Annotated in this window: 63 protein-coding genes (2 of these 63 cut by a window edge); 47 read left to right on the forward strand and 16 right to left on the reverse strand. The window is 43.8% G+C overall.

Annotation, left to right across the window (positions count from 1 at the left end; all coding sequences use genetic code 11):
• Positions 1–2,382, forward strand: partial view of a SusC/RagA family TonB-linked outer membrane protein gene (locus CLV59_RS24040; protein ID WP_111594650.1) — the 3' portion only. 729 nt of this gene lie to the left of the window's left edge; 2,382 of the gene's 3,111 nt are visible here — the last part of the coding sequence; its start codon lies off the left edge, out of view; the stop codon is at positions 2,380–2,382.
• 14 nt (positions 2,383–2,396) lie between these two features.
• The gene (locus tag CLV59_RS24045) at positions 2,397–3,983 is read left to right on the forward strand and encodes a RagB/SusD family nutrient uptake outer membrane protein (protein ID WP_111594651.1); all 1,587 of its coding nucleotides are present in this window, start codon (positions 2,397–2,399) and stop codon (positions 3,981–3,983) included.
• Between the two features lie 181 nt (positions 3,984–4,164).
• Here the strand turns inward: CLV59_RS24045 and CLV59_RS24050 are convergent, their stop codons facing one another.
• Positions 4,165–5,328 carry a TlpA disulfide reductase family protein gene (locus CLV59_RS24050; RefSeq protein WP_245950945.1) on the reverse strand — a complete coding sequence of 388 codons (1,164 nt, stop codon included), beginning with the start codon at positions 5,326–5,328 and terminating at the stop codon, positions 4,165–4,167.
• 64 nt (positions 5,329–5,392) lie between these two features.
• Positions 5,393–6,835 carry an Asp-tRNA(Asn)/Glu-tRNA(Gln) amidotransferase subunit GatB gene (gatB, locus tag CLV59_RS24055; RefSeq protein ID WP_111594652.1) on the reverse strand — a complete coding sequence of 481 codons (1,443 nt, stop codon included), beginning with the start codon at positions 6,833–6,835 and terminating at the stop codon, positions 5,393–5,395.
• A 165-nt stretch (positions 6,836–7,000) separates the two neighbouring features.
• On the opposite strand from gatB, the gene CLV59_RS24060 reads away from it, so the two are divergent.
• A complete protein-coding gene (locus CLV59_RS24060) occupies positions 7,001–8,380 on the forward strand; it encodes an aldehyde dehydrogenase (protein WP_111594653.1) in 1,380 nt (459 codons plus the stop codon).
• A gap of 40 nt (positions 8,381–8,420) precedes the next feature.
• On the opposite strand, the gene CLV59_RS24065 is transcribed toward CLV59_RS24060, so the two are convergent.
• Together CLV59_RS24065 and alaS are read right to left on the reverse strand one after the other, a co-directional pair.
• Positions 8,421–9,434, reverse strand: a complete 1,014-nt coding sequence (locus CLV59_RS24065) for a PDZ domain-containing protein (protein ID WP_111594654.1) — start codon at positions 9,432–9,434, stop codon at positions 8,421–8,423.
• Between the two features lie 152 nt (positions 9,435–9,586).
• The gene (gene alaS / locus CLV59_RS24070) at positions 9,587–12,205 is read right to left on the reverse strand and encodes an alanine--tRNA ligase (RefSeq protein WP_111594655.1); all 2,619 of its coding nucleotides are present in this window, start codon (positions 12,203–12,205) and stop codon (positions 9,587–9,589) included.
• Between the two features lie 353 nt (positions 12,206–12,558).
• Between alaS and CLV59_RS24075 the strand changes: the two genes are divergently transcribed.
• The 3 genes from CLV59_RS24075 to CLV59_RS24085 all read left to right on the forward strand — a co-directional run bounded on the left by CLV59_RS24075 (position 12,559) and on the right by CLV59_RS24085 (position 14,682).
• A complete protein-coding gene (locus tag CLV59_RS24075) occupies positions 12,559–13,530 on the forward strand; it encodes a M23 family metallopeptidase (protein ID WP_111594656.1) in 972 nt (323 codons plus the stop codon).
• 115 nt (positions 13,531–13,645) lie between these two features.
• Positions 13,646–14,158: a MerR family transcriptional regulator gene (locus tag CLV59_RS24080; RefSeq protein WP_245950946.1), complete on the forward strand. Its 513-nt coding sequence runs from the start codon at positions 13,646–13,648 to the stop codon at positions 14,156–14,158.
• A gap of 11 nt (positions 14,159–14,169) precedes the next feature.
• Complete coding sequence (locus tag CLV59_RS24085) at positions 14,170–14,682, forward strand: thioredoxin family protein (RefSeq protein ID WP_111594657.1); 513 nt, start codon at positions 14,170–14,172, stop codon at positions 14,680–14,682.
• Between the two features lie 71 nt (positions 14,683–14,753).
• Here CLV59_RS24085 and CLV59_RS24090 read toward each other — a convergent pair whose 3' ends face one another.
• A complete protein-coding gene (locus tag CLV59_RS24090; protein WP_111594658.1) occupies positions 14,754–15,857 on the reverse strand; it encodes a mechanosensitive ion channel family protein in 1,104 nt (367 codons plus the stop codon).
• A gap of 9 nt (positions 15,858–15,866) precedes the next feature.
• Positions 15,867–17,006, reverse strand: coding sequence for an amidohydrolase family protein (locus tag CLV59_RS24095; RefSeq protein WP_170137908.1), 1,140 nt, complete (start codon positions 17,004–17,006; stop codon positions 15,867–15,869).
• Positions 17,007–17,106: 100 nt separating this feature from the next.
• On the opposite strand from CLV59_RS24095, the gene prfA reads away from it, so the two are divergent.
• The 3 genes from prfA to CLV59_RS24110 all read left to right on the forward strand — a co-directional run bounded on the left by prfA (position 17,107) and on the right by CLV59_RS24110 (position 19,742).
• Positions 17,107–18,171 (forward strand): peptide chain release factor 1, encoded by a 1,065-nt coding sequence (gene prfA / locus CLV59_RS24100; protein ID WP_111594660.1) that lies wholly within the window; start codon positions 17,107–17,109, stop codon positions 18,169–18,171.
• Positions 18,172–18,340: 169 nt separating this feature from the next.
• Positions 18,341–18,904, forward strand: coding sequence for a hypothetical protein (locus tag CLV59_RS24105; protein ID WP_111594661.1), 564 nt, complete (start codon positions 18,341–18,343; stop codon positions 18,902–18,904).
• Positions 18,905–19,064: 160 nt separating this feature from the next.
• On the forward strand, positions 19,065–19,742 hold the full coding sequence (locus tag CLV59_RS24110; protein WP_111594865.1) for an OmpA family protein: 678 nt from the start codon (positions 19,065–19,067) through the stop codon (positions 19,740–19,742).
• Between the two features lie 180 nt (positions 19,743–19,922).
• Here CLV59_RS24110 and CLV59_RS24115 read toward each other — a convergent pair whose 3' ends face one another.
• The 4 genes from CLV59_RS24115 to CLV59_RS24130 form a co-directional block, all read right to left on the reverse strand.
• Complete coding sequence (locus tag CLV59_RS24115; protein WP_170137909.1) at positions 19,923–20,318, reverse strand: VanZ family protein; 396 nt, start codon at positions 20,316–20,318, stop codon at positions 19,923–19,925.
• Between the two features lie 129 nt (positions 20,319–20,447).
• The gene (gene gcvH, locus CLV59_RS24120) at positions 20,448–20,828 is read right to left on the reverse strand and encodes a glycine cleavage system protein GcvH (protein ID WP_111594663.1); all 381 of its coding nucleotides are present in this window, start codon (positions 20,826–20,828) and stop codon (positions 20,448–20,450) included.
• Positions 20,829–20,889: 61 nt separating this feature from the next.
• Positions 20,890–21,549, reverse strand: coding sequence for a peptidylprolyl isomerase (locus CLV59_RS24125; RefSeq protein ID WP_111594664.1), 660 nt, complete (start codon positions 21,547–21,549; stop codon positions 20,890–20,892).
• Between the two features lie 11 nt (positions 21,550–21,560).
• Entirely contained in the window at positions 21,561–21,899 is a 339-nt protein-coding gene (locus tag CLV59_RS24130) for a hypothetical protein (RefSeq protein ID WP_170137910.1), read from the reverse strand.
• A 217-nt stretch (positions 21,900–22,116) separates the two neighbouring features.
• On the opposite strand from CLV59_RS24130, the gene CLV59_RS24135 reads away from it, so the two are divergent.
• The 5 genes from CLV59_RS24135 (at position 22,117) to rsgA (ending at position 27,106) form a co-directional block, all read left to right on the forward strand.
• Positions 22,117–23,118: an AAA family ATPase gene (locus CLV59_RS24135; RefSeq protein ID WP_111594666.1), complete on the forward strand. Its 1,002-nt coding sequence runs from the start codon at positions 22,117–22,119 to the stop codon at positions 23,116–23,118.
• Positions 23,119–23,171: 53 nt separating this feature from the next.
• On the forward strand, positions 23,172–24,038 hold the full coding sequence (locus tag CLV59_RS24140) for a DUF58 domain-containing protein (RefSeq protein WP_111594667.1): 867 nt from the start codon (positions 23,172–23,174) through the stop codon (positions 24,036–24,038).
• 17 nt (positions 24,039–24,055) lie between these two features.
• Positions 24,056–25,039 carry a hypothetical protein gene (locus CLV59_RS24145; RefSeq protein WP_146616295.1) on the forward strand — a complete coding sequence of 328 codons (984 nt, stop codon included), beginning with the start codon at positions 24,056–24,058 and terminating at the stop codon, positions 25,037–25,039.
• 30 nt (positions 25,040–25,069) lie between these two features.
• On the forward strand, positions 25,070–26,080 hold the full coding sequence (locus CLV59_RS24150) for a vWA domain-containing protein (RefSeq protein WP_211324023.1): 1,011 nt from the start codon (positions 25,070–25,072) through the stop codon (positions 26,078–26,080).
• A gap of 96 nt (positions 26,081–26,176) precedes the next feature.
• Positions 26,177–27,106: a ribosome small subunit-dependent GTPase A gene (gene rsgA / locus CLV59_RS24155; protein ID WP_111594669.1), complete on the forward strand. Its 930-nt coding sequence runs from the start codon at positions 26,177–26,179 to the stop codon at positions 27,104–27,106.
• A gap of 21 nt (positions 27,107–27,127) precedes the next feature.
• Here rsgA and CLV59_RS29020 read toward each other — a convergent pair whose 3' ends face one another.
• The 3 genes from CLV59_RS29020 to CLV59_RS24160 are packed head-to-tail and all read right to left on the reverse strand — an operon-like array spanning position 27,128 to position 28,006.
• On the reverse strand, positions 27,128–27,268 hold the full coding sequence (locus CLV59_RS29020; protein ID WP_170137911.1) for a hypothetical protein: 141 nt from the start codon (positions 27,266–27,268) through the stop codon (positions 27,128–27,130).
• Between the two features lie 11 nt (positions 27,269–27,279).
• Positions 27,280–27,432 (reverse strand): hypothetical protein, encoded by a 153-nt coding sequence (locus CLV59_RS29025; RefSeq protein WP_170137912.1) that lies wholly within the window; start codon positions 27,430–27,432, stop codon positions 27,280–27,282.
• A 34-nt stretch (positions 27,433–27,466) separates the two neighbouring features.
• Positions 27,467–28,006, reverse strand: a complete 540-nt coding sequence (locus CLV59_RS24160) for a gamma carbonic anhydrase family protein (protein WP_111594670.1) — start codon at positions 28,004–28,006, stop codon at positions 27,467–27,469.
• Between the two features lie 89 nt (positions 28,007–28,095).
• On the opposite strand from CLV59_RS24160, the gene CLV59_RS24165 reads away from it, so the two are divergent.
• Positions 28,096–29,283 carry an aspartate aminotransferase family protein gene (locus tag CLV59_RS24165; protein ID WP_111594671.1) on the forward strand — a complete coding sequence of 396 codons (1,188 nt, stop codon included), beginning with the start codon at positions 28,096–28,098 and terminating at the stop codon, positions 29,281–29,283.
• 58 nt (positions 29,284–29,341) lie between these two features.
• Here CLV59_RS24165 and CLV59_RS24170 read toward each other — a convergent pair whose 3' ends face one another.
• A complete protein-coding gene (locus CLV59_RS24170) occupies positions 29,342–31,849 on the reverse strand; it encodes a DUF5686 family protein (protein ID WP_170137913.1) in 2,508 nt (835 codons plus the stop codon).
• A gap of 114 nt (positions 31,850–31,963) precedes the next feature.
• Between CLV59_RS24170 and CLV59_RS24175 the strand changes: the two genes are divergently transcribed.
• The 5 genes from CLV59_RS24175 to CLV59_RS24195 all read left to right on the forward strand — a co-directional run bounded on the left by CLV59_RS24175 (position 31,964) and on the right by CLV59_RS24195 (position 35,553).
• Positions 31,964–32,671 carry a hypothetical protein gene (locus CLV59_RS24175; RefSeq protein ID WP_245950947.1) on the forward strand — a complete coding sequence of 236 codons (708 nt, stop codon included), beginning with the start codon at positions 31,964–31,966 and terminating at the stop codon, positions 32,669–32,671.
• Between the two features lie 2 nt (positions 32,672–32,673).
• On the forward strand, positions 32,674–32,970 hold the full coding sequence (locus tag CLV59_RS24180) for a winged helix-turn-helix domain-containing protein (protein WP_111594867.1): 297 nt from the start codon (positions 32,674–32,676) through the stop codon (positions 32,968–32,970).
• Positions 32,971–33,024: 54 nt separating this feature from the next.
• Entirely contained in the window at positions 33,025–34,356 is a 1,332-nt protein-coding gene (creD, locus tag CLV59_RS24185) for a cell envelope integrity protein CreD (RefSeq protein WP_170137914.1), read from the forward strand.
• Between the two features lie 90 nt (positions 34,357–34,446).
• Complete coding sequence (locus CLV59_RS24190; protein ID WP_111594675.1) at positions 34,447–34,812, forward strand: diacylglycerol kinase; 366 nt, start codon at positions 34,447–34,449, stop codon at positions 34,810–34,812.
• Positions 34,813–34,854: 42 nt separating this feature from the next.
• The gene (locus tag CLV59_RS24195; RefSeq protein ID WP_111594676.1) at positions 34,855–35,553 is read left to right on the forward strand and encodes a DUF1361 domain-containing protein; all 699 of its coding nucleotides are present in this window, start codon (positions 34,855–34,857) and stop codon (positions 35,551–35,553) included.
• Positions 35,554–35,665: 112 nt separating this feature from the next.
• Here the strand turns inward: CLV59_RS24195 and CLV59_RS24200 are convergent, their stop codons facing one another.
• Positions 35,666–36,073 (reverse strand): helix-turn-helix domain-containing protein, encoded by a 408-nt coding sequence (locus CLV59_RS24200; protein ID WP_111594677.1) that lies wholly within the window; start codon positions 36,071–36,073, stop codon positions 35,666–35,668.
• Positions 36,074–36,218: 145 nt separating this feature from the next.
• Between CLV59_RS24200 and CLV59_RS24205 the strand changes: the two genes are divergently transcribed.
• The 5 genes from CLV59_RS24205 (at position 36,219) to CLV59_RS24225 (ending at position 40,084) form a co-directional block, all read left to right on the forward strand.
• Positions 36,219–38,180, forward strand: coding sequence for a Mu transposase C-terminal domain-containing protein (locus CLV59_RS24205; protein WP_111594678.1), 1,962 nt, complete (start codon positions 36,219–36,221; stop codon positions 38,178–38,180).
• A 24-nt stretch (positions 38,181–38,204) separates the two neighbouring features.
• Entirely contained in the window at positions 38,205–38,897 is a 693-nt protein-coding gene (locus tag CLV59_RS24210; protein ID WP_111594679.1) for an ATP-binding protein, read from the forward strand.
• 2 nt (positions 38,898–38,899) lie between these two features.
• Complete coding sequence (locus tag CLV59_RS24215) at positions 38,900–39,280, forward strand: hypothetical protein (RefSeq protein WP_111594680.1); 381 nt, start codon at positions 38,900–38,902, stop codon at positions 39,278–39,280.
• 189 nt (positions 39,281–39,469) lie between these two features.
• Positions 39,470–39,700 carry a hypothetical protein gene (locus tag CLV59_RS24220; protein WP_111594681.1) on the forward strand — a complete coding sequence of 77 codons (231 nt, stop codon included), beginning with the start codon at positions 39,470–39,472 and terminating at the stop codon, positions 39,698–39,700.
• A 60-nt stretch (positions 39,701–39,760) separates the two neighbouring features.
• Complete coding sequence (locus CLV59_RS24225) at positions 39,761–40,084, forward strand: hypothetical protein (protein WP_111594682.1); 324 nt, start codon at positions 39,761–39,763, stop codon at positions 40,082–40,084.
• A 3-nt stretch (positions 40,085–40,087) separates the two neighbouring features.
• Here CLV59_RS24225 and CLV59_RS24230 read toward each other — a convergent pair whose 3' ends face one another.
• On the reverse strand, positions 40,088–40,561 hold the full coding sequence (locus CLV59_RS24230) for a hypothetical protein (protein WP_111594683.1): 474 nt from the start codon (positions 40,559–40,561) through the stop codon (positions 40,088–40,090).
• Between the two features lie 313 nt (positions 40,562–40,874).
• Between CLV59_RS24230 and CLV59_RS24235 the strand changes: the two genes are divergently transcribed.
• From CLV59_RS24235 to CLV59_RS24340, 22 genes are all read left to right on the forward strand, one after another.
• The gene (locus CLV59_RS24235) at positions 40,875–41,105 is read left to right on the forward strand and encodes a hypothetical protein (RefSeq protein WP_111594684.1); all 231 of its coding nucleotides are present in this window, start codon (positions 40,875–40,877) and stop codon (positions 41,103–41,105) included.
• Between the two features lie 13 nt (positions 41,106–41,118).
• Positions 41,119–41,757 (forward strand): hypothetical protein, encoded by a 639-nt coding sequence (locus CLV59_RS24240; protein WP_146616296.1) that lies wholly within the window; start codon positions 41,119–41,121, stop codon positions 41,755–41,757.
• A 1-nt stretch (position 41,758) separates the two neighbouring features.
• On the forward strand, positions 41,759–42,223 hold the full coding sequence (locus tag CLV59_RS24245) for a CHAP domain-containing protein (protein ID WP_111594686.1): 465 nt from the start codon (positions 41,759–41,761) through the stop codon (positions 42,221–42,223).
• Positions 42,224–42,272: 49 nt separating this feature from the next.
• Positions 42,273–43,502, forward strand: a complete 1,230-nt coding sequence (locus tag CLV59_RS24250) for a DUF2586 family protein (protein WP_111594687.1) — start codon at positions 42,273–42,275, stop codon at positions 43,500–43,502.
• A gap of 35 nt (positions 43,503–43,537) precedes the next feature.
• Positions 43,538–43,963 (forward strand): hypothetical protein, encoded by a 426-nt coding sequence (locus tag CLV59_RS24255; RefSeq protein WP_111594688.1) that lies wholly within the window; start codon positions 43,538–43,540, stop codon positions 43,961–43,963.
• Positions 43,964–43,993: 30 nt separating this feature from the next.
• Complete coding sequence (locus CLV59_RS24260; RefSeq protein ID WP_111594689.1) at positions 43,994–44,302, forward strand: hypothetical protein; 309 nt, start codon at positions 43,994–43,996, stop codon at positions 44,300–44,302.
• Positions 44,303–44,506: 204 nt separating this feature from the next.
• Positions 44,507–46,273: a tape measure protein gene (locus CLV59_RS24265; RefSeq protein ID WP_111594690.1), complete on the forward strand. Its 1,767-nt coding sequence runs from the start codon at positions 44,507–44,509 to the stop codon at positions 46,271–46,273.
• Between the two features lie 10 nt (positions 46,274–46,283).
• Positions 46,284–46,826 (forward strand): DUF6046 domain-containing protein, encoded by a 543-nt coding sequence (locus CLV59_RS24270; protein WP_111594691.1) that lies wholly within the window; start codon positions 46,284–46,286, stop codon positions 46,824–46,826.
• Positions 46,827–46,917: 91 nt separating this feature from the next.
• Positions 46,918–47,832 (forward strand): hypothetical protein, encoded by a 915-nt coding sequence (locus CLV59_RS24275; protein ID WP_146616297.1) that lies wholly within the window; start codon positions 46,918–46,920, stop codon positions 47,830–47,832.
• On the forward strand, positions 47,813–48,319 hold the full coding sequence (locus CLV59_RS24280) for a hypothetical protein (protein ID WP_111594693.1): 507 nt from the start codon (positions 47,813–47,815) through the stop codon (positions 48,317–48,319). Before CLV59_RS24275 ends, CLV59_RS24280 begins: the two co-directional genes overlap by 20 nt.
• On the forward strand, positions 48,309–48,521 hold the full coding sequence (locus CLV59_RS24285; protein ID WP_111594694.1) for a hypothetical protein: 213 nt from the start codon (positions 48,309–48,311) through the stop codon (positions 48,519–48,521). The genes CLV59_RS24280 and CLV59_RS24285 overlap by 11 nt, the downstream gene beginning before the upstream one ends.
• Complete coding sequence (locus CLV59_RS24290; protein WP_111594695.1) at positions 48,518–48,814, forward strand: oxidase; 297 nt, start codon at positions 48,518–48,520, stop codon at positions 48,812–48,814. Before CLV59_RS24285 ends, CLV59_RS24290 begins: the two co-directional genes overlap by 4 nt.
• Positions 48,798–49,091 carry a hypothetical protein gene (locus CLV59_RS24295; RefSeq protein WP_111594696.1) on the forward strand — a complete coding sequence of 98 codons (294 nt, stop codon included), beginning with the start codon at positions 48,798–48,800 and terminating at the stop codon, positions 49,089–49,091. The genes CLV59_RS24290 and CLV59_RS24295 overlap by 17 nt, the downstream gene beginning before the upstream one ends.
• Positions 49,092–49,093: 2 nt before the next feature.
• Entirely contained in the window at positions 49,094–49,948 is an 855-nt protein-coding gene (locus CLV59_RS24300) for a nucleotidyltransferase (protein ID WP_111594697.1), read from the forward strand.
• On the forward strand, positions 49,948–50,430 hold the full coding sequence (locus CLV59_RS24305; protein WP_111594698.1) for a hypothetical protein: 483 nt from the start codon (positions 49,948–49,950) through the stop codon (positions 50,428–50,430). The genes CLV59_RS24300 and CLV59_RS24305 overlap by 1 nt, the downstream gene beginning before the upstream one ends.
• The gene (locus CLV59_RS24310; RefSeq protein WP_111594699.1) at positions 50,427–51,272 is read left to right on the forward strand and encodes a hypothetical protein; all 846 of its coding nucleotides are present in this window, start codon (positions 50,427–50,429) and stop codon (positions 51,270–51,272) included. Before CLV59_RS24305 ends, CLV59_RS24310 begins: the two co-directional genes overlap by 4 nt.
• 1 nt (position 51,273) lies before the next feature.
• Entirely contained in the window at positions 51,274–51,885 is a 612-nt protein-coding gene (locus CLV59_RS24315) for a hypothetical protein (protein WP_111594700.1), read from the forward strand.
• 69 nt (positions 51,886–51,954) lie between these two features.
• Entirely contained in the window at positions 51,955–52,929 is a 975-nt protein-coding gene (locus tag CLV59_RS24320) for a hypothetical protein (RefSeq protein WP_146616298.1), read from the forward strand.
• A 43-nt stretch (positions 52,930–52,972) separates the two neighbouring features.
• Complete coding sequence (locus CLV59_RS24325; RefSeq protein ID WP_111594702.1) at positions 52,973–53,953, forward strand: hypothetical protein; 981 nt, start codon at positions 52,973–52,975, stop codon at positions 53,951–53,953.
• Between the two features lie 60 nt (positions 53,954–54,013).
• Complete coding sequence (locus tag CLV59_RS24330) at positions 54,014–55,006, forward strand: hypothetical protein (protein WP_111594703.1); 993 nt, start codon at positions 54,014–54,016, stop codon at positions 55,004–55,006.
• A gap of 23 nt (positions 55,007–55,029) precedes the next feature.
• On the forward strand, positions 55,030–56,025 hold the full coding sequence (locus CLV59_RS24335; protein ID WP_146616299.1) for a hypothetical protein: 996 nt from the start codon (positions 55,030–55,032) through the stop codon (positions 56,023–56,025).
• Positions 56,026–56,043: 18 nt separating this feature from the next.
• Positions 56,044–56,859 carry the 5' portion of a hypothetical protein gene (locus tag CLV59_RS24340; RefSeq protein ID WP_146616300.1) on the forward strand. It continues 183 nt past the right edge of the window, so only the first 816 of its 999 coding nucleotides appear in the window; the start codon lies at positions 56,044–56,046; its stop codon lies off the right edge, out of view.

Consider the following 56,859-nt stretch of genomic DNA (forward strand, 5'->3'; position numbering starts at 1 on the left):
AAAGGTAAAGTAAACTATGATGCATGGTTTGCTTCTGCAACTCCTGCTAAGCGATTCCAACTGTTGAACGCAGATGAGTTCATCATGATCGCAAACGAAAAATATACTAACAAAGGCGGTGCTAAACAGGCCTTTGCTACTCCTAACCCAGCTGGTGGCAACTATGACACTGATTGGCAGGATGTAGTGTTCAGAAACGGTTTCCAACAGAACCACTCTCTGTCTGTTAGCGGTGCAACTGAACAAAATAACTACTACTTCTCTTTGCTGTATGCAGACTTGAACGGTATGCTGGTAGGTAACAACCAGAAAAAATACCAGGCTCGTATGAGAGTAGAACAAAAAGCACTGGACATCGTTACCTTCGGTATCAACGCAGGTATCTCCAATGTGACTAACTATGGTCTGCAAACTGGTACCAATGCGTTGTCAAACAACGTAAGTGCTGCTCTCCGCGCGCTGCCAAACGTACCTGTAATGCTGCCTGATGGTTCATACAATGTAAACTGGGCTGGTAACACGCTGGGTCTGGGTTCTAACCTGATTCCTATTGCGGACAACTACCCTAACATTAAATATCCGCTGGATAAAAACGTATTCAGAAACAATAACCTGAACATCACTGGTAACACATTCGTGAATGTGGAAATCCTGAAAGGATTAAACCTGAGAACTCAGCTGGGTATTAACCTCCTGAATGGTGAAGACTATCAATACTATGATCCTAAACATGGTGATGGTAAAGGTCTGAATGGTTATGAATTGCAACAGGCAATTCCTAGCTTCCGCTACAACTGGGCTAATACCCTGAGCTATAACAAAACATTGGGTAAATCCAATGTAAACGCTGTAGCTGGTTTTGAATTACAGAAAAGCAGAGAAAGATTCTACTATGCACAAGGTACTGGTCTGAGCAATACTTCTCTGGCTGGCGATAACATCGTTAGTGGTAGCTTGACTACCCCAACTATTGGTGGTGGTATCACTGAAAGAGCATTCAAATCTATGTTTGCACGTGCTTCTTACACCTATGCTGATCGCTACATTGTAAGTGCTTCTATTCGTAGAGATGCGATTTCTTCCCTGCCTATTGGCAACCAGAATGCTAACCTGCCAGGTGTTTCTGCTGGTTGGAGACTGTCTGAAGAAAGCTTCTTCAAACATGGTAACATCGCTAATGTAGTTAGTAACCTGAAAATCCGTGGCGGTTTCGCTAAAGTAGGTAACACTGAAATCGGTGCTTTCCCTTACTTCGGTTCTTTCTCTGGTGTTAACTATGGTACCCTGTCTGGTTTTACCTATGGTCAGCTGTACAATGCTAACCTGTCATTTGAAACCAGTAAGAAATCTAACATCGGTTTCGACCTGGGATTACTCAAAGATCGTATCACTATTACTGCTGATTACTTCAAGAATGACATTGATGGTATGATCCTGTTGGTGCCTACTGCTCCTTCACTGGGTATTCCTAACTACACCAGACCAAACGTTATCGCACAGAACGTTGGTAAAATGTACAACAAAGGAACTGAAATCTCAGTTACCAGCGTTAACATTCATAAAGGAAGTTTTGAGTGGACCACTTCTGCTAACATCACTTTCATTAAAAACGAAGTGACTTCACTGGTAAGCGATATCACTGGTACTTATAACCTGACCAGACAAGGCCGTAGCATCGGTGAACTGTATGGTTATGTATCCAAAGGCGTAAACTCTGCGAACGGTTTCCCTATCTATCAAAAAGCAGATGGTTCTCTGATCCAGGGTAACCCTGCATCTCAGAGCTACTCTGTATACGATCCAACCAAACCAGCTGACGTATCTACCGCTGCTTCTCTGTCTCCAGATGACAGACAATTCCTGGGTAAAGGTACTCCTACTTACTTTGGTGGTTTGACCAATACCGTTAAATACAAAGGTTTTGACTTCAACATCTTCCTGTCTTTTGCAGGTGGTAACAAAATCATGAACGTAACTCGTCAGGAAACACTGAACAACCAGAAATTCCAGAACAACGGTAAAGAAATCCTGAACCGCTGGACTACTCCTGGTCAGGTAACTGATGTTCCTAAACTCTGGCAGGGTTCCGATGCATTCCTGCTGCTGTCTGGCAACACCAACAGCCGTTTCGTAGAGAAAGGTGACTTCATTCGTGCACAGAACATTGGTCTGGGTTACTCTCTGCCTACGAACCTGATTAACCGTGCACACCTGTCTAGCGCTCGTTTCTACTTCCAGGTGCAAAATGCATTCGTGATTACCAAGTATACTGGTGCAGATCCTGAATTGAATACCTCTACAGGTAACCTTTCTCCTGGTGTAGATTACAATACCTCTCCTGTTCCTCGTACCTATACTTTTGGTGTTAACATTGGTCTGTAAAAAAAAATTGAAACATGAGAAATATACTCGGATATAAATACAGCAAAAACGCAGGACGAGTTCTGGCAGCATCTCTGATCATCTCTGCTGGCCTGATGTCTTGTAAGAAATATACAGAGCTGACTCCAAAAGATCAGCTGGGTGAGGGTGTCGTTTTTACTGATTCCACCAACGTAGAATATGCACTGAATGGTGTCTATAACTCGGCGGCTATCGGTACCTATAACGATGGTTCCGGTCGTGGTTATCCTTTTGGTGCTGCTTCTATTGAGCAGGCCGAAATGCGTGGGGAAGATATGGTCAACCTGGCTACTTTCTACGAGATCACTTATAAATCCACCATCACTACCACTACTGCGAATAACGTGAATATGTGGTTGAACCTTTATGCCATGATCAACCAGGCAAACGTGTTCATTGATGGAGCCAAAGCAGCGCAGAAAAGCGGCGTTATTTCCGCTGCAAAAGAACTGCAACTGGAATCTGAAGCTCGTTTTCTCCGTGCACTTGGTCACCATGAATTACTGATCCAGTTCTGTCGCCCTTATGCTGACGGTAATGGTGGTAAGCCTGGTGTTCCTTACCGCGATGTAGCCATCAATTCTTCTTCCAAAATGGCTGATGCCTTGAAAGTAGGTAGAGGAACTGTTGCTGAAGCATATACTAAAATGCTGGCTGACCTGGATTTCGCTGAACAGAATATTGGTAACGGCCAGGTAATTAGCAAAGCTAGTAAAGGTGCAGTGATTGCACTGAAAACCAGAATAAAACTGCATATGGGCGATTATGCAGGCGTTATTACTGAAGCAGCTAAATTAGGTGCAGATAAACCAGTTCCATTAAGCCCGATCGGAGGCTATAAGCTGGTGGATAGCGTTGCTACTGTATTTACTGCGGCTGACAAAAACTCAGAATCTATCTTCTCTATTGCAAACAGTACTTTGGCAAATGGTGGTACTAACGGTGCGTTAGGCCCCATGTTCGGACCTGCTGCACTGAGTGGTCGTGGTCTGGTTTCCCTGAGCGCTAATCTGTACAATGCAACCTGGTGGGTTGGAGATGACCTCCGCAGATTTAACCTGACCTATAAATCTACCGATAAGAAGGTTTATAGCTACAAATTCAGAGATTATGCTACCAGAACTGACTGGGCTCCTATCGTACGTTATGCAGAAGTACTGCTGAATGCTGCTGAAGCATATGCTCGTACTGGTAATAACGGACAGGCATTTATTCTCCTGAATGTTGTACGTAACAGGTCTTTGCCTGCTGCGAGTCTCAATCGCTTTACTGTAGCACCTGCCGATGTAATCCTGGCTATCCTGCGTGAGCGCAGAATTGAGTTCCAGGGTGAAGGTCGTCGCTGGCCAGATATTCACCGTCTGGCACTGGATGCTACCTATGGCACTGGCGGTATCCCTGCTAAAGTGGATCCTCTGGATATCACAGCTACCGATTATCAAGCAGCTTCCGGTGTTGTTCTGCCTACCAAAGTAGCGGCTATTCCTTACTCTGATTACCGCTTCCTGTGGCCATTCCCTTCAACTGAAGTGAATGCAAATCCAACACTGAAAGCACAGCAAAACCCTGGTTATAATTAATAGCTATGGCCTTTGCAATACATTGTAGAGCATACTTGTAGATAAACTAGTAAATGAAAGTAAGGGTGTACCGAAACGACCGGTACACCCTTCTTTTTTGACCTTTATCTCCCTATATCTCCCCATAAAAAAATCCCCGGCAGTGATATACTGCCGGGGATTTTTTATCTGTTTAAATCGCTTATTTTAATACTTCTTTCAGTTTCGCTTCCAGTGCTGGTCCTCTCAGGTTGGAGGCAATCACTTTCCCTTGTGGGTCCATCAGGAAATTCGCAGGAATAGCATTAATACCATACATATTTACTACTGCTGATTCCCAGAATTTCAGATCGCTGACATGTGTCCAGTCCAGTTTATCTTTCTTGATCGCTTCTAACCAGTTACTTTTCTCTTTGTCCAGTGAAACGCCCAATACGGTGAAGTTCTTATTTTTGAACTGTTGATAAGCAGCTACTACATTCGGGTTTTCAGCGCGACAAGGGCCGCACCAGCTCGCCCAGAAATCTACCAGTACATATTTACCCCGGAAAGAACTGAGACTTACCATTTTGCCAGAAGGATCAGGCAGCGTGAATTCAGGCGCAGGTTCTCCAATTTTTACTGCAATAGAAGGCTCTTCTCCGCCAGCAGCATCAGCGCCGCCAGCAGTCTGTGATTTTTCCAGTTCCGCTACTCTGTCTACCATGCTTTTCACCAGGGTATTTTTAGGGAAGCGTTTAGCCATATTCGTTAGCACCTGTTTGTGTGCCATGATCTCTTCTCCGCTTCTTACCTGGCTGATAGCAAAAACTGCGTTGGCAGGGTATTTTGTCTTATCGGCAGCAATAAAGAAACTTTCTTCGAAATCCTTTTCCTTGCGCTGGAAATCCTGCAGTTTAGGTTGCAGCACACTGTCTGGCGTTTTAATAGAATGCAGACTGTCCAGGTTACGCATTTCTTCTGTGAGGGCAATAGATTGTTTGCTGATATCGCCCAGGAATTTCTGAAGTTCGGCAGTAGATTCAGAACCTTCTACCTTCAGGTTTTCCAGGTTATCCACATCTCCTTCAAGCTTCATATCGCCTGCATCCAGCGACAGTAAAATGAATTTACCATTCTGGAATCTGATACGGTAGAGGCCTTGTTCAGGAACCATACCTTTCAGGGTGAATTTACCGCTTGCATCCTTTACTGTTGTGGAATCTACTCCTTTCACATTTTGCAATGTCAGTTCTTCCAATACTACAGATCCCAGAGGCAGGTTGGTGAAGTGTCCTTCAATTTTGAATTCACCTTTTTCCTGTTGCTGGCTCGTACATCCCGCAACTAATGCGGCGGCTGACAACCATAAAAAGTATTTTTTCATGTATTCGTAATTTTAAAAATCTGTTCCGCAAACCTCCAAATTAGGTTAAAATTGCGGATTGGCCTTAACCTTTCAGTTTTTCCGCCAATAATTCATTAGTGAGACGCGGGTCTGCTTTGCCTTTGGAGGCTTTCATCACTTCGCCCACGAAGAGGGCCAGCAATCCTTTTTTGCCCCCTCGGTAAGCAGCTACTTTATCCGGATATTTTGCCAGTACTTCATCAATGATCGGCCCGATATTATCGGCATTGGCGTCTTGTAATAAATTCAATCTGGTAGCGATGTTCATTGGATCGTCAGGATGACTGATCATCTTTGGCAGTATGCGAGAGGAGGCAATGGAAAAACTCACTTTGCCACTGTCGGTCAGTGCGATGAGCTGCGCCAGGTTTTCCGGTGTTACCGGGAAATTGCTGATCTCTGCAGCATGTTCATTCAGCCATGACTTCACCGGTCCCAATATCCAGTTGGCTGCTGCTTTGTACTGGGTGGTAATCCCTGTCAACGCTTCAAAGTAATCGGCGGTGGCTTTATCATCGCAAATGACCCTGGCGTCATATTCCGGCAGGTTGAACTGGGTGGTATATTTCTGCATTAATTCTTCCGGTAAAGCGGGAATCGTGGCCCGGATAGATTCTATGAAAGCATCGCTGAGTTTGAATGGGGCAAGGTCTGGTTCCGGGAAATACCTGTAATCATTGGCTTCTTCTTTCGAACGAAGGCTGAAAGAGCTGCCTGTGGCGGCATCAAAGCTTCTTGTTTCCTGAATAAGGGAGCCTCCTGTTTCCAGAATATCTATCTGCCTTATTACTTCCGCTTCAATGGCTCTTTTCACATTCCGGATAGAGTTCATGTTTTTCACTTCTACCTTCGTGCCCAATTTGGTAGTGCCTTTGATACGAACAGAGATATTGGCATCGCAGCGCATACTACCTTCTTCCATATTTCCATCGCACACGCCCAGGTATCGTACCAATCGACGCAGTTCCGTCAGGTAGGCATAAGCCTCATCACTGGAATGCATATCCGGCTCGCTCACTATTTCAACGAGCGGCACACCGGCACGGTTATAATCCACGTAGCTAAATGCAGGGTCCTGATCATGCAGTAGTTTCCCGGCATCTTCCTCCAGGTGAATACGATTGAGCTGAATGTTGCGGGTACCGGCATCTGTAGTGATGCGCACATATCCGCCATTACAAATAGGAGCCGTATGTTGGGATACCTGATATCCTTTAGGGAGGTCTGGGTAAAAGTAGTTTTTACGGGCGAAATAATTCTCTTTTTCGATGGCGCAATGGCAAGCCAGTCCCAGTTTAATGGCATATTCGGCCGCTTTTTTATTCATCCGGGGTAAGGTGCCGGGATGGGCCAGGGTAATTGGGCTGATATGCGTATTGGGAGAACCACCAAAAGCGGCGCTATCGCTGCAGAAAAGCTTACTTTCTGTCAGCAGCTGGGCATGAACTTCAAGCCCGATCACGGTTTCGTATTTACTGTAATCCAAGAGGTGATAATTTAAAAAATTCAATAAGGTTGAACTGACTACAACTCACCACTAAAATTATAGTCAATTACTACAAATATATTCAAATAATGCTGGGTTTTCGGGCAAATTCATGAAGGGAAAGTGGTAAATTCGGTAAGAACAATACAATAAAATATCTTCCCTATGATCAGTCAAACCCAGGCAGGGCAGCTTTATGAGGCACAGAAGGCATATTTTGATTCCGGAGCTACATTACCCTTTAGTTTCAGGAAAACCCAACTGAAACGCCTGAAGAAAGCCATTGAAAAGCACGAAACCCGCATCCTGGACGCATTACATAAGGATTTGCATAAACATCCGATGGAGGCTTACTCCAGCGAGGTGGGATTCCTGTATGAGGAAATCGCCTACATACTGGATAACCTGAAAGCATGGATGGAACCGCAGGTAGTTACTTCTCCGCTGGTCACTTATCCCAGTAGCAGCCGCATTTACCGGCAGCCATTGGGACTGACACTGATCATTGCCCCCTGGAATTACCCTTTTATGCTGCTACTGAGTCCATTACTGGGAGCCATTGCCGGTGGTAACTGCGCTATTCTGAAACCTTCAGAGCTGGCGCCGGCAACTGCGGATGTTATTTATGACCTGATCAAGGAAACTTTTGATCCAAAATATATCGCCGTGGTGGAGGGAGACGGTGGCGTTGTAATCCCAACATTGATGACCTATCGTTTCGACCATGTATTTTTCACCGGTAGTATTCCGGTAGGTAAGAAAATTATGGAGATGGCAGTCCCTCACCTAACGCCCGTTACATTGGAGCTTGGTGGTAAATCCCCATGCGTGGTAGATGAGAAAGTGAATATAAAGGTGGCGGCTAAACGTATTGCCTGGGGGAAATTCTGGAATGCAGGACAAACCTGTGTGGCGCCAGATTATATCCTCGTGCACCAAAAGGTAAAAGCGGAACTGGAAGATGCTTTAAAAGAAGCCATTATTTCTTTTTTTGGTGAGAACCCGGCCGCCAGCACCGACTATGCAAGAATGATCAATGATCGTCGCTTTGATACAGTAGCCTCTTATCTCAGCCAGGGGCACATTATTCATGGTGGTCAAACGGATAAGGCTACACGTTATATCGCACCCACTTTATTGACGGATGTGGAATGGGATGACCCGGTGATGCAGGATGAAATATTTGGTCCTGTATTGCCCATATTGCCGTATACCGATTTGCCACAGGCTATACAAGCGATTCGTAAACTACCGTATCCACTGGCTTTGTACGTGTTTACCAACAGTAAAAAAACAGAACGTGCCCTCATTGATCAGGTGCGTTTCGGCGGTGGCTGTGTCAATAATGCGTTGGTGCATCTTACTAATCCCGAACTGCCATTCGGCGGCGCTGGCTATAGTGGAATGGGACAATATCACGGGAAATATAGCTTCGATACGTTTACCCATCCTAAGGGGATGCTGAAAACCGGTACCTGGCTGGATGTTCCAACGAAATACCCTCCGTTCGGAAATAAACTGAAACTCCTGAAAAAAATAATGTAGAAAAGAAAAGAGCAGCCATCAGGCTGCTCTCTCTTGCACGCTATAAATTAACCTTGTTAATTTTCTTTGGAATTTTGACATCCAGTGTCTGTGCAGCTCCATTTCGTATAACCTTCACCGGTACCGATGATTTGAGTAGGTTTATACGATAGGCGTTGGCCACATCTCTGGCTGATTTAACAGCAGCCCCACCGAATTCGGTGACAATATCATCTGTTTTAAAGCCGGCTTTTTCTGCGGCAGAACCTTGTTCAATTTCCGTTACTTTTGCGCCTTCCCCATTTTCTGTGTCTTCTACTTGTAAGCCCAGTCTGGGATTGTTGCCGCGTGGAGCCCAGCTGTTGTTGAAGTCGGGCTGCTGGAAATTAAAGAACCCTCTGTTTCCTCTGGTTGGAGGCCCAAACATCATCCCTGGGCGTTCGTTTGTGCGTTCGTCCAACGTTACGGTTGCCTTGGCTTCTTTCTTATTACGTGTATACGTTAACGTTATTTTGTCTCCGGGGTTGTAAGTACCGATGGTTTCATAGAGATCTTTCGGTTCTTCGATCTTTGTTTTATCTACCTGGAGAATGATATCGCCTGTTTTGATGCCGGCTTTTTCGGCTGGACTACCAGGAGACACGGTTTTGACGGTCACGCCGCGCGCCTCATTTTTCTCGGTGAGGACCCCTAGCAAAGCCTTGTTAGGCTTGACATCGAAGATGTTGTCGCCGTCATCCTGTGCGTCGTCGCCTCCACCCCCACCAAAGATACCCAGTAATGGAGAGGTGTTATCACTGGTAATACTGATAGAGTTGCCATCCATTGGAGTAATATTCCGACGAAAGACAGATAAATCCGGATTATTGTACTGGTCCACTTTCTTACCGTCTACCCAAATTTCACCATTCTTGATTTCCACGGTGACCTTTGCATCAGCATTACTTTTGCGTTTGATGATGATTTCGTCAAACTCTCCCATCTTATCTTTTGACTGCTGGGCGAATACCGGTGCACTCAGAAAGCTGAAGCAGGTAAAACCTGCAATGGTTAATGTTTGCAGTAACTTGCTCATATGTTGATAGTTTTTTTATACGGCAACAAATTTAATAACATGGATAACTAAGGAAAAGTTAAATCCGATTATCTGCCATTAAGTAACGATAAAAAACAGAAAGGTGGACATCTCCCGATATCCACCTTTCTTATAACACTTAATTTCAATTATCAGTTGATAATCTGCTGAATTGCTTTAATTACCTGGTCCAGCTTGTCAGTTTCCTGACCGCCGGCGGTAGCAAAGGATTTCTGACCGCCGCCGCCACCTTTGATCAGTGGTGCGATATGTTCCTTGATCAATTTAGGCGCTTCCCAGCCTTTTTCTGCCACGAGTTTCTCATCGATGGTCAGGGCAACACTGGCTTTTCCGCCTATATTGGCAGCGAAGATCAGCACGTGATCAGGGATTTCATTCTTTAACTGGAGTGACAGTTGTTTCAGGCCTTCTGCATTGCTGACGTTAACTACCTGTCCGAGGAAGTTTACGCCATTAATGGATTGTGCTTTTGAACGCAGTTCATTACCCAGCTGGCGTACTTTTTCCAGTTCCAGTGCTTCTACCTGTTTTTCCAGGGTCGCTTTATCCTGTACGAGAGTTTCCGCAGCCTTCACAATTTCTTTAGGATTTTTGAGAGCGGCTTTGATCTCTTTCAGTTGCTGGAGCTGTTTATTCACAAAGGAAAGCGCCTCGTTGCCGGTTACCGCTTCCACACGACGAACGCCTGCAGCTACTGCACCTTCAGAAACGAATTTAAACAGACCGAGTTCGCCGGTTGCACCAACATGGGTACCGCCGCAAAGCTCTACGCTATAATTCGGGTCCATGATTACCACGCGAACAACGTCTCCGTATTTCTCACCGAAGAGCGCCATAGCGCCCAGTTGCAGGGCTTCTTCCTTAGGAAGTTCCTTTATAACAACGGGGATATTCGCACGGATTTTATCATTTACGATATCTTCAATTTTAGCCATTTCTTCATCTGTCACTTTTGCGAAGTGAGAGAAGTCGAAACGCAGACCTTCTGCATTCACCAGGGAACCTTTCTGGGCAACGTGCGTACCCAGTACTTCGCGAAGTGCGGCATGCAACAGGTGGGTAGCAGAGTGATGACGTGCAGTATCCTGACGTTTTTCTTTTGCTACTACTGCTTTCACGCCTGCCTGCGGGTTGGCCGGCAGTTTATCTGCAAAGTGAATGATCAGGTTATTTTCTTTCTTGGTATCCGTCACGTGGATGATTTCCTCATCAAAGTACAGGATACCGGTATCGCCAACTTGTCCGCCGGATTCTGCATAGAAAGGCGTTTTGCTCAATACCAGTTGGAATTGATCTTTACCTTTTGCATTAACGGTACGGTATTTCAGCAGTTTGGTATGTGATTCCAGGTTTTCGTAGCCTACGAACATTACATCTGGCGTTTCGTCCAGTACTACCCAGTCGCCGGTATCTAATGCGGTAGCGGCGCGGGAACGTTCTTTTTGTTGTTCCAGGGCAGCATCGAAGCCGATTTTATCTACGTCAAACTTGTTTTCAAGAGCGATCAGCGTGGTAAGATCATATGGGAAACCGTATGTATCATAAAGTTCGAAGGCTGTTTGGCCATCGATGATTTTGCTGTTGGCGTGTTTGATGAAGTCGTCGATACGGCGGATACCACTTTCGAGGGTACGGAGGAAGTTATTTTCTTCTTCAAAAATGATTCTCTTCACAAAGTCTACCTGTTGTTCCAGTTCCGGGAAAACGTGGGAGAATTGTGCTGCCAGTACTGGTACGAGATCGTGGAGCAGTGGTTTTCTTACGTCCAGGAAGGAGAAGTAGTAACGCACGGCTCTGCGGAGGATACGGCGAATTACGTAACCTGCGCCGGTATTGGATGGCAGCTGGCCATCGGCGATGGTGAAGGAGATAGCGCGGATGTGGTCAGCGATTACGCGGAAAGCGACGTCACTTTTCTCATCAGTGCCTTTATAGGCTTTACCGGTCAGTTTTTCAACGGTATGGATGGTACCCATGAAAAGGTCGGTATCGTAGTTGGAAGTTTTTCCTTGCAGTACGCGAACGAGGCGCTCGAGGCCCATACCGGTATCTACGTGTTTGGCAGGCAATGGCACCAGGGATTTATCTTTCTGGCGGTTGAACTGCATGAATACGTTGTTCCAGATTTCGATTACTTGCGGATGGTCGTTGTTAACGAGGGCTTTCCCGTCTGCTGCCTGTCTTTCATTATCCGGACGGCAGTCTACGTGAATTTCAGAGCAAGGGCCACAAGGACCGGTATCGCCCATTTCCCAGAAGTTATCTTTTTTGTTTCCGAGGAGGATGCGGTCTTCTGCAATATGTTCTTTCCAGAAATCGTATGCTTCCTGGTCTTTAGGCAGGTTTTCTTTCGCATCGCCTTCGAATACTGTTACGTATAAACGATCTACGGGGATTTTGTACACTTCCGTTAACAGTTCCCAGCTCCAGGCAATGGCTTCTTTTTTGAAATAATCGCCGAAGCTCCAGTTGCCTAGCATCTCGAACATGGTATGGTGGTAGGTGTCGATACCTACTTCTTCCAGGTCATTATGCTTACCGCTTACACGGAGGCATTTTTGCGTATCTGCCACTCTGCTGTGCGCGGGTACTTTATTGCCGAGGAAATAGTCTTTAAACTGGTTCATACCGGCGTTAGTGAACATCAGAGTCGGGTCATTTTTCACCACTATCGGGGCAGAAGGCACGATTTGGTGCCCTTTTGACGCAAAGAAGTCCAGGAATTGCTGTCGTATTTCAGAAGCTGTCATAAAATATTGATGCGAATTAATATATATTTTATATCTTATTGCTCGAGTATTTGGCGGCAGACTTTCGCCTGTGTTTCAACCCATTATGAAGTAGTTAGAAAATTGACATTCAAAAGGTTGATGTTTTAATCTAATTACATTAGGTTTGTGCGCCTTATTTTCCCGCCGAGTTACAGGGAGTGCAAAAATATTGAAACCTGTATGATTATTCAAAATAGGATAGGCTGACCGGCAAAAAAGTTAAGGACGGCAAGCTCATTTATGCCAATTTTTATTCATCCGTTTGAACTCAAGGTAATAAAATCTGCGGTCTCAGCGTATTAGCTGAGTAAGAAAAGTACACCATTGGTGCAATGAAGAAGGTTAAATATTTCTATAATACGCAAACATTAAAATACGAGAAGCTGGTAGTTTCCCTACGGGTGAAAGTGCTGCGTATTCTCGGTTTCGTGTCTGCCGCCATTGTTACAGGCGCTTTGTTCCTGGCATTTGCCTATCGTTTTTTTGCTTCCCCTAAGGAAAAGCTGTTGTTGCGGGATCTGGACGGGATGAAAGAAAAGTACGAGGCCCTGCAGGGACGTATGAAAGAGGCGAAGACCAAACTAACTGCCCTGGAAGAGCGGGATAATGAGATCTATAGGGTCATCTTTGAGGCTGATCCGATTCCAGACAGTACCCGTATGGGTAAGGTGGCCGCCGATGAGGAAGCGTCTCAGCTGCAATCCTTTGCCAGCAGTGAGATCATCGCTTCCACTTCTGTATTGCTCAATGAGATCACCAACCGTATCAAATCCCAGGAGAAATCCTTCGACGAGATTGATAAGCTGGTAAAGAATAAGCAGGAAATGCTGGCTTCTATCCCGGCTATTCAGCCTGTATCGAATAAAGATCTTAAACATATTGCCTCCGGTTTCGGCTATAGGATCGATCCGATTTATAAAATGATGAAATATCACTCTGGGCTCGACTTCGCGGCGCCCAGTGGGACGCCTATCTATGCTACAGGTAACGGTGTGGTGGAAGAGGCTAGTCTGAGCGACGTAGGATATGGTAACCACGTGGTGGTACGCCATGGTTACGGTTATAAAACCCTCTATGGGCATATGCTCCGTATGAAGGTAAGGGCCGGACAGTCGGTAAAACGCGGAGATGTGTTAGGATGGGTAGGTAGTACTGGTAAATCAACCGGGCCACACTGCCATTATGAGGTAATGAAAAATGGCACCAAGGTAGACCCGGTATACTTCTTCTTCAGCGATCTCACCGCAGAACAGTTTGAAACACTGGTTAAAATGGCCAGATCTGGTAACCAGTCGTTCGACTAAGTTATCCTGATTGGTTATAATATGTTCGTTATTAATCTGGAAATAGACGAAAGCTGAAGTAAAATGGCTAAATTCATGGCTGTAAAAGATATTTTTCAACGTGTTTTTTACTGCCATGCACCAGTTAGACCTTTTTTCTACAGCCGGAACGTCTCCACTGCCAATGGCAGTAAAGGCGGGACCCAAGTCTAAAGTAAAAGTCAGGGCCGTGGCCCCTCCCGCTGAACCCAATCTGGGTAAAAAGCGTGGGCGTAAATCATTGAAAGAATTTTCGGAAGACCCGGATCTGATTATGGAATTGGATAAACTGGTATTGGACAAACAATATTATTCCATCAGTGAAGTAGCTGCCATGTTCAAGGTAAATACTTCTCTGATACGCTATTGGGAGAACGAATTTGATATCCTCCAGCCTAAAAAGAACCGCAAAGGAGACCGCCTGTTCCGCCAGGAAGACATTCACCATCTGAAATTAATCTATCACCTCCTCAGAGAAAGGAAGTATACGATCGAAGGCGCGAAACAAAAATTAAAGGAAGACCGTAAGCTGGCCGCCCGAAATTTCGAAATGGTACAAGCTTTGCTAAAGGTAAGAGGTTTCTTAACGGAACTGAAAGATCAATTATAAAATACAAGGTTATGCGATTAAAAATGTTACTATTAGGTGGCGGGCTGCTGTTCTCCACACTGACATGGGCACAATCTTCCAGCGACAATCCTGTCCTGAAAGGTAAAATTGATATGAAAACGCTCATGAACGGTAAGGAATATAGCTGGTTCTACAAAGGTGTGAACGACTACCAGCCTAATGATAATATGGTGAATTACATCAAAGCCAACCGCAGCAGCTTTAATATCGTAGCGGTATTAGGGACCTGGGATCAAGCCAGTAAAGAGATCATTCCTCAGCTTTATAAAGTGATGATCCTTGGTGGAAGCCCTGAAGAACAAGTGATCATGTTCGGCGCTGACCAGAAAATGAACACGGACGCTCCTACTGACTATAGAATCAAAAAACTTCCTACGATCATTGTTTTCAAAGATGGTAAAGAAGAAGGTCGCATAGTAGGTACGCCTAAAGAAAGCGTAGAAGGAGAACTGTCTCGCATCCTGCTGAAGAGCAGCAAGAATGAGAAATCTAAAGACGAATAGTCTATTCTGATATTGAAACGAAAAAGGAGCGCATTTGCGCTCCTTTTTCGTTTATTACCTTTTTCCGCTTATTACTTGGCGGCAGATGTCACCACCACGTTGGTACTGCTTCCTGGCATCTTGATATCTCTCTTTTCAAGGATATGCAGAATAGACAGGTTCACGCTTTCCCTTAATGCGGCATACATTGTTCCATCCAAAATATAAGTATTGAAAATAACCTGTATGATCACGGTGTCTTTATTGAAGTCGTGCAGATTTACAGTAAAGCCTTTCAGGATATTTTCGTTGTTTTCCAGCAATTTCCGGATATCCTGCAAAGCGCCCAGGATACTGTCGGCCGGCGTATCCGCGGTCATTTCCAGTTTCATGTTTACCCTTTGCTGGGTGCGGAGCGACAGATTATCGAGGATACTGTCCACCATCTTTTTATTTGGCACCGTCACGAAAGTCTTTTCCAGTGTACGTATGCGCGTACTCCTTAATCCGATTTTTTCCACTGTTCCCTGCCAGCTGTCAACTTTCACGCTATCCCCTACGCGGAATGGTTTATCAAAGAAGATGATAAAAGAACCGATTAGGTTTTCGATACTTTCTTTGGCAGCGAGGGCTAGGGCCGCAGCACCGATACCAAGACCAGCAACGATCTTTTCTACCAGGCCTACACCAAATAATATCCGGATAAAGGCAATCGCTCCCATAATGAAGATGATGGCCTTAAAGAAGTCACGAAAGAAGATGACGAACTGTTTGTCTGTTCTGTCCGACGTAGCATCGGCCTTCTTTTCCAGTACCAGTGAAATGAAATCGATCAAACGGAGAATAATCCAGATGATACTTGCTGTGAAAGCCAGTTCCAGTAAGGTATCTGTTACGTTTTGTAAGGTAACCTTTCCATATACGTTTACATTCAGGATTCGGGGGAAAGTGAATCTGTCGATCGTAAACATGAACGTGATCAGCAGAAAGAAGAACTCCAGTGGTTTAAGCAGCAGTTCTACAAAGCTTTTTTGTTCGATCTGGGGAGACCAGTGTTTCACCAGCCGGAACAATAACGCAGCAACAATTTTAGAAATGTACCTTTTAACGAAGGATACAAACATTAATACCAGTAAAAGGATCAGGTAATCTCTGATCGGGTTGTCAAGGATGATGGTATTCAGAAAACTATTCATACAGGATTATTAGATGATTCTTTTTGCTTCTTGATTAATTACTACAACGCCAGGACGGCTCCCTGGCTGAAAACTACCGTATCCTTCCAAACCTAATGCCCTGGCGCCATTGCTGGTGGCCCATTGCAGGAGTTCTTCCAGCGGTATTGCTGGATACTGTTGGCGAATAGTCTGTATTTCTGCCCAGATAGACAGTTGGTGGTTGGAGGCCAGGCTGTCTGTCCCAACAACAATATTACAATTCATCCGGCGTAACAGTGGAATATCGGGTAATCTGTTTTCTATGTACAGGTTGGCTTGCGGACAAAGGCACCACCATATTTCCGATGCCTGTTGCTGTGCAAATCGTATATCCGTTTCCGTAGAAAAGGTATTATGTACCAGGATCATTTTCTGGCCGGAGAAATCTGGCAGCCAGGCTTCCAGGCTATTGGTGCCGGTGGGCTGAAACCCGCTTATGTCCATTCCGAAGGTCTTGTAGAACTCCAGGAAATCCCCGGTTTTATCGTTGTATAGCTGGTTTTCTGCCGCTGTTTCCTGGTTGTGGATACTCACCGGCGTATTGGCGGGGGTGGCGGCAATTTTCCCAAACAGGGTGCGACTAACAGAATAGGGCGCATGGGGTACTATGGAGGAGCTATGCCTAGCGCCATCCAGTTCGCGGAACTGCCCAAGCACGTCCATACTGAACTGATAGCGGCTATCAGCGCCGTTATCGGCCACGCCCATACATTCCACGAAGGTATGATAGCGGATAGGGTCATTTTTTTTACGGGAGATAGAAGCCGTATTATTACTGATATCCCCTACCACGCTTATACCGGCTTCCCACATTGCCTGGGCGGCATCGTTCATGGCTGTTTCCTGCTGATCTGCATTTTGCTGGCGTAACTGCATGACGCGGGTGAGGAAACCTGGCAGTCCGGTACCTTCCGGAATCACATTTTTCATGTGGGAAAGTTCCAGGTGGCAATGTGCGTTTACAAATCCCGGGCATAGAATACCGTCTATTTCCTGAATATCTTCATCGGAAGAATAATCTGTAATGCCAGTCACAGTGCCGGTTTCGTCCAATATCAGCACCTTGTTGGGGCCGAGGAAATGGTATCCGTCAAATATATCTTTTCCTTTTAATTTAATCTGTTTCAACAACCCTGGTGTTTAATTCCTTGAATGATGTTAATTTTGCAACCCGATTGAGTACGGTCACTACCCCATTGGGTGGTATATTCGATCGTCAAAGATAATTATGATAGACAAACTGGAAGCTATAAAAGGCCGATTTGAACAGGTATCATTGGCCCTTACCAACCCAGAGGTGGTAAGTGATAACAAAAAGTTTGGCCAGCTAAGCAAAGAATACCGCCAGCTGGAGAAGATTGTGAAGGCATATGATGCCTATCGTAATCTGCTGGATAATATTGCTTTTAATAAAGAAGTGCTGGACAGCGGAGATGAAGAGATGCGCGAACTGGCAAAGGCAGAAACAGAAGAATTGCAGGAACAGAAGACTGCTCAGGAAGAGCTGATTCGTAACTTGTTGATTCCCAAGGACCCTCAGGATGAGAAAAATGCCATCCTGGAGATTCGTGCTGGTACTGGAGGAGATGAAGCGAGTTTATTCGCGGGCGATCTGCTGCGTATGTACCTGCGTTTCTGCGAGCTGAAAGGCTACAGTACCAGTGTAATGTCTGAAAACCCTGGTTCTGCCGGCGGTTATAAAGAGGTGGTACTGGAAGTAAGTGGAGATGATGTATATGGCACATTAAAATTCGAATCCGGCGTGCACCGTGTACAGCGTGTACCTGCCACAGAAGCATCCGGACGCGTACATACGTCTGCTGCTACCGTAGCGGTTTTGCCAGAAGCGGAAGAAGTGGATGTGGAAATCCGGGAAGCGGATATCAAGATGGATACGTTCCGTTCCAGTGGTGCGGGTGGCCAGCACGTAAACAAGACGGAGTCTGCCGTTCGTTTGACGCATGGTCCTACCGGTGTGGTGGTAGAGTGTCAGGAAGGACGTAGTCAGCACTCCAACCGTGAGATTGCGATGAAGATGTTGCGTACTCGTATTTATGAGGCGGCAGTGCGTAAGCATGAGGACGCCATTGCGAGTCAGCGTAAGAGTCTTGTATCTACCGGGGACCGTTCTGCGAAGATCCGTACCTATAACTATCCTCAGGGTCGTGTAACGGATCACCGTATTGGTATGACTGTTTACAATCTGGATGCGTTCATGAACGGTGAGATCAAGGATATGATTGAAGCGCTGGCTTTTGCGGAGAATGCAGAGAAGCTGAAACAGGGAAGCTAGTCTCCCTAAACTATATTTAGTCGCAAAGAGGCTGTATTTATTGGCTTCTTTGCGGCTTTTTAATATTCTATGAAATCTTGTAGGGTCTGCTATTTCTACGGCGGAAAAATCCTACATTTAATAAGTTCGAGAAAATCATATTTACTCCCCTACATTAAATCTTACACACATGTTCGAGCAATTGCTGCAATTAGTACAAGAACACGCGCAAACCGCCGTGGTGAACAATCCTGCTGTCCCTAATGAGCAGAATCAGGCAGTGATGCAGGCTGCTACAGAATCTATTACCAATGGTTTACAGCAGGAGCTGGCCAATGGTAATACGGCGGGTGTTCTGGGTCTTTTAGGAGGTCAGCACAGTACGGAGGGTAACCCTTTAGTGAATAACATCTCCAACAATTTCCTGGATACGCTGCTACAGAAGTTCAATCTGGATAAGGAGAAGGCTACGCAATTGGCTAGCAGCCTGATTCCTACGGTAATGGGTTCTTTGGTGAATAAGACCAATGATCCTTCCAATAATGGTTTTAGTCTGGATGGTATCCTGGGTCATCTGACGGGAGGCGCTTCTTCCGGCATTAACCTGGGTGGTATCATGGATAAGATTAAAGGAGGCAATTTTGATCTGGGTGAATTGAAGGATATTTTCTCTGGTGGCGCAAAGCAACAGCAAGAGGGGAATTCCGGCAACACTGGTGGAATTGGTGACGTGCTGAAAAACCTCTTTGGGTAATTAGCGTAACAGTTGTGATTTTTTTTATATTTTTTAACAATTGCAATGCAAGTAATTGCTGAAGGTATTTGACTTTGGCAGTATATTTGTTTGCTGGATGGTGGCAAAATACTTGCCATCTATTGTATTATATAATAACTTCATATTTAAAATTACTATGATGAAAAAATTGAATGTTCTGGTAGCTGTGGTTTTATCTGCAACAATGTTGTTTAGTTGTTCCCAATGGCAGAGCATGGACAATACTAAGAAAGGCGCTGCGATTGGCGTTGGTGGCGGTGCTGCTGCTGGTGCTGTAATCGGTAAAGTAGCTGGTAATACTGCACTGGGAGCGATTCTGGGTGCTGCTATTGGCGGTGGTGCTGGTGCTATCATTGGTAAAAAGATGGATAAGCAAGCGCAGGAAATTAAAAATGAAGTTCCAAATGCAACAGTAGAGCGTTATGAAGAGGGTATCAATGTAAAATTTGATGCTGGTGTATTGTTTGGATTTGATAAATCTGACTTATCTCCGGTAGCGCAGGAAAATATTAAAAATCTGGCGACTGTACTGAACAAGTATCCTGATACATATGTTCGTGTAGAAGGTCATACAGATGCAAAAGGTACAGATGAGTACAACATGGGTCTGTCACAGCGCAGGGTTAACAGTGTTACTGCATTCCTGATTAAACAAGGAATTTCAGCTGACCGTATCCAGGGCTTTGCATATGGCAAGACTCAGCCAATTGCAACTAACGATACAGAAGAAGGCCGTGCTAAAAACCGTCGTGTAGAGTTCTCCATCTTTGCGAATGACAAGATGAAGGCTGATGCGAAGAAAGAAGCTGGTCAGTAATCATATTATAAAGGAACACTTATTTCTCATAAGCAGAAAAACACATTCCCCCCTGGTTTCAGGGGGGATTATTTTTTTATGGAAGGTTTGTTTGGATGGTTTGGCGCGCGGAGCAGCATAAGCCGTAGGCCAGCAAAGGTGTGACAGATGGGGGATGGTATGATTACAGGGAGACGCGGGCTATTTTTTCAGCCAATGTTTTTCGTAGAGGCGGATGACGATCTTGAAGACCCACACGCCTGCAATGGCCCCAATGGTATCGGCGAGGGCGTCGTAGAGGTCGAAGCTGCGGCCTTCCGCATAATACTTCTGGACGAACTCAATGGCGAGGCCATAGCTGGCAGAAATGAGTACAAAAAGGAGGAGTAATGCAGGAGAAACCCTTTTCCGTTGCCAATAGACGGCCAGTGCAAGGAAGAACACAATTCCGCCAAACAGGCTGAAGTGAACGAATTTATCGAAATGGATTTGTTCCAGAAAGGAGTTGGTAGGAATGTCTCTTCCTGGTAGGGTACACAGCACCAGAATGATGATGATCCAGATAGCAGCGGGCAAGAAATATTTCAGATTTTTCATTGACTCTAGTTTCCGGGCAGTTTCCGTTAAAGATCTATTATTGGCGGTAATATACACAAAGGACAACAGTCGCATATGATAACGCGGCCTGTTGTCCTTTGTAAATATAGTCAGTGTATAACTGTGTGATTATTCAGCAACCAGTGCTTTGTATTGATCTGCGGTGAGCAGCGCATTTACATCAGCAGGGTTTTTAACGGTTACTTTCACCATCCAGCCTTCGCCATATGGATCAGAGTTTACCAGTTCTGGCTCGTCGTTCAGTACATCGTTTACTTCACTGATAGTAGCCGTAACGGGCAGAAACAGATCAGAAACAGTTTTTACTGCTTCAACAGTTCCAAATACTTCTTCAGCTTCCAAAGATTTACCAACAGTTGGGATATCTACGAAAACGATGTCTCCCAATTCACGTTGTGCAAATTCAGTGATACCGATAGTAGCTGTGTTACCTTCTAACAGAATCCATTCGTGATCCTTGGTGTAACGCAGATTGGACGGAAAATTCATAAGTTTTTGATTTTAGAGCCGTAAAAATACAGAAAGTTATATTACAACGTGTTAGAACGTCTTAAAAGAATAACCATTTTTTCATTACCCTGATTTTCATGGGAATATCTTGCAGTGGGCGATTGTTCTTATCTGTTTTCGCTGCTGCAATTTTATCAATCACATCCATGCCTTTTATTACCTGGCCGAAGACAGTATAGCTCTGATCCAGGTGAGGCGTCCCTCCTATTGTTTTGTAGATTTCCCTTTGGTCGACAGGTATCTTCCGACCTCCTAATCTTGTCTTCTCCAGTTTATCCAGTTGTGCATCGTTGAATACTTTTCCTTGTACCAGGTAAAACTGGCATCCGGAGGAGGCTTTATCCGGCCTGTCTTCACGGGCCGCTGCCAATGCGCCTTTCCGGTGAAAGAGGTCCAGCTGAAATTCTGGCGGAATCGTATATCCTACATCTCCATTTCCCAGCATGGCGCCGGATTTGGCATGTTTGGAATCGGGATCGCCACCCTGGATCATAAAACTATCGATAACGCGATGAAACAGCGTACTGTCGTAGAAGTGAGACTTAGCGAGTTTCAGGAAATTATCCCGATGCTGCGGGGTCTGATCATATAAACGTACGATCATAGTGCCGTACTGAGTGATGATTTTGACCTTTCGGTTTTTTGCAAATCCAATGCTAGCAAGCATCAACAGGGAACAAAGGAGTAACAGTTTCTTCATGGAGTAATGAATTATTCTTCTTCCTGGTGGTTAAAATAAGCGATAACATGTTCTTTCAGGAACAGTTCTTGCTCTGCCATTCCCATCTTAGGAACGGGTTGCAGTTCTTTGAAATGAGGCCATCCATCTTGGTCATAGCCTTCAACTTCATAGTAACCGCTTTGGCTGAGGAGTGTACACACAGCCACGTGCATGAGGTCTTGTTTTTGTTCTTTTGTGTATTTCTTTTTGAATTTATTCATTTCGTTCATGCCTATCAGAAAGAGAATGGCCTCCATATTCGGGGTTTTTCCGAAGCGTTGAGTCAGCATTTCTTCTATAGGCTTCCAGCGTTGCGCAAAATCTTCCATAATTTAAATATTTAGCCTGTTTGGCAAATGTACGTTAAGACTAAAAATATTATAGAAAATGCAGGGGCTTTATTAATTTGGGCCCAAAACGGGGGATGATCTGATGGAAATCCGCCACGGTGGCAAGTTTAACAGCATTTTAACGGCCCCTTCACATAGTGATAAGTTTTATTTGTTCTAAGAATGTTTATTTTAGCACACCTGAAAAATAATTAGCATGGAAAATACATCATCCGATATCCGACAACTGAATGAAAAGATTCACCAGGCGAGCGCTTTTGTGGATCTGTTGAACATGGAGCTGGGTAAAGTAATCGTAGGGCAGAAATACATGGTGGAAAGACTGTTGATAGGTCTGCTCGCACAAGGTCACGTTTTGTTAGAGGGCGTACCTGGTCTTGCAAAAACCTTATCCATCAAATCCCTGTCTTCTGCTATCAACGGTAAATTCAGCCGTATTCAGTTTACGCCGGACTTGCTTCCTGCAGACGTTATCGGTACTATGATCTATAACCAGCAGCGTAACGAATTCATGGTACGTCGTGGTCCTATCTTCGCCAACTTTATCCTGGCGGATGAGATCAACCGTGCCCCGGCAAAAGTACAGAGTGCCCTGTTGGAAGCCATGCAGGAAAGACAGATCACCATTGGCGATACTACTTTCAAACTGGATGAGCCATTCCTGGTACTGGCTACCCAGAACCCTATCGAACAGGAAGGTACCTATATGCTGCCAGAAGCACAGGTAGACCGTTTCATGCTGAAAGTAGTGATAGGCTACCCTACTAAAGAAGAAGAAAGACATATCATCCGTCAGAACCTCAACCCACAGGCTACGCCTGAAATCCGCCCTGTAATTCAGCCTTCCGATATCATGGAAGCCCGTCAACTGGTGCGTGAGGTGTATATGGATGAGAAAATCGAAAAATATATCATTGATATCGTTTTTGCTACCCGTAATCCGGAAGAGTATAAACTGCAGAAACTGAAGCCACTGATTGCTTATGGCGGATCTCCAAGGGCGAGTATCAACCTCGCGCTGGCAGCCAAAGCATATGCCTTCATGAAACGCAGAGGATATGTGATTCCGGAAGATGTACGCAGCATTTGCTTCGACGTAATGCGTCATCGTGTAGGTCTGACCTATGAAGCAGAAGCAGAAAACGTTACCAGCGAAAATATTCTCAGCGAAATCCTGAATGCAGTAGAAGTGCCTTAGTAGCCGCATCTCCCCATTCTTGTCACATTTCGTTAATCATTAATTGCTTAAAGGTGGATACTGCTGAAATATTAAAAAAGGTAAGACAGATTGAGATCAAAACAAAAGGTCTTACCAACCACATATTTGCAGGCGAATATCATAGCGCCTTCAAAGGCCGTGGTATGTCATTCAGCGAAGTAAGAGACTATCACTTCGGAGATGATGTACGTTCTATCGACTGGAACGTGACCGCCCGTTTCAACCATCCTTTTGTGAAGGTTTTTGAAGAAGAGAGAGAATTGACTGTAATGCTGATGGTAGACGTGAGCGAAAGCTCTTCCTTCGGTACTAAAAAACAGGATAAGCGTCATCTGATTACAGAACTATGCGCTGTCCTGGCTTTCTCTGCTATCAAGAACAATGATAAAGTAGGCGTTATCTTTTTCAGCGATGGCATGGAAAGATATATTCCGCCTAAAAAAGGTAAGTCACATATCCTTTTCATCATTCGTGAGTTACTATCGTTCACGCCTAAACGAAAAGGTACCAATCTGAAAGAAACCCTGCGTTTCTTTAACAATGCTACCAAGAAGAGAAGTATCGTATTTGTACTGAGCGATTTCCTTTCCGGCAATTACCAGGAGGCACTCAATATTGCGGCCAAAAGGCATGATATGGTGGGCGTACATGTATATGATCAGCGCGATAAGGAATTACCCGCTGTTGGACTTATACAAGTAGCAGATGCTGAAACCGGCGCTGTACAATGGATTGATACGAACGATAAAAAAGTACGTCAATATTATGAATACCAGTTTACCCAACATGGTCAATACTGCAAGAACGCTTTTCTGAAAAGCGGTGCAGAGCTGGTATCCATTCGCACTGATGAGGACTATGTAAAAGCATTGCAAACATTCTTCCTCAACAGAGCATAAAGCGGAGCAAACAAGTCATGTATACAAAACCAGTGATACGAAGCATTTTTTTATGTTTGTTACTAGGACTGATCTTTCCTTTAGTCCTGCGGGCACAAACTGCGCCGGAAGTACATGCCGGCGTTGACACTGCCAGCATTAGAATTGGCGAACAGATTAAACTTCGTCTTACCGCCTCTCTCCCGGCCAATCAGTTCGGGACCACAAAAATCGGATTTCCCGTATTACCTGATTCCCTCGAACATTTCGAAGTGGTTTCCCGTGGTAAAATTGATACCAGCGGCGATCAGCAGCTGAAAGTAATGGTGCAAACCATTGTACTTACCAGCTTTGACTCCGGGCATTGGGATATTCCTCCGATGCGTTTTGATGTGCAGCAAACGAGTAATAATGCAGTGGTAGACACGCTGTTCACTATGCCTGTTGGTGTTAATGTGGGTACCGTGACAGTGGATACTACTAAGGCATTTCGCCCCATTAAAACAGTACAGTCGGCCCCATGGCGTATCTGGGACTATGGATTGGAAGCAACAGGCGGTTTGTTGCTGGTACTGATTATCATTGGAATTATCTGGTTTATCCGTACTCGCAGGAAAGTGACGCCAGAGAAGCCTACACCAACCGTTACGCCTTATGAACTGGCCATACAGCAGTTACATTCGCTGAAAGCAGAAGAAGTTTGGCAACGCGGAGACGTTAAGATGTATTACACGCGTCTCACAGATATTCTTCGTACCTACTTCGAACATCAGTTTGGTATTGCTGCGCTGGAACAGACGACAGAAGAGTTATTACATAATATCAAGCCGGTTACTAAACTTAACCAGCAACGTGATAAATTACGCGAACTGTTGACTATTGCGGATTTGGCCAAGTTTGCAAAGATGCAGCCAACGGCAGAAGAGCATGAGGCTTGTATGCGTCAGACGGAAGAAATTCTGGAATGGACCCGTCCTAAGAAAGAGAGTGAAAACGAAGGCGTGGTAACGCAGGAAGCATAACTATAAGCGAAAGGATTTAATAAGAGATTAATGAATTTATCTACCTGGAAAAATATTGAATTTGCCTACCCGGTTTTTTTCTGGCTGTTATTGCTGGTGCCGGTAATGGTTTATTGGTATATGTCCCGGCGTAAACGTCAGCAGGGAGTGATGATGGTATCTTCTCTGGAAGGGCTCAAAGGTTTGCCTGTTTCCTGGAAAATACGTTTCAGACCATTGCTGCTGGTATTGCGCCTCCTCGCCTTTTCCGCTTTGGTAGTGGCATTGGCACGTCCGCAGACGTCCAACACCTCTGAGAATATCGATAGTGAAGGGATTGATATTGTGATGGCAATTGATATTTCCGGAAGTATGCTGGCACAGGATCTTCAGCCTAACCGTATGGAGGCCGCCAAGAACGTAGCCATGGACTTTGTGGATAAACGTATCAGCGATCGTATAGGGCTGGTGGTGTTTTCCGGGGAAAGCTTTACCATGTGTCCTATCACTACAGATCACGGCGTACTGAAAAATCAGATTATGCAGGTGAAAAGCGGTATGCTGACAGATGGAACCGCCATTGGGATGGGATTGGCCACTGCGGTAGACAGACTTCGCAGCAGTCAGGCTAAAAGTAAAGTGATTATCCTGATGACAGACGGTGTGAATAACACCGGGTTGATAGATCCGCTTACCGCATTGGAAATTGCAAAAGCATTCAAGATTCGCGTATACACGATTGGCGTAGGTACCATAGGCAAAGCGCCTTTCCCGATGCCAATGCCTGATGGCAGCGTGCAAACTGTGATGCAGGATGTGCAGATTGATGAGCCGCTGATGAAGAAAATCTCCAAAGAAACGGGAGGTCTGTACTTCAGGGCTACTAATACAACTGATCTCCAACATATCTATGATGAAATCGATAAAATGGAGAAAACCAAGGTAGAAATCACTTCTTACAAGAAGTTTGCGGAGCATTTCTTCCTGTTTGCCATGATTGCGCTGGCTTGCCTGTTATTGGAAGTAGTGCTGCGTTATACGCTCTTCCGTAGTTTACCATAAAACAGTGTAAAAATATTGCAAAGGATGCCTTGCCCGTAATACGGCAAGGCATCCTTTTTTATTCTTACCTTTGGAGTTCTAATAAAAATCAAGGCATTGCAAGCAACAATCTACAAGTCCACAGGCAGCTGGTACGTGGTGAAGACTGCCACCGGAGAAACATTTCAGGCGAGAATGAAGGGTATCTTTAAGAAAAACGAAGATATTACCTCCACCAATCCTGTTGCTGTAGGGGATCTCGTAGAAATAGAGCCGGAAGAAGGCGATGCGGCTAATGCCATGATTACAGCCATTGGCGACCGAAGGAATTATATTGTTCGCAGTTCTCCGCATGGTCGCAATAAAAAGCATATTGTGGCTGCAAATATGGATCAGGCAGTACTGATCTGTACTTTGAAAGAGCCGCGTACTTCGCAGGGTTTTATAGACCGTTTCCTGGTAACTGCGGCGGCCTATCATATTCCGGTAATTCTGATTTTCAATAAAAAGGATATTTACCGGGAGAAGGAAATGGAGAAATACGAGGAACTGGAAGAGTTGTATACCGGTATTGGCTACCAGGTAATGTTGATTTCTGCGAAGGAAGAAGATGGAATTGAAGAAGTGAAGGCCGTATTGAAAGACAAAACCACCCTGATGTCTGGTCACTCGGGCGTTGGAAAATCCTCTCTGATAAATGACCTGATGCCTGGCCTCGACCTGCGTACCACGGCGGTGAGTGGCTGGAGCGGAAAGGGATTACATACTACTACTTCTGCTGAAATGTATGATTTGCCCGGAGGTGGGCGGCTGATAGATACTCCCGGTGTGCGGGAATTTGGTATTGTAGATATTGCCAAAACAGAACTCTCCCATTATTTTCTGGAAATGCAGCCTTATCTGGATGAATGTCAGTTCAATAACTGTATGCATATCAACGAACCTGGCTGCGCTGTGAAAGCAGCGGTGGAAGCTGGCGATATCAGTATCGATCGTTATGTGAGTTATGCTACCATTCTGGAAACAATCGAAGAAAAAGAATATTAACGGAGAAGCACGTACGAAAACCTATTTTCTTCCAGGCGTGCTTAGCTCTTCCAGTACTTTTTCAGCACCCCAGTTGCGGCGTGGCTGAGGGCATCCTTTTTTTACAGTACGGCAACTCATTGCCATGGCGGCCAACAGGATTATCAAGAGGAATCGTTTCATGGTAGCAGGGATTAGAATAAACGACCCATTTGCTTACCCGCCTTACGGTTGGAAGCTTTTACCTCTTTTGTATAATAGTTGGAAGCGGGACATCCTTTTTCCTGGGAAGCGCAGCTTGCCAGCAGGAATAGCCCAAAAGTGAGCAGGCAAATATGAGATTTCATAGGGGAATATTTGCCTGCAATATAAGGAATTTATTTAAAGCGTCTTTTCCTTTGGAATGACATCATCGTACCAGGAAGCGTACATCGCATAGTTCTTCGAAATGCGGTTGATTTCCCCGTTGATCAGGGCCATATCGATGTCTTTTACTTTTTTGGCTGGAACGCCGGCCCAGATGGTACCTGCTTCCACGTGTGTGCCTGCGAGAATTACTGCGCCCGCAGCAATGATGCTGTTGCTGTCGATTCGGGCATTATCCATCACAATAGCGCCCATACCGATCAGTACATCGTTGTCGATTGTACAACCATGGAGAATGGCATTGTGGCCAATAGAAACGTTATTACCAACAATAGTCTTGGATTTCTGATAGGTGCAGTGAATCACTGCGCCGTCCTGGATATTGACATTATCGCCAATTCGGATGCTGTTCACATCTCCGCGTACCACGGCATTGAACCATACCGTGCAACCTTTTCCCATTACCACATCGCCAACAATAGTGGCATTAGGCGCAATGAAAGTGTCTTCGGGAAGTTGCGGAGTGTGACCATTTAAGGGTAGTATATAAGCCATAATAAATTGTTTTAACGCGTGGTACACAAATATAACAATTAGTAATTAGCAGTTGTTTTCTACCTTCGCACTAATAGTGTAGATGAGATATGAATAACAGGCAACTTTTTTTGCAGCACGTAGCGCAAACATCTGACGCTCCCCTGGCCCTGGAAATTGTGAAAGCGGAAGGCATGTACATGTGGGATGCGGACGGGAAACAATACATGGACCTGATTGCAGGGATCAGCGTATGTAATGTAGGACATTGTCATCCGAAGGTGGTGAAAGCCATCCAGGATCAGGCACAGCAGTATATGCATCTTTTAGTTTATGGGGAATTCGTACAGTCGCCCCAGGTATCCTTTGCGAAACTGCTGACTGATCATCTCCCTAATCAACTCAACTGTGTATACTTTACCAACTCTGGTGCAGAAGCGGTAGAAGGAGCAATGAAACTGGCGAAACGTTTTACGGGTCGTACGAACATTGCTGCATTTAACCGTAGCTACCATGGTTCTACCCAGGGCGCGCTCAGTATTCTTGGCGACGAATATTGGAGAAATGCATTCAGGCCTCTCCTACCGGGCATTCAACACCTGGAGTATAATAATTTCGAATCCCTGGAGCAGATTACTTCCCAAACGGCCGCTGTTATTGCGGAGAGTGTACAGGCAGAAGGCGGCGTAAATCCTCCGAACCTGGAATGGATGAAGGCTCTTCGGGAGAAATGTACAGCTACCGGCACCTTACTGATTTTGGATGAGGTACAATGTGGTTTAGGAAGAAACGGTACCCTTTGGGCTTTTGAGCAACTCGGGATTGTACCGGATATACTCATTCTTGGAAAAGCCCTGGGCGGCGGTATGCCACTGGGTGCATTTATAGCTTCCAAGGAAATAATGTGGACATTGACCAATACGCCGGTACTGGGACATATCACCACTTTTGGCGGTCATCCGGTGAATTGCGCAGCCGGAAGGGCAGGATTCCAGGCATTACTGGAAGAAGAGCTGATTCCGCAGGTAAAAGCGAAGGAGCAGATATTTCTGCAACACCTGAAGCATCCTGCTATTAAAGCGGTACGGTCTGTGGGACTGATGATGGCCGTGGAACTGGAGAGCTTTGAGGTTAATAAGAAAACAATTGACTATTGTATTGCACATGGCGTGTTGACAGACTGGTTTCTGTTTGCTGCGGAATGTATGCGCATTGCGCCACCACTGGTAATTACGGAGGAGGAAATCATAGCCGCCTGCAAGATTATTTGTGAAGGGCTGGATGTAGTAACGAAATAAAAAAGGAGGACATGAAGTCCTCCTTTTTAATATCTGCCGATAGGATACCTATCTATTTTTAGAATTGTAATTTGAAGCTACCAAATACCCCAAATTGTTTACTGGTGGGTTCGTCCGGAAGGGCGGCTGGGGCTACTCTCCACACAAAATCCACGCGCAGGAATTTGAAGATATTTTCGATACCTGTACCCACTTCCACGTAAGGATTCTTCTCCAGTGTTTTAAACGGATATCCATTATAGAGGTTTAACTGTTTATTGGCCTCAGAAAGGGAACCGATTACCCCTTTGGCTGTCCAGAACTGACGCCATTTCAGCTTTTTAATCAGTGGAATATAATTGAAAATACCGTTACCGATCGTGTGTTCAATATTGAAGCCCGCATATTGATCGCTGAGGAATTCGAAGCGGTTCATCATGTTGAATGCGTATTTGTTGTAGTAGTAAATTTCGTTGCCAGGATGTACTTCCAGCGAAGTATAAGGCAGCGTACCAAAGATTTTTCCGCCATACACATTGTAGTACAGGGTGCCGAATGGAGGGATCTTCACGTAATCGGATACGCTGAGTGACATTTTATTGTACGATTGGCTGCTGTTGGCGATACCTGGGATACCCAGCGCGTACTTAAATTCTACGATAGGGAATTTACTACCGAGGCTATAGCGATAATAGTTTCCTTCGAGGAATTCTTCCTGGAAAGCGTAGCGAAGTTTTACTTCTACTTCTGCGGAGGTAAGCGGATCGCCGGTGCTGGTGGTATTTTTATAGCTTTCCAGTGTAGGCAGCGGTTCGAAAGGTCTTACCTGCTTATGAACCAGGGATATCTGATGGGAGAAACCACTATAGTATTCCTTGAAAAACTCTACGCGTTTTTCATCTACCAATAAAAATTTCTGTGGCACATTGTTTTTACGGATAGCAAGCGTAAAGATGTTATCGGAGCCTACTTCATCGTAGTAATGCGAGCCGTTGTCGAGGTCGCGGGAATAGGCGCCATAGAGGTACATGCGTGGATGTCTTTTCAGCAGCCAGAGGGCAGACATTTTCCCTTTCCATGCATGATCTGAGAAGCCATATGCGAGGTAACCATAGAGGTAAAGATCTTTATTGAATTTGGGAGTAGTACCCAGGTCGACACGCATACGGAAGCCTTCGAGTCTGTTCTGAGAGAAGGCGTACCAGTAAGGTCCCCATTCCAGCAGTCCCAGTGGTTTGTAGCCGGTGGCGAGGAATCGGATGGTATTAGAGTACTTTTGAAACAGTGGCATTTTCTGGAGGCTATCTACCATTTTGTAGATGCCGGCTTCGTTCTTACTCAGTTCTTCCGGTCGGTTATTATCCCAGTAGGTATCCTTTTTAAAACGGGCGCTGTCCAACAGTGTAATATTTTCCGGATAGCGTTTATCGGAGAATATGTTGGTGGCGGCGGTATCGTTGGTAATGACATCCGAATAGGTAGTGGTTTTGCGGCCAATAAAATCGAATGTCTTACCGGGTTTCGGGCTTGGCGTCCAGAAGTCGGCTATAAATTTATCTTTATACAGGAACCAGGTGCTGTCTGGTAACTGTTTGAATTCCTGTACCAGGCTTACTTTACGTACGAAGTTAAGATTGGCGGCAGAAGGAACAGACAGGGTTGTTTTCTGTACCGCGTAGGTGGTGTCGTGCACCCATATATCGCCGATAAATACGTTTTCGCCTTTGCGTTTAGGCGTAAAGTTTAGTTTTATGAAGCGCTGGTTATCAACGTATTGAGTGTCTGCGATTTTGTAATCGTAGTAGAAGGCGCCGTTGTTATTGATTGGACTAACAAACTGTTTATCAAAAACGGGGATGAAGTTATCGTAGATATTGATGTTTTGATACATTCCACCCAGGAACTTGTGTACGCTTTCGTTATCGATGCCGGATGTTCTGGCGGCTTTGATAATTTCCTTTGTTTTATGTGGTTTGGATTGGTAGTAGTAATCTGATAATGATTCGGTAAGGAAGATAGGTAGAAATGGTTTGTCTTCCGAAGTACTATCAATATTTTCCAGTACGAATGCGAATGGTTTAGTGAATCTGTTACGGGATAATTTGTCCTTGTTCAGGTTTTTCATATCCAGTTCCAGCTTATTATAGACTTCGTACTTATAGTTGTCTAGTTTACTATAATTGTTTTCCGGTTTATGTTTAATGATCTGTCGGAGGAGGATCAGTGCGAAGTTCACATTGGCTTTGATTTCGTATGTTCTCAGTGAAACGTCGGAGCGGGTGATTTCGAAGTTTATGGTTTGTTCCTTCAGTGATTTGTCGACGTACATTTTGGTGAGGTTATAGCCCATCACGCGTACTTGCAGGGAGTCTGAGGGAATGACGTTGAGTTCAAACAAGTATTTTCCCTCTGCATTGCTAACCATTCCTGTTTGGGTATTGGTGAATTGCAGGGTAGCAAAGGGTATTATTTCCTGGGAGTGCGCATCTCTGACAACTCCACTTATTTTATACTGTTGAGCCTTTAAGCCTGAACACCAGGCGAATACGATTAAAATGATTCCTAATATTCTTTTCCAGTCTATCATATCTGAGAACAATATTATAGCATTTAGCGCTAAACTTTGCATCTGTTGGATACCTTAACGCTCCAATGACAAAAAAATATATTTTGAAATATGTAAACTTTCATTAGCTTTGTAGTGCAAAGTGCTTTTTATATGACTGATCATGAACATCTCAAGACATTAACTGATATAAGGAAGATGATGGAGCGCAGTAGTCGTTTCATTTCATTGAGTGGGTTGAGTGGGATATCTGCGGGTATTAGTGCGTTAATTGGGGCGTTTATAGCGAACAAATGGTTTACGGAGTATTATCAGCGTTGGGAGATGCGCCAGGGAGGTGCATTGACGGATTATGGCGATGTGGGTACCCGGAACTACGGGTATAGTACGCTGGAGTATATAGATCTGCGTAACAATCTGATTTTGTTGGGATTGGGAGTGATGGCAGCTGCATTATTTTTTGGTTTTTTGTTTACCTGGCGTAAAGCGAAAAGGGATAATATACCTGTATGGGATAGAAGTGCGAGGAGATTGGCGATGAATGCATTTATTCCGTTGGCAACAGGAGGAATTTTTATTCTGGGGCTGATGTATAATCATGCGGAGAAGCTTACGGCGGCATCTTGTCTGATATTTTACGGGCTTGCGTTGATCAATGCCAGTAAGTATACGGTATCGGATGTACGTTATTTAGGGTTTACAGAAACGGCATTAGGATTATTGAATCTTTTCTTTTTGAACAAAGGGCTTTATTTTTGGGCCATCGGCTTTGGTTTTTGTCACATTCTTTATGGATCATTGATGTGGTGGAAATATGAACGAAAAGCGAGCCTTCAAACATGAGCATGAATCCGATCGGAAACTTAAATAAGATTTTTGAAAGTCGTATACGCCTGGGAGTGATGAGTATTCTGATGGTCAATGATGAAGTGAATTTCAATGACCTGAAACAGATGTTGGAAGTAACGGATGGGAATCTGGCTTCTCACCTCAATACCCTGGAAGAGAACGGCTATATCAAAGTGCATAAGGGATTTATTGGTCGTAAAACCAATACCACCTATGCTATTACTGCTGCGGGGGAGAAGGCCTTTAAAGGGCATCTTGCCGCCCTCGAAAATATGATCAAGTTTACCCGTTAATTTTTTTTGTCTTTATACTTTGAAATGCAAAGTGCTTTTAAAAATAAAAAACTCATGGAAAATACCTATTCTGCACCCAGTTTTTACGCCAGAAATGCTACTGCCATTAAGGGCGCATTTGTTGTCTTTCTGATACTCATGTTGATGATTCCTACGGTCATGTTGAGGAATCTGGTGAGGGAAAGAAGGTATACGCGGAATAATGCCGCAGAAAAGATAGCCGCCAGTTGGGGGGGAGAGCAGCATATCTCCGGTCCTTTCATTGGTATTCCGATAGATACCAAAAACGGGGAGACCTGGATATGGCTGATGCCACGTCATTTGAAGGTAAATGGAGACCTCGTACCGAGTAATCTGCAGCGAGGAATTTATAATGTAAATGTATATCAAACAAAACTGCACCTGAGCGGGGATTTCTCATTGGAAGATCTGCACTCCCTTGATCTCTCTTCTTCCGCCATTCATCTGGAGCGAGCTTTATTGGTAGTAAATATCAATGATCTCAATGGGATCACCAGCCAGGCGCAGGTATTGTGGAACGGAAAATCGTTGTTGTTTAACCCAGGTGTGCCAGGAGCCGGTAATTCGTCGGATAGAAATTCGTCGGGCATTCAGGTTCCGGTTTCTCTCAGCCAGGATGCTGCCGGCTCCGCCACCAATTCATTTGTCATGGATCTTGATATCAGAGGCGCTTCGCATATCAGCTTCTCTCCTGTTGGGAAATCGACAGAAGTATCCCTTAGTTCCAGCTGGAATAGTCCCAGCTTTGATGACGGTATTTCGCCATACGAGAGAAAAGTGACGAATGCAGGGTTTACTGCCACCTGGAAAGTACAGGATTTCAACAGGAGCTTTCCGCAATCCTGGATAGGCGATAAATACAACCCTGACAGCAATTCCTTTGGGGTGGCGTTGATTACGCCGGTAGACACTTATCAACAGAGTGATCGTGCGGTGAATTATTCTTTCCTGATTATCGGACTTACTTTCTGTATATACTTTTTTGTAGAGATAGCGCAGCGACGCAGCATTCACCCCATCCAGTACGGATTGATCGGTATTGCACTTTGCATCTTCTATGTGTTGCTGCTGTCTATCTCTGAACAAGCGAGTTTCCTGGTAGCCTATATTATAGCGAGTGTGATGACGATAGGATTAATTGGCTGCTATACTTCTGCGGTGCTTAACAGGAAAACGGCATTGGGTATTACGGCTGTGCTTACCCTCTTTTACGGTTTCATATATGTGGTGATCAGTGCGGAAGATTATGCACTGCTGATGGGTAGCTTTGGACTGTTTTTCACGGTGGCTGGTATTATGTACTACAGCAGGAAAATCAACTGGAACAGAACGCCTGCTGTTACCGCCCCCGCTGTGGAAAGCTAGCCGGGATTTTTCTGACAGCTCTGCTATAAGTGGAGCTGTCAGAAATGCTTAAATTTGACCGACTATCCATCATCTTTTACCTGAAGTCTAATGGCCAGAAATTATTTACAAAAAAGAGTTGCCAGTTTCGGTTATGCATTGGCCGGAATTTTTGCTTTTGTAAAATCGGAACCACATGCACGCATACACGCGGTAGCTACCGTGCTGGTGGTGGGCGCTGGCTGTTGGTGGCAGGTGACTAAAAGCGACTGGCTGTGGTTACTATGGGCTATGGCTTTGGTATGGATTACGGAGATGCTGAATACGGTGATCGAAAAAACAATGGATCATATCTCACCGGAAATTCATCCTCGTGTTGGATTTATTAAGGATTTAGCTGCCGGCGCAGTATTAGTGGCTGCTTTGGCCGCAGCGATTACCGGGGGCTGTATTTTTTGGCCCTATATTTTCCATTAATCTATTATCTCTGTTCCATTTACTTTAAAAAACAGCAGCATTATGAAGCGGGTAAATGCCATTTTCAGGAAATTAGTATGGATGATTGAAAACCCAGGATTATTACCGGTATTATGTGTATCGGTGTTGTTTAGCCTGGCGATGATTCTGTTTCGTGTATACCATACCGGTAGTATGCTGCGATTGTCGCTTGTGTGGAATCTGTTCCTGGCGCTTGTACCGTTTGCTATTACCATTTGGATGGAGCGACATCCGGTGGAGATGCGGCATCGGTTAAAATGGTACAGTTGTTTTGTGGTCTGGTTGCTGTTTATCCCTAATGCCCCTTATATCCTGACGGATCTTTTCCATCTGTATGATGGCGGTATTTCTGTTTGGTTTGAATTGATATTGATACTCTCTTTTGGCTGGAATGGTTTAATCATGGGATATCTGTCCATTCGTAGTATGGAACGGATGTGGAAACAACGGTATTCCCGCTGGCCAGCCTGGTTATTTACTTTCCCGGTCATGTTTTTATGCGGCATGGGCGTATATATTGGCAGGTATCTCCGTTGGAATAGTTGGGATGTACTGCAAGATCCGATTCCATTGGCGAAGGATCTGCTGGTACTGGTATTACATCCCTGGGAGAACCGCAGCGCCTGGGCTTTTACGCTGCTAATGGGAATATTTCTGAGTCTCGGTTATATGACAACAAGAAATCCAAACGTCCTGTCTGGAAGAAGATACCGGTTATAGGAAAACCTATACCGGCTTATGTTGCTGCGATTTTCTTGAAGTACTGGAATTAAATCGACATGGCACGGCCATGGTACTGGGTTTATCTCTATTTTATTTTCTAATTCTTCGCTTATTTTTCGTGCTTTTTGGCTTTGCGCTTGATTTTATTCACTTCCCCCTGTAAATCGGATAAAGCCTTCATTACTTCTTCCATTGTAAGCTTGGAATCGTTGCTGGTAGCGGTTTTATGAGCTGGGCTTGCGTTTGCGCTTTCAGTTGGGCTTGCAGGATTATAGGGGATGTTATATTTTTCTGCGAACTCTTTTTCTCTGAATATAGGTTCCTGCCCCCACATAAACCAATAAGGGTGCACCCCAATTTCTTCTACTAACTTTTTGAAAACAGGATAAGAAATCCCGTTCTTTCCGTTCTCAATGTCAGACAGCGCGGCCTGTGACACAGATATTAGCTGCGCAAATTCCTGTTGATTTTTCTTTATCAGTTTACGGAGGTGGAGTATTCGTTGTCCTTCGGTCATGGATGAAATATTATATAAGTAAAGTTATAAAAAAGTTTTTGACTTTATAGGAAAAGTTATATTTTTGATATAATCAGATCAGGGATTAAGGAATAAAAATAGGTATTATTACTATATCCCTGCGTCATCCATTAGATTGTTTACCATGAAGTTTGATACCCAGAACAGGCTCTGTATAGAAGGGCATGAGTTTATACGCACCAGTCATTCGCCAGAAGGGCTGGTTCCCAAAGGAACCTATGATTCGCTGAAGCAGAGAAACAGAATAGAAGTACTGGACCGTGGCGGTAATGGACGCTCTGTATTAATCGTCTATGAAACGCTGCCGGATAATTACAAACAGCTTATCCTGGAAAAATATGGGAATCCCTATATCTATGTTGCCAAACAACCCCTTTTACAATTTATAAGAAAAGATATAAAAGCCGAGCGATTCTTCCTGGATTATCGCTATGATGAACATAAGTGTCTGCCAACGACCCACGTCTCCCAATATACACAAGCCGCTTCCTGGTTGAATATGCTGCTGGAAATGCGGAATAATAAGCGCCAGGTGAAAAAGCAACTGGGACTCACTATGGAAGAGTTTTGGAAAGTAGTACTGGAGATGGTGGTGGTTCAGAACATCGAATTGCCACATAGCTACAGGCGATTGACAGAGAAACTCCAAGCCTACCAGCAGGAAGGTTATGCAGCGCTTATCGACTGGCGTTTTGGGAACCAGAATAGTACTAAAGTGAAAGATAAACTGGCAGAAGCAGTATTATTTGAATTGATTTCACATCCGAATCAGCATGATGACAGCGTTATTGCTACTGCCTATAATCAATGGGCGCAGCAGCGCTCCTATCCTACTATCGGTGCGGGAACGGTGGGTAATTACAGGCGTAATAACGCGTATCAACTACAGTTGTTCAGAGAAGGGAATGCGGCCTGGTATAATCAGTACGGCCGTCAGACGAAACGTAATCGTCCGTCGGCGCCGTTGTTGCTGGTCGGCTCAGATGATAATGATATTGATCTCTATTTCCGGGATGAACAGTCGAATGCACAAGGTAGGCTGCAAGTGCAATACTATCACCGGTTTAAGGCTGTTATCATCAGCGATGCGTTCAACGATTATCCATTGGGGTATTGTTATGCTGATGGCATCAGTACTGAATTGGTGAAAATGGCTTATCTGGATGCCATGCATCACATATACACGCTTACTGGCGCCTGGTATCTGCCGCATCAGTTGCAGACAGACAGATGGAATCTGAAAGCCTTATTACCGTTTTATCAAAGTGTTGATGCGGAATATTTTCCGGCCAGCGCGAAATCGCCCAGAGGAAAGTACATAGAACGATCTTTTGGAAAGCAGTGGCACCAGCATTTGCGTCGGTTTCAAAATTATGCCGGCAATAATATTACTTCTGATTTCAGGTTGAATCCGGATCATATGGCCAATGCCAAAACGCAATTTCCTCATAAGGAGGAAGGAATTACTATCCTGGAGGCGTTTATAGACGGTTTAAGGCAGGAAAAGGACCCTGAAACGGGTATGAGCAGGCAGGAAGTATGGATGGCTGCATTTCAGGCCAGCGATATGTCTAAAGCGCGCTGTATATCTGAGGAACAAATGCTCCGCTTATTTGGCGTCAGACATGAATATACCAATACCATCACCAATGGCGGGATACGGTTGACGATTCAGGGAAAGCCTTATGAATACCAGATTCCGGACGAATTGTATCTGCAACATGTAGGAAAGAAGATACAGGTCATCTATGATCCGCTTGATTTCTCCCGCATATTGGTAACGGATGAGCATCAGTTGCGTTTTATCGCTTCCTCCTATGAAAAACTACCCGCAGCAAGAGCAGATTATCAAACCGGCGATCAGGAAAGGCTGTTTCGTTTGTTGCAGCAAAAGAAAGCCATGGTACAGCAGATTATGGATAAGAAGAAAGACAGAGCTGCGATACTGGCGGAACACCAGACAGATGCCATGGGTTTATTACAGGCCCGTGTGATGATTAAAGAAACGAAGCAGGCAGCAGAAAGTATTGCCTTACATACCCCTGTTTTACCCCCGGAGAATTTTGATCCGCTTGATTTAATGTAGTCTCACTAAATAATCAATATAAATATGAAACCTAAAAAGATTGCACCACAGCCGTGGGCGATGGCAGAAACTATTGTCTTTAATACGCTGGTGGCTTATTTCCGGGATGCTCAATATTACGGAAATGTGTTTGCTGTAACTGGTAATGCTGGTTGCGGGAAAACGTTTGCCGCCAAATGGTTTGCCGGCGAGAATAAATCTGTTTATCACCTGGAGTGTGCAGAATACTGGAATCGGAAAACTTTCCTGGAAAAGTTGTTGCTGGCTATCGGAGAGCAGCAGCCTGGCGGCAATGTGGCGGAAATGATGGATGCCACTGTAGATGCATTGTTTCAACGGGAGACGCCGTTACTCATTATAGATGAAGCTGATAAGTTGAGCGATCAGGTATTGTACTTCTTTATATCCTTTTATAATCTGTTGAAGGGGCATTGTGGGATCATTTTAATGGCTACTCCGCATCTGGCGCAGCGTATAGAAAGAGGGCGGCGGCTGAAACGGAAGGGATATGCTGAAATATTCTCCAGGATAGGCCGGCGTTTCATTCCGCTCAGCGCTGTGAGTAAAAAAGAACTGGCGGCTATTTGTAATGCCAACAGTATATCCGACGAGGAAACTATCACTACAGTTTATCATGAATGCGAAGGCGATCTGCGAAGAGTGGAGCGGGAAATTCACAAGAGAAGAAGGAAAAATTTACAACAGCAAAATAATTAATCATGCGTAAAAAAATCATTTTTCCCTGTAGCCGATATCCTCGTCTTTCTGAAGAATTAATGACGCGAATTTGTAGCGCACTTCAGTTGCGTATTGAAGTGTTAATTTCGGGCAGGAATTCTAAAGAGGTTGCCTGTGCCAGACAGGTCATTTGTCATCTGTTTTGTTCTTTTTCCGATCTTTCTTTTGGCCAGATTGGAACCCTTATTGGACGCAGCAGACCGGCTGTTTATTATAATAATTCGGAAGCCATCAAACACCTGCAAACAAAGGATCAGCTATTTGTAAATTATTGGCTGAAATCTATTCGCATTATCTTGAAAAGTATGGACGAATTACCACTGGAAATGTTCGAAAAGAAGCAGTATATTCGTTGTAAATAAAGTGAAACATGAAATGCTTATAAATTGTAGCTGTTAATCCGTCAAAACTATATTTCTGACTACTAACTGTTAAACCCTTTTCCTTAACCAATAACCGGAAACCCTATTAACTCCTGAAGGACATTCAGTAGCTATACCTGGCGAGTTACAACAGCGGGAATGGTAGGTGCTGGTCAATAACATGTAAAAATGAAGAACGTGAATTATCAAAATGAAGGTCTGTTATTGTACATTCCAACACTTAGTCCGGAAAGCATGCATACCGGTCTGATGCAAGGCATCATTCAAACGGTGAAATACAGTCTTACCCATCCTGAAGACGTTCCAGATCAGGTGAAGCAGGCGAATATTTTTCTGTTGGACTTATTATCCAGTATGCTTCCGGAAGAGCAGCAAATTGAACAGCTTTACAAGTGCTGAGATTACCTCCGTCAACATCTTGATGCTCCCCTTACGGGGAGCATTTTTTATTTTTGCTATGTGAAAGGAGTACAAACATTATTCTCGCAATTATTAACCGGGGAGGCTGAAGATACAGCCCGTCGTACCCCTGGGAGAAACCGTGAACTGATTGCCCGCAGGGATGAACGATTGGTATATCGTCATTATTATTATCTGCGTATCAGTAAAAAAAGATATGATGAAATTATTCAACTGCTCTCAGAAGAATTTGATTTATCTGGTTACACGATCATAGAAAGATTACAGCTGGAAAATAATTTCCAGCTGCTCAAACAAATTACTGCACAACAACCAGGTCTGAACGAACTCCGCAAACGTTATCCCTGGATGGTTTGGAAATAATCTCTACATTTTGTTCACTACCGGTACGGGAGAAGGTACATTAATACTGGTTTTTTTAGTTACGGTATCCCGGATAGTGAATTCGTATCTCACGACAGTTACACTATACTTGTTATTCCGTCCTTCTGTATTATTGCTTCTCCTGTGTAATCCGGAGGATGCTCCCACGCTGCTTCCCTGCAAACTTTGATGAACCTGTTGCTGAAGTTCATAATACTGCGCCACTGTGCCTACTTCCGGGTCAATACCAATGCGTACCTGGAGGAATCCATGTCCGATTTGAATATTGTTTGATAAATCTTCCCAGGTGAACTCTTTTAAATCCACGAGTACACAGGGCAACGTTATTTTTGGCCCCGTTGCCGGATCAAATTGCTCCAGTTGTCCGAAATCCTGTAAAACCGTGATCTGTGAAGGAATACCTTGTTTTATCTGATTGATCACATTACCGATAAAATCTCCAAATACACTGCTCATATTTTTTACTGTTAGGTTTTAAAAATGATGTCTCTGCAAAATTGATGTATCGGGAGGTTTAATAAAATTCCTTCTGTTATGATACCTCACTAAATAAAGTATGATACTTTTTTAATTACAGTATGACGAAAACCCCATTTGGCAAGGCATTCAGAAGCATGCATCTTTGTGATGTATTAACGGTAAAACATTGTACACATACGAAAGTGAAACAGATCAGTTGTACATACAAACCGTGAGCCCGTCCGGATTCTTCCCCGTCCTGTAAGACGGGGAGCCGGAACCGGGAATCGTTAACCCAGAATCAGTGCAGATGAAAAAATTTATCGATGAAGCCAAAGAAAGGATGGCCTCCCCTACCCCGGGATTTTTCAAGAAAATAAAAATTGCCGGCAAGGTACTGATGGCCGGATCTGGCGCTATACTCGCTCCAGCGGTAGCGGATGTGCATATGCCGGGCGTATTGATGGAAATTGCTAAAGGTCTTTTCATAGCCGGATCTGTGATGGTAGCAGTAGCTGCGGTTGCCGTGGAAGGCGAATAATAAATCCTATCCTGTGAAAAACGCAGCATTGTTTGTTAGCTCCATTTTAATTGTACTGTTATTATTCAGATCCTGTAAGCAACAAGCGCGGATTGCGCTGCTGGAAATGAATCTTACAGATACCCCCATAGTGAAACATTACCAGGATAAATCAGGATTACAACATACGGTGGCTCCTGTGATGCCAGTTGTAAAGGGTTATGCAGCAGTTAAACAAGTGATTAGTAAAACAGCGGTATCAGAAAAACAGGTACAGTATATCACTGCTGCAAGTGTAATTACAAGAGATACTGTCTATATCAGTAAGGCTGTAAAAACCAATGATACGCTCCAGTTTGACTATGATGATAAATGGATCAGTATTCATGGAAAATGGAACGACTCACTGATTCTTTCCTACGCTATGCGCGACAGTATTTGGTTTGTTAACTACTGGAAGAAGAAAGGACTCTTTCGCAGAGAGGAATTTATGGATGGTTTCAGTGCTAATCCCCATACCAGTATCAGCGGTCTTACTGCTATCAGTACCGGATCGCATCAACGAAAGCCTATGCGTATTTCTATCGGGCCATCTCTTGGCTATCACTATGCTGGTGGCAAGTTTTCATGGAGCGTAGGCGTAGGTATACAATACAATATTATAAGATTTTAATATGACACTCTCAGAAAAAGTATTAGCTGTTGCGCTTAGTCAGGAAGGTGTTGCAGAGCATCCTAAAGGCAGTAACAGTGGGCCGGAAGTGAATCAATACCTGAAAAGCGTTGGGCTTGGGCCCGGAGCTCCCTGGTGTATGGCTTTTGTGTACTGGTGTATGGAACAAGCCTGTAGTGCTATCGGCGTGAAGAATGGGCTTTTGAAAACCGGTGGCGTATTGCTGCAATGGCGTACTACTGGGCTGAAGAAAGTTACCAGTTATGGCGCAGTGAAGCCAGGGGCCATTTTCATCATGGATTATGGTAACGGTTTCGGACATACGGGATTTGTGATCAAGGTAGAGAAAGACCTCATTCACACCGTAGAAGGAAATACCAACAGCGACGGTAGCAGAGAAGGATATGAAGTGGCTGTTAGGCGCAGAAAGTTGGCCACCATAAAAGGTTTTATCCTTCCTGATTAAGATAGTTTTCAGATCAATTATTATATATCCATTTTACAAATAATGAGAAATGGCAAGACCTAAAGTAAATATCTCAACAACCAATGGAAATCTGGGTGGCTTAGCTCCCAGTGTAGACGGCGTGGCCGGTCTTATTGTGGCTGTGGCGCAAGCGCCTGCAGCTGGTTACAATACTCCTGTACTTATCAGAAGTAAAAAGCAAGCCGCAGACGCGTTGTCGCAGCCCGCGAACGTACAGGCATTACAGGCCATCCAGGCTGGTTTCTTTGCGGAAGCTCCGGAAGGTTCTAAACTCTACTGTTTGTTTGTTCCACAGACAATGAAGCTGGAAGAAATGGCTGCTCCTGCAACTGCTGAGAAGCTGCTGAATTTCGCAGGTGGTACTATCAGTCTGCTGGCTGTGGCAAAATTCACGCCTACTGGCTATACGCCAGTTGTAACAGATGGAGTGGATCAGGATGTGGTAAAGGCGGCCGCTGCTTTGCAAACGCTTGCACAGAGCTGGTTTGACCTCCGTAAACCTTTCCGCGCTTTCGTGCAGGGATATGGCTTTACCAAAGCGGCAGACCTGAAAGATTATTCTGCTGAGAAAAAAGACAATGTAGGTATCGTTCTGGGTACTGTAGATGACAACAGTGTAACGGCGGTATTGCTGGCATTGGGTCGCGCTGCGAAAGTACCTGTGATGCGCAACATTGGCAGGGTGAAATCTGGTAGTCTCGCGATTGCAGATGCTGCGGTGGTAAAAATAGGTAGCAGCAATGCAGATGCTATGGAGAATGCAGAGCTGGAAACCATTTGGGAAAAACGTTACATCACTTTCGAAAGAAATGAAGCGGCGCCAGGTTATCTGTTCAATGACGATAACATGCTGGGTACTCCAACAAGTGATTTCTCCAGCTTGCGCAACGGTAGAACGATCGATAAAGCAGTACGTATTGCTTATGAAGTTTACTACAACGAATTAAAAGACGATGTAGACGTAGACAAGGATGGTCGTTTGAGCGTGGCTGCTGAAGCTGCCCTGGAACTGGCGATTGAAGAGGCTATTAGCCGCAGAATGAATGGTGAAATCAGTCGCAATACAGATGGCTCTGCCGCTGTGGAAGCAATGGTGAACCCTGATCCGGAACAGTTTGCGGGACTTTACAGCGCTGCGGGCGTTGACAGTCCAAACCTGAACATCCTGTCATCCAATCACGTATACATCTTCGTTCGTATCAGACCTAAAGGTTGTGTGAAATACATTGATGTATATCTCGGATATACCACTGTTTAATTCTCCTTCTATCACAAAAAAAAATTAATAAGCATATGCCAATATTTAATTCAAGAGAGTTTGAATGGGCAGACGTAAAAGTGGTGTTGTTCGGTCGTGAGATCACCGGATTACGCGGACTCACGTACAAAAAATCTATTGAGAAAGAGCTGATCTATGGTGCTGGAAGCAATCCCAGAGCTGTTCAACGCGGCAACAAGAAATGTGAAGGAACGCTCACGATTCTCAAAAGTGAATTTGACGAACTCAATACAGCTGCTTTAGCGGCGGGCTATGATGACATCGTAGACATTCCCGGCCACCTGATCAGCATCGTTTGCACCTTTTCCAACAATGATAAAATTCAGGTGAATAAGCTCACTCACGTTGAGTTTACTGACTATGAAGACGGTATGAAACAAGGCGATAAGTTCAAAGAAATTGCATTGCCATTCATCTGTCTGAATATCAACAAAGCCTAGTAAGGTATTGAACTCTTTAAAAAATAAACTATGTCAAAACAACTGATCGGACAGGCTACAGCTGAACAAATTGAAGCCTGGAAAAATGAACACGGGAAAGTTTATTCCTACAAAGTGGAAGGTAAGGTGTGCTATATGCGTACTGTGACCCGCGATATCTACAGCCTTGCCGCTACCAAAGTATCCTCTAGTCCTGCAAAGTTCAATGAAACCATTATCAATGGTATCTGGCTGGGTGGCGATGAAAGTATCCGTAAGGAAGATCGCTATTACTTTGGTCTGAGCGACTTTGTTGAAGAGTTGATGAATAAAAAGAAGGGTGAACTGGGGGAGTGCTAGCAAAGGCTAACGGAGACTTTAACAGCAACTTTGTTCTCTACATAGACCTCCAGCTGCGGTATTTTCTGGGCATAGACCCTTCGTCATTAGATGATGAGATGTGGGCGCAACACTGGGCTATGCTCGAGAATATACGTCAAAATGAAGCAAAACAAAGAGTCTTCTGATGATTGAAAGTCAGAAGACTCTTTCAAAAAAAATGATATGAGTGACATTTCGGTTGAATTTCAACAACTCACCAGACTTGCAGTTGTCATTTCGCCAACCATTTCTACCCTGTCTCAACTGGGTAATCAGGGTGGTGGCGGAAGAGCCGTCGAAGGACTCATGAGCGTAGCCAGGAGTGCAACGATGGTTTCAACGGCTTTAAAGTCGTTACACGATAATGCCGGGAAAAACCCTTGTCCTTGTCCTCCTCCCTGTCCTTGCGACTGTAAAGATGGTGATCCATCGAAGAAAGCAGCGCCGGCGGCGCCGGAGCAGAATGAGTTCATAACCAAAATGACCGGTATTCTCGGGCAGCTGGCGAATAAAGTATGGGAGCTGACTAAAACCAAGCAACAGCAGGAAATCACGATGAAGATGGCCTTTGGTAAAGCTGAAGGCAGCGGAATGCTGGAGGAACTCGAAAAGATGCAGACGCTTACTCCACTTAAAGTGGATGCGTTGATGCCTGGAGCAGTTGCACTGAAGAACTTTGGTATGGCTACAAAGGACATCATTCCGATGATGTATATGCTGGGAGACGTTAGTGGAGGTAATGCAGAGAAGTTCAAAACGCTCACAGATACATTTGTCAAAATACAGGAAAGTGGAAAACTCACTGCTGAAACGTTTGGTACGCTGAAAGCCGCTGGCTTAGATCCGATAGATCTCATCTCGCAGAAGTCAGGTATATCTGTGACCACCCTGAAGAAGCGTATGGATGAAGGGCGTATTACAGTGGATATGGTAAGAGACGCATTTCAGCTTGCTACTTCGGAATGCGGGAATTTTAACGGGGTTTTGGATGACCAGGCCAATACCATTAATGGAAGATGGAGCATTGTTACTTCTAAAGTAGAAAATACATTAACCACACTTGCCGGTATTATTGGTCCTGTTGCTGGCGTATTCCTTGATTTTGTGGATGCTATTGTAACAATGGAACCTGAGGCATGGGCATTTGCATCCGGTCTCACAGGAATCATCATTGGCATGAATGCGGCTGCCATAGGAGGTGCAGGTGTTGCTTTCGTAATGAATAATGTTCGAACTGCTATAGACTTCACCAAGAATGCATTTAATGCACTGGGGGTAGCGTTTAAGGCGAATCCTTATGCTATGGGACTGATGATACTGATGGCTATTGCAGGAATACTTACTTATTGCTATAAGAAATTTGAAGGGTTCAGAGCTCTCGTGGACGGACTCTCAGCAGGTATAGTGGCATTCGGACGATTGTTAAAAGATTTCGTTATTGACTATATCGTCACCATCATAGATCTGTTCAAGGGTGTTGGTAAGGTGCTTGGGCACATCTTTAAAGGAGAGTTCACGGAGGCAATTACTGCGGCCAAAGAAACCAAAGATCAGTTTGGTAATAACCTGAAGAAAGGAATATCAAATATCACCCAGAATGGAATGAAGGTGGTGGATGCCTACCAGGAAGCTAACAAGGCTAGCAGAGAGCAATTCAAGAAAGAACAAGAACTCGCCAAAAAACAAAAAGATGGGCAACGTAACGGTGGTACAGTAGTAACGCCTGATTATGGCACCTTGAAAAATGATCTGCCGGCAGAACCAAAGAATAGAGCAGAGAACATCAATAACAACGGTCCAAGAAGCATCGTCATCAATATCGGTAAACAGATCGAAAAGCTGGAAGTACATGCGCTCAGCGCCAAAGAAGGTGTGGAAGAAATGGGGAACCTGGTAAGGGAAGAAATGCGTAGAGTATTACTGAGTCTGAATGCAATGCCTGTCAATTAAAATGTAAACGATGGCCTATTTTGATTTAAAAAAGATATACAAGGACGTATTCGGTACTGATCCTCCAACGAAATACAGTATTGCAGTAGCCAGACCAGAAGAGCGTTTCAGCAGATTAGGACAACCGTACAATCAACAGGATATCTACGGAAGAGAATTCTTTCTGCCGATTACCTTAAACGGATATCTGCTGCCATTCGCCACCATGGAGATTACCTGTAAGAAAACGATTGTTCACACAACACTTCCGGAACAGCTGGGAACAGTAAAAGAGATAGTGGGCAGAGATGATTTTCAGATTACCATCAAAGGCATCGCCGTCAACGATAACAATATATTTCCCGAAACGGAAATTGCCGAACTCGAAAAACTGTTTGACCCAGAAGCCAGGTTGATCATACGTAGTGTGATTTCAGATATTTTTCTAAAAGGTGATCATACAGTGGTACTGACAGATTTTAAACTGCTCAAACCCAGCAGCGGCGCGCAAAACGCAAGACCGTATGAAATGACACTGGAAAGCGATGACGTTTACACTTTAGAGTTGTCTTAATATGTTCAGGTTAACAAGCGAGATAAATATAGGGAGATACAAGTCTATCAAACCAATATCTGTAAAGATAAACAGGAGCATTTTTGATTTTGTGGACAAGGCCGTTTTCAAAATGCCGGATGCCGCAAAGGTAATGAATGGGAATCTCCTGGTACAGAATAAAGCAGATACCGCATTGCTTTTCAAGCAGGGCGACGCTGTCAGTATTCAACTGGGATATAATGGTGAACTAAAGGAAGAATTTAAAGGATTCGTTACCAAAGTGAATCATACTTCTCCGGTGGAAATAGAATGTGAAGGGTATGCTTATCAGCTGCGAAGTGGGCGTAATATCACTAAAGTATATACGAAAACTACCCTTAAGTCGGTATTACAGGATATCACCTCTCCTACCGATATCAAACTGGGTGAGATCCCGGATGTATCTATCGATAGACTGGCGGTGAATGATAAGTCTGGGACAGAAGTTTTACTACTGCTGAAAAATTACTACAAGCTTGAATTCTTCTTCCATGGCGATGAACTGAGTGCCAACCTGCTATACCTGAATCGGGAAGCAAACGTGAAATATCGTTTAGGCTTCAACGTGATAAAAGCAGATGAGCTTAAACTAAAGAATGGCGGTAGTGATAAGGTTGTTGTACGTTTTTTAAGCGATAAAAACAATGGCGAAAAAGTATCGGGGAAAGTGGGGAATACACAACAGAAAGACGCTAAGGAAGAGTTGCTGAAAGTACCCAGCGTTTCTGATCAGAAATCCCTGGAGAAAATTGCCGAGAAACATGCCTATACACTTAACTATGGCGGGTATGAAGGAAAGATAGAGTGTTTTTTGTCTCCCTACTGTATACCTGGTTTCAGGGCCTCTTTTGAAGACTTGAAACATACGGAAAAAAACGGCAACTACTATGTGCAGGCAACGGAAGTAAGCTATGGTAAGGAAGGTGCAAGAAGGTCAGTAACAATAGGTGCAAAACTAAGTACAGATGTCAAAACAAATAAATGATATCGCCCAGGCGATGGCCAGTTTTTCTTCCAGATTTGGTCCGTTAACCATTCTTCCCGCTAAAGCAGGCGAATTCAATGAAGAGGATAATACCATCAAAGTATTGCTGGACAGTGGTTTGGAGATTCCGGATGCGCGATTGAAAAGCGTGGTGAAAGGCGGTGGGAAAGTAATCCTGGTGCCGGTTAAAGACAGCGTAGTACAAATAGCCCGAATTGAGAACAGTGATGAATTTATAGTTGTTGCGGTAGATGAAGTGAGCCAGGTACTGTACTGTATCGATAAGACCGTGATGAAAATGGATAGCAAAGGGTACCTGTTGAAAAAGGATGACGAAACCTTAAGGAAAATTATGGACGATCTCCTGGATGGCATTATGAATATGCGATTTACTACGCAGAGCGGCCCTACTGTTAACCTGGTCAATCGTACCACTTTCGAACAAATTAAGAACAGGGTAGAAAAATTATTGAAAGATGCTGAATGAGTCCCGACTGAAAAATAAGATCCGCGATGCCTTTAATGAAGAAAAGGAAGAGCAGGATGCTTCCGCTGCCATGGACAGAATAGCGACCAAACTGGCACAGGCGATCGTCGAAGAAATAAAACAGGTCAGCATTATATACAGTGCTGGGCTGACGGCTCCTAATGGGCCAGTAGCAGGAACCTTTAACTATACCATATCATGACGGATATATTATTGGACAGTAACTACGATCTCACTTTTGATAACGGAGATCTGGCGTTAGGCGAAAGTTTATCTCAACATCAACAACTACTGCTGATTAGTAATAAAGGAGATTGGCGGGAGCATCCTGCAATTGGCGTTGGTATTATGGGATTCCTGAAAGACGATGATGCTGGTGTTTTGTTGGGTGAAATTAAGATGGAGTTTGAAAAGGATGGAATGATTATTAATGAGATCAGCCTGGATGATACCGGCAATCTTAAAATAGATGCACATTATGGCAGTAACAGTTAAACCCCACCAGTGTTTGTTTGATATCATATTGCGGGAATCAGGCGCCGCAGATGCCATTTTTCTGATGGCGCAGGCGAATGATATCAGCATCACAGATGAGCTTACCGGTGGAGCAACATTACAAACAACCAATGTAGTCCCTATCAATAAGAGCATCATCTCCTATTATCAGCATCAGCAAATTTTTCCAGGTACCTCTCTTACGCTGCAAAGCACTGTTGCCACCCGTGGCGGCATTGGGTACATGGGCATTGGTATAGACTTCAAGATTAGTTAACAATGGCAAGAACAATAGAACAGATACAGTCACTGATTGTAGACAAGGTTAATAGTACTCCTGAACTGAAGCTACTGAATAGTATCAGCAAAACATCCATATTTCGTTTATTCATTTACGTTACTGCATTCTGTCAGTGGACACTGGATCAGTTGTTTGACCTGCACAAGCAGGAGGTGTCGGATTTGATTTCCAAAATGAAACCGCATAGCCTGAAATGGTATGCCGAAAAGGCAAAACGGTTTCAGTACGGATTTAATCTCCCTGCGGAAAGTGATACCTACGATAATACAGGTATTCAGAACGATCAGATTGAAGCCAGTAAGATTGTGCATTTCTGTGCGATAGTGGAACAGCCGGATAGCAGAGGCGTTATGTCTTTGCGGGTAAAAGCTGCCACAAAAAAAGGAGATCTGGAAATGCTGACGCCGGATCAGTTGACAGCTTTCACCAAGTATATGAATACGGTAAAGGATGCAGGCGTAAGACTCATTGTCAGCTCTGATAAGGGCGATGACCTTCGGTTGCGGTTAGATGTGTATTATAACCCGCTTGTATTGGGTAGTAATGGCTCCCGCTTGGATGGTACTGATTCAGAGCCGGTACAGCAGGCTATCAGAGAGTATCTGACCTCTCTCCCATTCAATGGATCTTTGGTCCTGGCCTATCTTACGGATGCGCTGCAGAAAGTGGATGGCGTAGTTATTCCACAGATCATCGGCGCCGAGGCCCGTTATGGCAATCTACCTTATAAATCCATTGATTTGTTGTATCAGCCGGATGCTGGCTATGTACGCATCTTCAATGAAAAGGATGATTTGAGTATAAATTTCATCGCCCAAACCAGCATTATATAATGAAGATTTTTGAAATCGATTATCGCCGACTGGTAGCGTTATTGCTGCCTCCGGGCTTGAGAAAGAGTCGTATGCAGGCCTGGCTGAATGCCCTGGTATATCCTGTACAGTTGTTATATAATGATTTTAAAGCCAACAGGAGAAACAATCTGTATCGTATCAGTATAACGCCGCAGGTATGTTTTCTGGAGAAAGCGATTAATGACCGGTATGATTACGTTGAACGACGTATACGTATTGCCGATGTACTGTTGAAAGAAGTGCTTTTCATCTACCAGCGGAATGAGAATAAGCCGTTGATGTTATACCGGAGATCTGACAATCGGCCATTGAACCTATATCTGAGAACAGAAACCAATAGTGTAACGGTGGATTTCCTGGTATTGTTACCGTCCGGATTGAGGTATGCGGAAGATGAGATGAGGGCATTTATTGACAGTTACAAATTAGCTAGTAAAGACTATAAAATTCAATTGACATGAGTAATAAAAGAGTGGATTTCGGCAACCTTGGCGGATTCCCGCTTACACAGGATTTACTGTTGTATATGCAGTCTTCCTACAGAGATGCTATTTCCGGCATGGCAAAAGTTTGCGGCAACAACGTAATCGTTTCGGGTATGGAGGATAATGGTACTTCTTTTTCGGACGGCTGGATAGTGCTGGATGGAGAATTACTACCTTTTGTAGGAGGCCCTAAGCAGAGTACATTCATCGTAGTAGATGACAAAAACAATGAAATCTTTGAAGATGGTGTCTCCCGTACTGTTTATTTTACCAGGTATGCCAGGTTCGGTAGTGGCGGCCGGCCTATTACGGATCTGTTTCGCCTTTCCACCATTGGCGCTCTGCAAAGTAATCTGACGGAGCTGAATAATAATCTGACTACGCTGAACAGTAATTATGCGCTGCATGCTGCCAATAAGAGTAACCCGCATGGCGTAACGAAGCAACAAGTAGGTTTGGGAAATCTTCCTAATGCTGTTTCTGATGATCCGACTTTGAATGATAGCAATGTACTTGCGACCACCAGGGCAACTGCGAAGGCTTCCAAAATCGTAAGAACAGCGACAGTAGATATTACAGGATCTATTAATAGTACTGGTGATGATGCTATTACTAATATTAATATTGCCGGTGGCATTGTTAGTGGCGCTTATCTGGTGGCAGGATCTCTCCGGAGTTATTCCCAGGACTTTAACAATGATAATGATGTAATCTGGATGGTGCGCGACTTAACTCCTGTAAATTTCAAACTCCTGATCAGGAAAATGGCGAGGAACTACGTTTATCTCATGTTTGACTACGCAATAATCTTATATTAATATGCCAATCCAGGATAGAAATAAACTTAAAAGCTGGTTCGAAACCGGCGATTACCCTACCCAGCAACAGTTCTGGGATCTGATAGATAGTTTCTTCCACAAATTGGAAGATGTCATTGATATCAACAATGTCAGTGGATTACGCACATTGCTGAACGCGAAGGCGGATTATGAGCAGTTGCAGTCGCATTTGGGAGACAAGGCCAATCCACATGCAGTAACTAAGGCGCAAGTCGGTTTGAGTAATATCCCCAATAATATTTCTGATGCCATTGATTTGAATCAGAATGATACCCTTGCCACAAGTGCTGCAGTCTTCAAGCTGGCTTCCAAGATCGGAAACAATACCATTGAGGAGCAAACGTTCACTACTAATGGGCGGTATGTATTGAGATTAGGTGATTTGCTGGAGAAAATTGTAGTAATTCCTACAGCGGATATCAGTCTGAGTATAGGAACGGTTTCCGGCGGAAATGACATACTGGATGCGCTTCCATTATCAGGAAATGCAGGAAACGTTATTTCCCTTGATCTTTTTGCCGCCTCTACTGATAAGGACGTATACTTCAGTGGTATTGCAGGAAGTGTGCAGATAAGATACTATAAAAGATAACATCCGTTCATCCTTTGGTATGGTGCCGGAAATGCCGGCATCGTCCAACTTTTACCCCAATTACCCCAAATGAATAAAATTCTTTTGTTGTTACTGTGTTTGTATACCCCGCTGCTTTTTGGGCAGAGCAATATCAGTACTAATCGCATTGTAATTAAAGACTCCTTGTCGCTTGATGGTAAATGGATCAAGCGTATTAATAATGATAGTACACTGAAGACTGCCGGAGAACAGAGCCTTTCAACGGATGGGGCGTTAAAGAAGTATATAGATAAGGTGGCGTCGGGAGGAGGAATGTCGCGGGAGGAGCTGGTGAATATGTTGATAAATCCCAATTGTTTGGAGGTTCGGTTCCAATATTCCTCAAGACCGATTACGGACACATCTGAGAAGTTTACCATCCATATAGAGAGCAGTGATGGTATTAAAACGGATTATGATATATCTGGATATTACCCATGGGAAATATTCTATGCATATGGTGCACCACCTTTCAAAATGGATATGGAGGTGAAGAATACTACTATTGACTCTGTACTGTATTTCTATATGTCTGCAAGCAACAGATTAATGCAATATAATATAAAGGAGTCAGCGGCGCTGTCTGGAGATACGGTAAAACTTCATGTTACCGACCTAAAAGGACAAGTAGATATAAGTATTGGAACTTATAAGCTTGAAGATGAATTTTATTTTCAACCAATTAAAGAAACATTTCGCAATCATTCTAAAAATCAAGTATTGGGTATTGGCAGAAATGGTTCCACCAGGATATTTACCCTGCCGGGAAAAGAGGAGAGTCAGATATACTATTGGACACAACCAAATCAAAACACCATTTATATTGAAGCTTATTACAGTTATACCACCAAGAATGGAGACTACTTTGTGTTTGATGTGCCGAATTCGGAATTGCGACTCAAAATTTACAAGAATGGAGCGTTATTGAGAGAAGAGACTTTGCCAAAAATGATTCGTAAAGTGGTGGAGGTACCAATGGATTCTTCCTGGACGGATTATGAGATTGTTTTGGAGGATGTCTAAAAAAATCTACTAAACCTTTCACAACTTTCGTAATACAAAAATCATGTATAGATATATTAGAAATATTCTTCTTTGGGTGGTTGTGATATTGCCCATATTGGGCGTAGCGCAAACCACTGTAACTGCGAATCGCGTTGTTATTAAAGATTCCTTGGCCCTTGATGGTAAATGGATTAAACGTATCAATAATGATAGTACGCTGAGAACGGCTGGTGAACAGAGCGTTTCAACGGATGGGGCGTTAAAGAAGTATATAGATAAGGTGGCGTCGGGAGGAGGGATGTCGCATGAGGAATTGATAGAAGCACACCTGAATCCATCGTGTTTAGAGGTCACATTTGAGTATGGCTACAAGGCAATAGTTGACTCATCTAACAAAATTACTTTAAATATTGAAAGTAGTGATGGCGTTAAAACGATTTATGATGTATCAAATGATTTTCCATTGGCAATATTATATGCCTATGGAAAACCGCCATTCTCATTGCATACAGAAATTAGGAATAACACGCTTGATTCAATGATTGGCTTACATGTAGACGCGCGTAATAAAATGCAAAGGTATTATATCTATGATTCTAATAGCATGCCTGGTGATACAATGCGGCTGAATTTATCCGATTTGAGAGGAACCGTCAATATTTCTGTAAATGCTTTTCTACCCTTGAGTAACCAGAATTTTTTTGCCGCAAGAGCAATTATCAAGAATCTTTCGAAGGATCATGTAATCGATTTAAACGTCGGTAGTTCTGTTGGAAGGTACGTATATCCTGGTAAGGTAGATAATGAACTACACTACTTACAAGATCCCAATGATTTTACTATTCGATGTTCAGCCGTTCGTACGGCCAAATATGGAGACTGCTACTTATCAGGATTGATTTATTCAGATGTAAGATTAAAAGTGTACAAAAATGGAGCACTAGTTTGGAATGGAATTTTGTCTGCATTTAGTAATGACTATGCGAGTGTTTCCATTGATGCTTCTTGGAAAGAATATGAAATTATTCTGGAAGATGCGTAGATCATTTTGTTAAACCTATTCTTAGAAACCTTAATTAACTCCAAAACCATATTCAATAACATGAAAATTTTTCTTCTTTGGGTGGTAGTGCTATTGCCCTTATGGGGCGTAGCGCAAACCACTGTAACCGCGAATCGTGTTGTAATAAAAGATTCCTTGTCTCTAAATGGGAAATGGATTAATCGTTTCAATACGGATAGCGCACCAGAAACTAACAGTGTACAGACTATTTCCTCGGACGCAGTACTGAAGAAGTATATAGATCGGGTGGCGGGAGGTGGTATTTCGACCACGGAGCTTTCAAAAATGATGAAGAATCCGGATGTACTTGAAGTGAAAGTGAGTTTGTGGACCAAGGCAAGAGTCGCCCCATCCCTCAATTTTACCTTGAATTTCCTAAGTAGTGATGGAATAAAGTCTACATGTAATGTTTATGGGAAATATTCAATTGATTATTTTACTGTATATGGGAAGCCTCCTTTTTCTCTATATGCTGCTATCCCCAACGCAACTTCCGACTCGACATTATCAGTTTCCGTTGCTTCACAAGAACGACCTACTTCTACGGGGGCGTTTCAGAACTATGCCAATTATGTATTATTTAAACCTGGTGATACAGCTATAATAACAGCAGATCAATTAAGAGGTAATGTTTTAATCTATGTTAAAGCTGGAGTAAGAACAAGTCTTGATAATAGTTTAATTTATATAAACGAGAAAATTACCAATCGTTCCTCTACTCAATCCATTTATGTATCAAAACCTAATAGTGGTACTTTGGCTTTAATGCCAGGGCAGGAAATATCTCAGCGCCACCTATTGCAGATCCGCTCTGGGTATGGTTCATACAATATTTCAGCTGCAACGTTTTTTAAAGCTCCTGGCGGTGAATACTTAGCATCATATCCTAATTCTAAGGCACTTAGGTGTAAAGTATATCGCAATGGGGTACTTAAATCAACAAAGGACCTGTCTGCATTCATGGATGACAACTTTTCCATTCCATTAGATGCCACCTGGACAGATTGTGAAATTATTGTAGAAGACATTTAACCCTAAATATTAATCTATTTTTCATGTTGACACGATTGTTTGTTTTCCTGATAATACTGCCATCAATAGCATCAGCTCAGAGTGTTATTTCTGGAAGCCGTTTGCTGATAAAAGATTCTATGTGCTTAAATGGAAACTGGGTCTGGCAGATAAATAATGATAGTACTTTAAAAGACGTTAGTGAAAAGAGTATTTCAACAGATGCTGCGCTTATGAAGTATATAGATCATGCGACGACTGGTGGAGGTAATGTTTCCTCTCTTGATATTGCAAAAATGATGATGAATCCAAATGTACTTGAAGTTAACGTATCGTTTCTGGCGACGGAATGGCTGATTCCTTTTAATCTAAGTTTTTTGAGCAGTGATAGTATTAAATCCACCATTAGTTTTTCGGGAAGCCGTCCCAATGACGTTTTCTCGGTATATGGGAAACCTCCATTTTCTTTATATGCAGAGGTTAGAAATAAAAATGCATCATCTGTGATGTCTTTAAGCCTACGCATTAGCGAACGTTCTGTTGTCACATTTGGTGGCTATGGAAATTATTTGCTCATTAAACCGGGAGATTCGGCATTTATCGTTGCAGACAAGTTAAGAGGGAAATTGAGTATTGAAATCGGGGCGCCGTTCCAAACAACGCCTGAAACTCATCTGACCTACGTGAATGAAAGGATAAAGAATCGTTCCGCCACTCAAATGCTTCATATGTCTATGGATGGACTTAATGCCAAAGTATTAATGCCAGGACAGGAACTTTCGCAACGTAGTTTATGTTTGAATCCAACTGGCTCCTATTCCTACAGCATTCGCGCTATTTCCTTTCATACAGGGAGTAATGGGGAATATATTGCCTATATGCCGAATTCAGCAGCTGTAAGATGTTCAGTATTCCGTAACGGAGTGTTATATGCCACTAAAGATATACCTGCATATATAGATGGGAGCGCTTATTTACCTATAGTGATCGATGCTACCTGGGAAGACTATGAAGTTATTTTGGAGGATATCCAACCGTAAAAACTTAATCTATAATACATGTTAACTCGATTGTTTGTTTCCCTGCTATTGATGTCTTCAATTGCATCGGCTCAAAATAATATTGTCGCGAATCGTTTACTGGTAAAAGATTCCTTGTCCTTAAATGGAAAATGGATCAGGCAGATCAATAATGACAGTACCCTGCAAAATGCCAGTAATAACAGTATTTCGACCGATGCGGCACTGAAGAAGTATATTGATAAGTCAATGCTTGGTGGTGGTAGCATTTCTCCTGGCGATGTTGCCAAAATGGTAACAGGTCCAAGCGTACTTGAAGTTGCCGTGCGTTTCTGGACAGGAGATAGGATGACTCCTTTGATTAATTTTAACCTGAATTTTTTAAGTAGTGACGGTATAAAATCCACTTATTACGTTTCTGGAGCTCACCCTTATGAGGTTTTCTGTGTGTATGGCAAGCCACCCTTTTCTTTATACGCTACTATTAATAATAAAACTTCTGACTCTGTATTGTCAATCCATGTATCGACGGCTGAAACTACTACGGATAACTATTATCGTTCATATGATAATAGCATGTTTATTAAACCCGGAGATACCGCATTTATAACAGCTGATCGGCTCAGAGGATATTTAACGATCGGTATTGAGTCATGGTTAAGAACTTATCCTGAAAACCAGATCTATTATGTCAATGAAAAAATAAAGAATCATTCTGCTACACAAACGATTACTATTCAAAAAGAGAATTATGGTCCTGTAGTATTGATGCCAGGGCAGGAGGTCTCTCAACGAAATATTTGGTTGGAACAGGCAGGATATAAGGGCATCTATTTGTTAGCAGGTTCCATTTAT

This window comes from Chitinophaga dinghuensis, from assembly GCF_003259435.1.
In the GTDB taxonomy this organism is placed as follows: domain Bacteria; phylum Bacteroidota; class Bacteroidia; order Chitinophagales; family Chitinophagaceae; genus Chitinophaga; species Chitinophaga dinghuensis.

What these genes read in the sequence shown, in the direction of transcription:
- CLV59_RS24080 (WP_245950946.1), top strand. Translation starts at nt 13,646, where the DNA reads ATGCACCAGTTAGACCTTTTTTCTACAGCCGGAACGTCTCCACTGCCA.
- CLV59_RS24200 (WP_111594677.1), bottom strand. Translation starts at nt 36,073, where the DNA reads ATGACCGAAGGACAACGAATACTCCACCTCCGTAAACTGATAAAGAAA.
- CLV59_RS24290 (WP_111594695.1), top strand. Translation starts at nt 48,518, where the DNA reads ATGACGGATATATTATTGGACAGTAACTACGATCTCACTTTTGATAAC.
- CLV59_RS24320 (WP_146616298.1), top strand. Translation starts at nt 51,955, where the DNA reads ATGAATAAAATTCTTTTGTTGTTACTGTGTTTGTATACCCCGCTGCTT.
- CLV59_RS29020 (WP_170137911.1), bottom strand. Translation starts at nt 27,268, where the DNA reads ATGAAACGATTCCTCTTGATAATCCTGTTGGCCGCCATGGCAATGAGT.
- CLV59_RS24315 (WP_111594700.1), top strand. Translation starts at nt 51,274, where the DNA reads ATGCCAATCCAGGATAGAAATAAACTTAAAAGCTGGTTCGAAACCGGC.
- CLV59_RS24195 (WP_111594676.1), top strand. Translation starts at nt 34,855, where the DNA reads ATGAAGCGGGTAAATGCCATTTTCAGGAAATTAGTATGGATGATTGAA.
- CLV59_RS24335 (WP_146616299.1), top strand. Translation starts at nt 55,030, where the DNA reads ATGTTGACACGATTGTTTGTTTTCCTGATAATACTGCCATCAATAGCA.
- CLV59_RS24255 (WP_111594688.1), top strand. Translation starts at nt 43,538, where the DNA reads ATGCCAATATTTAATTCAAGAGAGTTTGAATGGGCAGACGTAAAAGTG.
- CLV59_RS24300 (WP_111594697.1), top strand. Translation starts at nt 49,094, where the DNA reads ATGGCAAGAACAATAGAACAGATACAGTCACTGATTGTAGACAAGGTT.
- CLV59_RS24105 (WP_111594661.1), top strand. Translation starts at nt 18,341, where the DNA reads ATGTTCGAGCAATTGCTGCAATTAGTACAAGAACACGCGCAAACCGCC.
- CLV59_RS24215 (WP_111594680.1), top strand. Translation starts at nt 38,900, where the DNA reads ATGCGTAAAAAAATCATTTTTCCCTGTAGCCGATATCCTCGTCTTTCT.
- CLV59_RS24210 (WP_111594679.1), top strand. Translation starts at nt 38,205, where the DNA reads ATGAAACCTAAAAAGATTGCACCACAGCCGTGGGCGATGGCAGAAACT.
- CLV59_RS24050 (WP_245950945.1), bottom strand. Translation starts at nt 5,328, where the DNA reads ATGAAAAAATACTTTTTATGGTTGTCAGCCGCCGCATTAGTTGCGGGA.
- CLV59_RS29025 (WP_170137912.1), bottom strand. Translation starts at nt 27,432, where the DNA reads ATGAAATCTCATATTTGCCTGCTCACTTTTGGGCTATTCCTGCTGGCA.
- CLV59_RS24325 (WP_111594702.1), top strand. Translation starts at nt 52,973, where the DNA reads ATGTATAGATATATTAGAAATATTCTTCTTTGGGTGGTTGTGATATTG.
- CLV59_RS24045 (WP_111594651.1), top strand. Translation starts at nt 2,397, where the DNA reads ATGAGAAATATACTCGGATATAAATACAGCAAAAACGCAGGACGAGTT.
- CLV59_RS24295 (WP_111594696.1), top strand. Translation starts at nt 48,798, where the DNA reads ATGGCAGTAACAGTTAAACCCCACCAGTGTTTGTTTGATATCATATTG.
- CLV59_RS24065 (WP_111594654.1), bottom strand. Translation starts at nt 9,434, where the DNA reads ATGAGCAAGTTACTGCAAACATTAACCATTGCAGGTTTTACCTGCTTC.
- CLV59_RS24285 (WP_111594694.1), top strand. Translation starts at nt 48,309, where the DNA reads ATGCTGAATGAGTCCCGACTGAAAAATAAGATCCGCGATGCCTTTAAT.
- CLV59_RS24090 (WP_111594658.1), bottom strand. Translation starts at nt 15,857, where the DNA reads ATGAATAGTTTTCTGAATACCATCATCCTTGACAACCCGATCAGAGAT.
- CLV59_RS24310 (WP_111594699.1), top strand. Translation starts at nt 50,427, where the DNA reads ATGAGTAATAAAAGAGTGGATTTCGGCAACCTTGGCGGATTCCCGCTT.
- CLV59_RS24160 (WP_111594670.1), bottom strand. Translation starts at nt 28,006, where the DNA reads ATGGCTTATATACTACCCTTAAATGGTCACACTCCGCAACTTCCCGAA.
- CLV59_RS24130 (WP_170137910.1), bottom strand. Translation starts at nt 21,899, where the DNA reads ATGGAAGATTTTGCGCAACGCTGGAAGCCTATAGAAGAAATGCTGACT.
- CLV59_RS24305 (WP_111594698.1), top strand. Translation starts at nt 49,948, where the DNA reads ATGAAGATTTTTGAAATCGATTATCGCCGACTGGTAGCGTTATTGCTG.
- CLV59_RS24205 (WP_111594678.1), top strand. Translation starts at nt 36,219, where the DNA reads ATGAAGTTTGATACCCAGAACAGGCTCTGTATAGAAGGGCATGAGTTT.
- CLV59_RS24170 (WP_170137913.1), bottom strand. Translation starts at nt 31,849, where the DNA reads ATGATAGACTGGAAAAGAATATTAGGAATCATTTTAATCGTATTCGCC.
- CLV59_RS24330 (WP_111594703.1), top strand. Translation starts at nt 54,014, where the DNA reads ATGAAAATTTTTCTTCTTTGGGTGGTAGTGCTATTGCCCTTATGGGGC.
- CLV59_RS24150 (WP_211324023.1), top strand. Translation starts at nt 25,070, where the DNA reads ATGAATTTATCTACCTGGAAAAATATTGAATTTGCCTACCCGGTTTTT.
- creD (WP_170137914.1), top strand. Translation starts at nt 33,025, where the DNA reads ATGGAAAATACCTATTCTGCACCCAGTTTTTACGCCAGAAATGCTACT.
- CLV59_RS24265 (WP_111594690.1), top strand. Translation starts at nt 44,507, where the DNA reads ATGAGTGACATTTCGGTTGAATTTCAACAACTCACCAGACTTGCAGTT.
- CLV59_RS24220 (WP_111594681.1), top strand. Translation starts at nt 39,470, where the DNA reads ATGAAGAACGTGAATTATCAAAATGAAGGTCTGTTATTGTACATTCCA.
- CLV59_RS24180 (WP_111594867.1), top strand. Translation starts at nt 32,674, where the DNA reads ATGAATCCGATCGGAAACTTAAATAAGATTTTTGAAAGTCGTATACGC.
- CLV59_RS24280 (WP_111594693.1), top strand. Translation starts at nt 47,813, where the DNA reads ATGTCAAAACAAATAAATGATATCGCCCAGGCGATGGCCAGTTTTTCT.
- CLV59_RS24145 (WP_146616295.1), top strand. Translation starts at nt 24,056, where the DNA reads ATGTATACAAAACCAGTGATACGAAGCATTTTTTTATGTTTGTTACTA.
- CLV59_RS24230 (WP_111594683.1), bottom strand. Translation starts at nt 40,561, where the DNA reads ATGAGCAGTGTATTTGGAGATTTTATCGGTAATGTGATCAATCAGATA.
- prfA (WP_111594660.1), top strand. Translation starts at nt 17,107, where the DNA reads ATGATAGACAAACTGGAAGCTATAAAAGGCCGATTTGAACAGGTATCA.
- CLV59_RS24235 (WP_111594684.1), top strand. Translation starts at nt 40,875, where the DNA reads ATGAAAAAATTTATCGATGAAGCCAAAGAAAGGATGGCCTCCCCTACC.
- CLV59_RS24085 (WP_111594657.1), top strand. Translation starts at nt 14,170, where the DNA reads ATGCGATTAAAAATGTTACTATTAGGTGGCGGGCTGCTGTTCTCCACA.
- CLV59_RS24135 (WP_111594666.1), top strand. Translation starts at nt 22,117, where the DNA reads ATGGAAAATACATCATCCGATATCCGACAACTGAATGAAAAGATTCAC.
- CLV59_RS24250 (WP_111594687.1), top strand. Translation starts at nt 42,273, where the DNA reads ATGGCAAGACCTAAAGTAAATATCTCAACAACCAATGGAAATCTGGGT.
- CLV59_RS24190 (WP_111594675.1), top strand. Translation starts at nt 34,447, where the DNA reads ATGGCCAGAAATTATTTACAAAAAAGAGTTGCCAGTTTCGGTTATGCA.
- CLV59_RS24245 (WP_111594686.1), top strand. Translation starts at nt 41,759, where the DNA reads ATGACACTCTCAGAAAAAGTATTAGCTGTTGCGCTTAGTCAGGAAGGT.
- CLV59_RS24060 (WP_111594653.1), top strand. Translation starts at nt 7,001, where the DNA reads ATGATCAGTCAAACCCAGGCAGGGCAGCTTTATGAGGCACAGAAGGCA.
- CLV59_RS24110 (WP_111594865.1), top strand. Translation starts at nt 19,065, where the DNA reads ATGAAAAAATTGAATGTTCTGGTAGCTGTGGTTTTATCTGCAACAATG.
- CLV59_RS24260 (WP_111594689.1), top strand. Translation starts at nt 43,994, where the DNA reads ATGTCAAAACAACTGATCGGACAGGCTACAGCTGAACAAATTGAAGCC.
- alaS (WP_111594655.1), bottom strand. Translation starts at nt 12,205, where the DNA reads ATGACAGCTTCTGAAATACGACAGCAATTCCTGGACTTCTTTGCGTCA.
- CLV59_RS24075 (WP_111594656.1), top strand. Translation starts at nt 12,559, where the DNA reads ATGAAGAAGGTTAAATATTTCTATAATACGCAAACATTAAAATACGAG.
- gcvH (WP_111594663.1), bottom strand. Translation starts at nt 20,828, where the DNA reads ATGAATTTTCCGTCCAATCTGCGTTACACCAAGGATCACGAATGGATT.
- CLV59_RS24270 (WP_111594691.1), top strand. Translation starts at nt 46,284, where the DNA reads ATGGCCTATTTTGATTTAAAAAAGATATACAAGGACGTATTCGGTACT.
- CLV59_RS24125 (WP_111594664.1), bottom strand. Translation starts at nt 21,549, where the DNA reads ATGAAGAAACTGTTACTCCTTTGTTCCCTGTTGATGCTTGCTAGCATT.
- CLV59_RS24165 (WP_111594671.1), top strand. Translation starts at nt 28,096, where the DNA reads ATGAATAACAGGCAACTTTTTTTGCAGCACGTAGCGCAAACATCTGAC.
- CLV59_RS24115 (WP_170137909.1), bottom strand. Translation starts at nt 20,318, where the DNA reads ATGAAAAATCTGAAATATTTCTTGCCCGCTGCTATCTGGATCATCATC.